The following is a 57671-nucleotide window of genomic DNA, read 5'->3' on the forward strand; positions in this document are numbered from 1 at the left end:
TAAAAGATTTATGTTTCTATTATTCATTTTTTAAAAATAGTTTCGCAATTACTTAATAATATTTGTATTTATTTATATAATATAATAAATACTTGAGATAATAAAGATTATCATTTATGATAACATTTATTATGATACTAATCTATAAATAAAAACGATATTTTTAAATATCGTTTTTATTTATCTTTGCTATTTACATTAACGTCATATACATTATATTTCTTCCAAATATTCTCTAAATCTTCAAAAGAAGATGTAATATCATTTTTCTTTTCCATACCTATAGCAACTATCAAAGCATTTATTAAACTCATAGGGGCAACCAATGAATCTACAAAGGAAAGCATATCACTACTAGCTATTAGGGAAATATCTGCATATTTTGCTGCTGGTGAAATTAAACTATCTGTTATACTAATAATTTTACAACCTTTTTCCATACAAAAATCTAAAGCTTCAAGTGTTCGTTTTGAATACCTAGGATAACTAATGCCAATTATTAAATCCTTTGTATCTGCCTTTAACAATTGTTCAAATACATCATTAGGTCCTGATGTAATAACATTTACACCTTTTATTATAAAGCTAAGATAAAATCCCAAATATCCTGCTAGAAATGAAGATGATCTCAATCCAAGAATATATATATTTTTAGCATTAAGTATCAAATCAATTGCATCTTGAAAAGTTCCATGTCCTATTTCATTTATTGTTTTATCAATATTTTCCATATCCTTTTCCATGGCTTTTTTTAATGCATTCTCTTTATTCGAATACTCATTTGCCATTGTAAGCCTTTGTACAGTCGTAAGTTTGTTTTTAATTAATTCATGTAGATCTTTTTGAAGTTCCCTATATCCCTTATATCCTAAAGTATTGGCAAATCTAACAACAGTAGATTCACTTACATTAACAGTTTCTCCAAGAGCTGCAGCAGTCATAAAAGCTGCCTTATCATAGCTATTAATAATGAACTCTGCTATAAGTTTTTGTCCCTTACTTAAATTGTTGAAATTATTTTGAATGTTTTTAATAATATCAACATACGTCTCCATAGCACTCTTCCTTATGAGCCTTTATTAGATTGAATCCCTCTTCTAAAGCCTTTTTATTTAATTCTTCCGTTCCCCTAGGCACTCTATCACATACTGCTCTTTCAAGGGATTCTTTAGTTACTATTTTCGTTAATTCATATATACTGCCTAAAGCAATAATATTAGCTACCATAGGTTTATTTAGCTTATTAGCTGCCGTTTCTAATATAGGTACTTTATATATAGTAATGTCATTTCTATTTGGTATATTACTTAGAGATTTATCTATAATTAACGTTCCGCCAGGTTTTAGTGATTTTATATATTTATCACATGCAACCTGTGTAAGTGTAAGCATTATATCACAATCATTTACCTTAGGGTAATTAATTTCATCTTTGCTGATTATTACTTCTGCTTTACTAGCTCCTCCTCTAGCTTCTGGCCCATAGGATTGAGATTGAACTACATTCATTCCATCATATAAAGCAGCTTCAGCTAATACAATTCCAGCTAATATAAGTCCTTGCCCGCCAGAACCCGTTAGTCTTAATTCTTGACGTACCATATTTATCTCTCCTTTGAAAAAGATTCAATTATTTTTTGGTATTGTTCAACATATTCCGGTCTAGTATTTTTATACAATTCTCCAATAACAAATTTGCCTTTTTTTTGCTCATCAGTTAATTTGTCATAGGCTGCAATATTTATACCATTTTCCTTTAGATAATTCATCATATCTACTGCTTCACCTTTTTTATTCTTTCTTCCATAATAAGTTGGACAAATTGTTGCAGCTTCAATAAATGAAAAACCTTTATTCTTTATTCCCTCTTCTACTTGTTTAATTAGCATATTAGCTGTAAATACAGTACTCCTGCTTACATAAGTAGCCCCTGCTGATTTAGCAAGCTCACATAAATCAAAATTAGCATCAATATTTCCATATGGAGCAGTAGTACCTTTATCCCCAGTAGGCGTTGTAGGTGAATATTGCCCACCTGTCATACCATAAGTATTATTGTTGAACACAACTGTAGTAATATCTATATTTCTTCTAGCAGAATGAATTAAATGGTTTCCACCAATAGCAGAACAGTCTCCATCACCGGTTATAACAATTACATGCAACTCTGGATTAGCTAATTTAATACCAGTAGCAAAAGCAAGTGCCCTTCCGTGAGTAGTATGTATTGTATTAAAATCCAAATACCCAGATGCTCTTGAAGAACATCCAATTCCAGATACTATACAAACTTTATCTTTATTTAATCCTAAATTATCTATAGCCTTAACTATAGCCCTTGTAACTATACCATTACCGCATCCAGGACACCAAATATGTGGTAAATTTTCAGTTCTAAAATATTCGTTAACTAATTGACTAGGCATTTTAAACCTCCTTAACAAAAGAAATAATTTCTTCTGGAGTTATAAGCTCCCCATTGACCCTACCATATTTCTCTACTTTAACATTTTTTCCAGCAACCCTATCTACTTCTAAGAAATATTGACCCTTATTCATTTCTACAACTACTATACGCTTCACTTTATTTGACAAATCAGCTAATTGCTTTTCTGCTAAAGGCCAAATAGTAATAGGTCTAAATAATCCAGCTTTTACTCCTTCTTCTCTTAAAGCATCTACAGCTGATTTAGCAGAACGTGCTGTAGAACCAAATGCAACTATAGCAATATCTGCATCATCTAATAGATATTCTTGCACTTCTACAATATCATCTACATTATCTTCTATTTTATTTATTAATCTATTAATTAAAGTCTCCGCTATTTTCTCATTTCCAGAGGGAAAACCCGACTCACTATGTACTAGACCTGTTACATGGAATCTATATCCTTCACCAAATCCAGCCATCTCAGGAACAATATCCCCTTCCTTTACTTTATATGCTTTATACTCTTCCGGCGGACAATTTGGTTTTTTTCTATTATATATTTCAATTTTATCTTCATCAGATAGTTCTATTTTTTCTCTCATATGTCCAATTACTTCATCCATTAAAAGAATAACCGGAGTTCTATATTTTTCAGCTAGATTAAATGCCCTAATTGTTGTTTCATAGATTTCCCTTACTGACCATGGATATAAAGCTATAATGGAATGATCTCCATGGGTTCCCCATCTAGCTTGCATAATTTCACCTTGAGCTGGAGCTGTAGGTAAGCCTGTACTTGGACCTCCTCTTTGAACATTTACAATTACACAAGGTGTTTCAGTTATTACTCCATATCCTATACCTTCTTGCTTAAGTGAAAATCCAGGTCCGCTAGTTGCTGTCATAGATTTCGCTCCTGATATAGCAGCACCAATAGTAGCAGAAATACTGGCTATCTCATCTTCCATTTGAATAAATTTTCCACCAATTTTTGGTAACCTCTCAGCTGAAAGCTCAGCGATTTCAGTAGATGGTGTAATAGGATATCCTGCGTAGAATCTCATACCTGCAGCAATAGCCCCTTCTACACAAGCCTCATTGCCTTGCATTAGTTTAATCGTCTTTTCGGTCATCTTTATTTCCCCCCCAAATAAATAGCAAAATCCGGACATCTAAGTTCACACTGTCCGCATTGTATACATGCGTCTAGGTCCTTAATATTAACCTTTCCATCCTTTATTTCAAGTACATTTTTGGGACAAAATGCAACACAGATGCCGCACCCTTTACACCAATTCTTATCTACCGTAAGAGACTTTTCTGTCTTTATCGACACTTTCATTTCCCCCTTATGATGTATTTATTTCTTAATATAATAATATCAAAACAAAATATTTATTGCAAGTTTTATTTCATTTTTAATAAATTTATATTTATTTTGCAAGTTTAACTTCATATCAATGTCATATTAGTCACATTTATAGTATTAAAAAACGAGCCTTTAAGGCTCGTTTTAAACTGGATATGTTTTAAATTCTTCATTTAGTAATTCTGAATCTATTTTATATTTTTTAGCTTGTCTTTGTTTAAAAAATTCTATAGCTATTTGTGGGAATAAAGCATAAGTTAATATATCTTCATCCTGTTCAATATACTGTTTTATCTCGCTTCTAAATTCCTCTAATTGTGGTTCCATTAAATCAGCAGGTCTACCTGTAAATACTTCTTCATTTCCAATGATTTTTTTCTTAATCTCCTCTGATATAGGTAATGTTGGTTTTCCATATAGACCTTTTACATAATTCTTCGCCTCATTAGGTACCATTTTATATCTCTCTCCAAGAATTACATTAAACACTGCTTGAGTTCCAACCATTTGGCTCATAGGAGTTACTAAAGGCGGATATCCAAAATCTTCTCTTACTCTAGGTACTTCTTTTAAAACTTCATCAAATTTATCTTCTTTACCTTGACTCTTTAATTGTGATACTAAATTAGATAGCATACCGCCAGGAACTTGATATATTAATGTATTTACATCAACATTTAATACCTTAGTATTAAGTAATCCTTCCTTTAAATATTTATCTCTTAGTCCTTTAAAGTAATCAGATACTTCTAATAGTAATTTCATATCAATATTATCAGGATAATAAGGTGATCCTTCTAAAGACGCAATCATTGGTTCAGTTGCAGGCTGAGAAGTACCATTTCCCAGTGGTGATATTGCTGTATCTATAATATCAGCTCCAGCTTCTATAGCTTGCATATAGGTTTGGTTTGCTATTCCACTTGTAAAATGGGAATGTATTTCTATTGGAACCTTTACAGCCTTTTTCATTTCTTTAACTAATTCTTTAGCTGGATATGGTAAAAGAATTCCAGCCATATCTTTAATACATATTGAATCTACTCCCAATTTCTCCATATCTTTAGCCAAGTTTACATAATATTTTATATTATGTATAGGACTTGTTGTATATGAAATAGCTGCTTGAGCATGTCCACCATATTTTTTTGTTGCTTCTATTGATTTTTTTATATTTCTAATATCATTCAAAGCATCAAATACCCTAATAATATCTATTCCATTTTCAATTGATTTTTTTACAAATTCTTCAACTACATCATCTGGATAATGCCTATATCCTAAAAGATTTTGACCTCTTAATAACATTTGTAATTTTGTTTTTTTAAATACTTTTCTAAGTGCTCTTAGTCTTTCCCATGGATCTTCATTTAAAAATCTTAAACAAGAATCGAAGGTAGCTCCTCCCCATACTTCTAATGCATAAAATCCAACATTATCAAGTTTTTCTGCTATGGGTAGCATATCTTCTAATTTCATTCTTGTTGCTATCAAAGATTGATGAGCATCTCTTAATGTTGTGTCTGTGATTTTTATACCTGCCATTTTAGTCCCTCCTAGTTTTAGATTTCTCCACTCCATATAAAATAGGTGGATAGTTTCTTTGATTGATAAAATCATATTTTATTACATTATATTTTTTTTGATCGAGCCCTTTTAAAAATTCCTCAACTCCATTCTTTTCCTCAAGCCCACCCTCATGACCTATGTAACAAGTAATAAGAATTATTCCATTATCTTTTAATAAATTAAGTGACTTTTCTAAAGACATTAGAGTTGTATCTTTAGTAGTTTTAATATTTTTATTTCCCTTAGGTAAATATCCTAAATTATAAATAATCAAATCTATCTTTTCATCAATATATAAATCAATATTTTCATGCCCATCCCCTATTAATATTACCCTATCCCTTAGGTTTTCACAAGTCAATTTTTCAAATGTTATCTTTAAGGCTTCCTCTTGAATATCAAACCCATAGACTTTTCCACTTGATCCTACTAGTTCAGCCAATAAAACTGTATCATATCCATTACCTACAGTACAATCAATTACAGTTTGTCCTTCTTTTACGCATTTATAAATTATATCTCTAGATATTTTCAAAGTATTTACTATTTCATTATAATTCATTATATCCTCCACAACATTTACAACCTTTACTAAAAAAATCAGATATACTCAGCTCTAGATGACTCTCACAATTTAGTATAAAGCCTTTCTTTAGTAAATAATCATTATTTGAACTAGAATAAATCTTTTCAATACCTTGATTATAAAGTTTATTTAATATTGCTCTGAGAAGCCCATCTCCTATTTGTTGATTTCGCTTATCCTCTCTAATTACCAGGTATTCTATTATCCACTTTTTATCCTTTTCTAAGGCCTTTCCCACACCAATCAGTTCATTATCATCTAATGCTATATAAATAATACCTTCTAGGACCAAATCCCTAATTCCTTCTTTAGCTAAAAATTCCTTTATTTCATTAAACTCATCTACTTTACAATTTTGCAACACTAACATATCTTCACCTACTGTAACTAAAGTTTTTTTAAGTATTCTATCTCATCATTCTCTAGATATCTCCAATTTCCTATATCTAACCCACCAAGCTCTAATTCACCCATAGCAATCCTCTTTAATTTCTTAACAGGATGATTGATAGCCTCGCACATTTTCTTTACCTGTCTATTTCTTCCTTCATGTATAGATATATCAAGAATAGATTCAGTTTCATATCTCTTGGCTATTTTTATATAAGCGTCAGCAGTAGGCCTGCCATCAATTATAAGTCCACTCCTAAACCTTTCTAACTCTCTTCTATTAGGAACACCCTCTACAATGGCTATATATCTTTTTTTGATTTCTTTACTTGGATGAGTAAGTTTATAGGCCAAATCACCATCATTAGTTAAAATAAGAAGGCCTGTAGTGTCTGTATCCAGCCTTCCCACAGGATAAATCCTTTCTTTTACTCCTTCAATTAAATCTGTCACTATCTTTCTATCTTTTTCATCCTTTAGAGTGGTTACAAATCCTATAGGTTTATTTAACATAATATAAACCTTTTTTTCTTCAGCTTGAATACGTTTATCGTTAACTTTAACTATATCCTTATTTGGATCGACAACAGTACCTAACTCTGTAATCACCTTATTATTTACTTTTACTTTGCCTTCTACTATTAAAGTTTCTGCCTTTCTTCTTGAAGTTACACCACATAATGCAATATATTTTTGCAATCTCATTTTAAAGCCCCTTTCAACATCTAGTACTAATATATTACCTCTTTTCAATTAGAAAGTAAATTCATATCGAGTATATATTATTTAGATTTGATATTATTAAAGAATCTTTCTACAAGATTTGTTCTCTTTATAGAAGATTTAGCTATTAAATCACTTTTATCTACTAATTGACCGTCTAAATATGTGCATATATACCCTATTTTATCTCCTTTCTCTATAGGCGCTTCAATATCATTGGGAATATCAACACTAATTTTTACTTTTTCTCTTTCTCCTTCTTTTAGAGGATAAAAAAGACTTTTTTCAGTAACTAAATTAACATGTTCTTTATTTCCATTACCTACATCAGCTTTTTTAATGAACTGCCCTTTATCATATATAAAAGATTGTTTATAATTATCAAATCCATAGTCTAATAATTTATAATTATCATTAAACCAATCTCCAGCTCTAAGACATACTGCTATAAGTCGCATTCCATTCTTATTTGCTGATGAAACTAGGCATCTACCTGATTTAGTTGTATATCCAGTCTTAACTCCATCTCCTCTCTCATATTGCCATAAAGTTTTGTTTTTATTATAAAAATAATTATTCTCCACCCTATCTGCAAGATGTGATTTAGATCCTACAATATTAGCAAATTCCTCATAGGAAAATGCTGCCTTTGTTATTAACGCTAAATCGTAGGCAGTTGAATAATGCAAATCATCATGTAACCCATGGGGGTTCTTAAAATTCGTATTTAATGCTCCTATTGATTTCGCCTTTTCATTCATTAAAGATACAAAATCATCTATATTCCCACTGATATGCAGTGCTATAGCTTCAGCAGCATCATTTCCCGATCTTAACATCAATCCATAAAGCATATCTTTTAAACTAATGACTTCTCCTTCTCTCAAATATATACTAGAGCCTTCTACGCCTACAGATTCATTTTTAATAACTACTTTATCATTTATATTTCCTTTTTCTAACGCAACTAAAGCTGTCATAATCTTTGTTGTACTTGCCATTGGCATCTTTCTATGGGCATCTCTTTCGTAAAGAACTCTTCCGCTCTCACTATCTATTAATATACAGGATTCCGCACTTAAATTTAAATTTTCACCATATACTATATTTGAACTTAAAATAATTATAAATATTAAAGCTATATATTTATGTATTTTCATCTAATAACCTCCTTTAGTCTTTATTAATTTAAAAGAAGCAAGATATGCATCCTGCTCCTAATATAGAAAATAATTCATAATCTCTACTGCATTTCATTATAATTTACATTTTCCTGAGTATTAGTATTGTTATTTTTATTGGCAAAGGATTGTTGTAAATTATCTGTCATTTTCTCAACAAATCCAAATAGGTTTGTTAATGCACTGCTACCTTCATCTACTGTTAATAATTTTATTTGTTCATTACCTACAACAATAAAGCCTACTGGTGATACAGAAACACCTGCCCCACTTCCTCCACCAAATGGAAACTCTCCATCTATTATATTATTCTTTCTATCTCTATTGAATTCACTACCACCTGATGCAAATCCAAATGATATTTTAGACACTGGTATTATTACAGAACCATCTGCTGCATGTACAGCATCTCCTACAATAGTATTTACATCTACCATCTCTTTTAAGCTATTCATTGTAGTTTTCATTAATCCTTCTATTGGATGTTCTGGCAATACTATCACCACCCTTTCTCATCTTTAAAATCTTAATATACGCAGTAATAATATAAACCAAATTTACTTTAATTATACATAAAAAAAATAATTCAAAAGTATCTTGATTAAATATTGGATTGACCTGTAAATCTTTATTATCAATCCTATATACATGGAATCTATTAAGAAAATATGCAAGTATACTATTTGCTATAGCCCAAACAATCCCTACTGATACTCCTACTAAACTTGCCTCTTCAAATCCAATATTAATTTTAATAAGCAGTTTTTTTATAGTTCCTTTATCAATAAGATATTGAAATAAATCAACTGGATTTAGTTTTTTATTAATCTCTCTATTATTAGTTTTACTTTCCTTAATGTGATTCATATCTGAGCTAATAGTTTTTTTAATAAGGCCAAATAAATATGTAATAACTATTTGATAGTTTGAACTTTGATTAAACTCATAATAAACTTTAATTTCAAATGGCGTCAAAAATATAAGCAAACATAGCAATAAAACTAAAAGAAAAACATATATCATAGTATCACTTCCTTTGTGACTGATATCTATATATTTCCAAAAAAAAGAAAAATAATACTAAATTTAGTATTATTTTTCCATATTCATATTATCTATATCATCTGAAATCTCATTTAATGGAGGCAAACTCTCCAAATTTTCTAAACCAAAGCATCTTAAAAAAACATCCGTAGTGCCATATAATATTGGCCTGCCTACCCTTTCTAAACGCCCTTTCTCAGCAATCAAACCTCTTTCAACTAATGTTTCTATTGCCTTGTCACATCTCACGCCTCTTATAGCCTCTATATCCGATTTAATAATAGGTTGCCTATAAGCGATAATTGATAAAGTTTCCAATGCTGCATTTGATAAATTCTTTGTTACCTTCGGATTCGATAATTTTTTAATCCACTCAAAATTCTCTGGTCTAGTTCCTAATTGATAAGAAGTATTTATCTTTATTATTTTAATTCCCCGCATATTATAATCAAATTCATCTATCATTTCTTGCATAATATTAGATAATTCTTTTTCACCAATTTCCACAATTGATGAAATATCCTTAATATCTAATGGATCTCCCCAAGTAAATAATAAAGATTCAATTATAGATTTAAGTTCCCTACTATCCATAAATTACTGCTCCTCTTCTCTTTTACTAATAATTAAATCAGAAAAATCCTCTTCTTGAATCACATTTATATATTTCATTCTAATTAGTTCTAAAACCGATAGAAAATAGGTTATAACCTCTTTTTTAGTGGAATTTTCGTCAAGTAAAGAGCTAAACTTTAACATGTCAGATATATTAAGTTTTTCCCTTATATCTTTCATACATTCCTCTAGCGTATATTCATCTCTTTGTATTTCATTAATATCTAAAACCTTATTTTCCTTACTTTTTTTTTCAATAATATTACTAAGAGATTTTAATAATAGTTCTATATTCAATCCCTCAAGTTCAAATTCTTCATCTTCAAAATCCATTAAATCTTCTTTTGGTTTATAATAAACTCTTGATTGAATAGTTTCAAGCGTTCGTAATTCTTCCACAATATTTTTATATTTCTTATATTCAACTAATCTTCTAACAAGCTCTGCCCTAGGATCTACCTCTTCCATTTCCAGCTGAGTATCACAAGCACTGACTTTATTGGGAAGCAGTAATTTAGATTTAATCTCTAATAGAGTAGCTGCCATTACTAAAAATTCGCTGGCTATATCTAAATTAAGTTCTTCCATTTGCTGAATATATTCAATAAATTGTTCAGCTATAAGATTAATTGGTATATCATATATATCTATCTCTGCCTTGTCAATAAGATGAAGCAATAGGTCCATAGGTCCTTCAAATGCATCTATTGTTATTTTATATTCCATATAAATACTCCTATCCTATCATTAAAATTAATAAATTTAATGCAGCATCTATAATAGGCCCCATTATTCTATCTATAGTATTAGTAGCTATAAGAATTACAAGAATTACATATAAATACTTTTCATATTTATAAAAATAATACTCTAATTTATCCGGAAGTAAAGATGCAACAATTTTAGAACCATCTAATGGTGGAAAAGGAAGTAAATTAAATATCCCCAGCATAATATTATACCATAAAGTTATAAAAAGAATTTTAAAGACTATGGCATTAGTTATTATATTCAAAGATAAAACAAAACCAATGATAATTGCAATTATAAAATTAGATAATGGTCCTGCCAATGATACTAAAATAGTATCTCTCCTTCTGTTTTCAAAATTAAATGGATTTATTGGAACAGGCTTGGCCCAACCAAATTTAAATACCAGCAAAAACAGGAACCCTCCTAGATCCACATGTTTAAGGGGATTTAGGGTTAACCTTCCTGCATTTTTTGCTGTATTATCTCCTAGCCAATATGCTGCTATTCCATGGGCTAGTTCATGAAATATTATAGCTATAAAAAGTCCTGGTAAATTGTAAATAATATTCATCTTAATCCCCTTTTCTAATAACCTATACTATAACATTATACAACCTCGACCCATTAAAGTCGAGGTTATATAAAATCTTTACTCAATTTTATCTTACACTCAAATAATTTTTTATTGTTTTATTTAGCATATTAAATAGATTAGCTTTTTCAATATTTGTTTTGGAAACTAATTTCACTTTATCAACTTCTTTACCATCAATACTAATTACAATCTCACCAACTTCTTCTCCAGCCAATATAGGTGCATGTAATACATCAGGCAGGATTACTTCTTTATCAACCTCAGCCTTTTCTCCTTTTGGCAATAGTATATGAGAATCTCTAGAAAGCATGAGATCCGCCTCATAAACTTTGCCTTTCTCTACAGGTAATGTAGCAATAATGTCGCCTTTTTTTCCTATGGTCATAGAATCATAGTTTGCAAAACCATAGTCCAGCATTCTTTTGGCTTCATCAAATCTAAGCTTGGAATTGTTTACTCCCATAATAACAGCAATTAACTCTAAGTTCCCTCGCTTAGCCGATGCAGATAAACAAAATCCAGCCTCATTAGTTGAACCTGTTTTAACTCCAGTGGCTCCATCATATTCTTTAATTAACCTATTGGTATTTACCATAACCTGAGTACTGGATTTGTTTTTTCCTACTTTCATTTCAGTCATATAAGTAGTTAACCATTCGTGAACCCCTTCATGTTTTAGCAGCTCTTTAGACATTAACGCCACATCATATGCGGAAATATAATGATCATCAATTGGCATACCACTAGCATTGCGAAATTGAGTATTCTCCATACCTAAGGCTTTAGCTCTTTCATTCATCATTTTTACAAAAATATCTTCAGAACCAGCAATATGCTCTGCTAATGCAACGGCAGCATCATTGGCAGACCTAATAGCAATAGCCCTAAACAAATCTTCTACAATTTGCGTTTCACCTGCTTGTAAAAAAACAGTTGAACCTTTTACTTGCGAAGCATGTTCGCTAACCATTACCTTATCATCTAATTTAATTCTACCAGAATCTACTGCTTCCATACCTAATAGTAATGTCATTACTTTAGTTATGCTGGCAGGAGCCAATCTATCATTTTCATTTAATTTATAAATTATAGCCCCCGTATTAACATCCATGAGTATTGCCGACTTAGCATTAACCTTTAAATCAGTCTCAGCATAAGCTCCCAATGGAATAGAAGTGATTAATATTAAAAGCAATAATATAATGGATACAAGTCTTCTTCTCAACCTATTACCTCCATTCATGTATTTGCTTTTATATTATCCACAAAATTCCTTAGTTATACAGGGTATTAACGAATTACAATAATTGGTTATAAATAATTAAATATGATTTATTTCTTTATAAATTAATTTTTTATTGTTAATGTTTTTATCGCCTATAAGAAATATTTCCTGCAGAATTTTTTCAACATCTTTAGCTTTTTCTAAATCATTAGCATGAATATAAGCTAAAGTTTCATTTATATCAACTTTATCATCTACTTTTTTATTTAAAATAATTCCAACTGATAAATCCAATTGAGATTCAATAGTTTCTCTACCTGCACCTAAAATTAAAGCAGCTTTTCCTACTTCTTCAGCATTAATGACTTTAACATATCCTTCCTTATTGCTCTTTACTTCCAGAATATATTCAGCTCTAGGCAATAATTCTGTATTTTTCACATAGGAAGTATCACCATCTTGATGTTCAACTAGTTCAATAAGTTTTTCATATGCTTTACCTGACTCTATAACATCAATAAGCATCTTTCTTCCTTCTATTTCATCTGTTACCTTTCCAGCAAGAATTAGTAGTTTGGAACCTAAAACTAAGCATAACTCAAATAAATCATCTGGTCCTTTACCTTGTAAAGTTTCTATAGCTTCTTTTACCTCTAAAGCATTCCCTACAGCTCTGCCAAGAGGCTCATCCATATTTGTAACTACAGCAATTGTTTTTCTTCCATATGCATTTCCAATAGTTACCATTTCTTCGGCTAAAGCAATGGCATCATCAATATTTTTCATAAAAGCTCCAGAGCCAACTTTAACATCTAAAAGTATAGCATCTGATTTAATAGCCAGTTTCTTACTCATAATACTACCTGCTATTAATGATAGATTTTCAACAGTAGCCGTAACATCTCTTAAAGCATATAATTTTTTATCTGCAGGAGTAATATTACCTGTCTGGCTGCAGATGGAAATATTTATATCATTAGTATTATTCACAAATTCATTATTATTTAAAGCAACCCTAAAATCTTTAATAGATTCTAATTTGTCTAAAGTTCCTCCTGTATGTCCTAATCCTCTACCGGACATTTTAACAAATGGCACACCACAAGCTGCAACCATAGGTCCTAAAATCAAAGTTACACTATCCCCTACTCCCCCTGTAGAATGTTTGTCCACTTTTATTCCATTTATATCTGATAAATCAAAAGTATCCCCTGAATTAATCATAGCCTTGGTTAAATCCAATGTTTCTCTTTTATCCATTTTATTAAAATAGATAGCCATTAGCAATGCTGATGCTTGATAATCAGGAATATTCCCATTAGTATAATTTTCTATAAAATAGTTAATTTCTTTCTCTGTAAGAGAATGACCATCTCTTTTTTTCTTGATAATATCATACATTCTCATTGATATCACTCCAATTACATATTATAGATTGTTTCAATCAACAATTTTTCAAAACTATCTTTAACTCTTTTAGATGTTTCTACAACTTCTTCATGATTTAAAGGTTGATCTAAAATCCCCGATGCCATATTAGTTATACATGATATCCCTAGAACTTTAATACCTTGATGATTAGCTATAATTACCTCTGGAACTGTGGACATACCAACAGCATCAGCACCTAATGTTCTAGCTAATCTAACCTCCGATGGCGTTTCATAAGTAGGTCCAGTAAACCACATATAAACTCCTTCTTTAAGATTTAATCCTAATTTTTTACCAGCCTCTCTAGCCAAGTCAATATAATCTCTATTATAAGCCCTTGACATATCAACGAATCTAGGCCCAAATTCATTTAAATTTCCACCAATTAAAGGATTTTGTCCTGTAAAATTAATATGGTCTTGAATAATCATCAAATCTCCAGGAACAAACTGAGTATTCACACCTCCAGCTGCATTAGTTACTATAAGACTATCTATGCCAAGCCCAATCATTACTCTAATTGGAAAAGTAACATCTTTTAAAGAATATCCTTCATAAAAGTGAAACCTGCCTTGCATTGCAACAACAATCTTTCCAGCCAATTCTCCTATAACCAATTGTCCAGCATGTCCCTCTACTGTTGATTGAGGAAAATTAGGTATATCTTCATATTTAATTATCACTGGTTTTTCAATTTTATTTGCCAAATCACCTAAACCTGATCCTAATACTAAGCCTATCTTAGGTAATTTATTAGTCTTTGAAACTATAAAATCAACTGATTCTTTAATCTTTTTTATATAATCCATCTTTTCTCCTCCTATGCTCTTGGATGTGATTTTTTATATACTTCCCTCAATTCTTTATCATTTGATGCAAATGAATATATATGTGTAGTTGATACATCTGAATGTCCCAACATTTCCTGAACAGTCTTAATATCTGCCCCATTTTCCAGTAAATGAACTGCAAATGAGTGTCTAAGTGTATGAGGTGTTATGGTCTTATTTATATTAGATTCCTTTGTATATTGCTTTATTATCTTCCAGAATCCCTGCCTAGTTAATCTACTACCGCTATAATTTATAAAAAGAGGTTCATCTCCTGTGTCTTCACTAGGCCTATATGTAGAAATATAATGAGTTAAAGCCTCTAATGCTAAACTTCCAATAGGTATAACTCTTTGATTTATATCATTTTCTTTAACATTAAGTAAACCCAAGTCCAAATCTAAATCATTAATATTAAGAGATATTATTTCCGATACTCTAAGACCTGCAGCATATAATAATTCCAGCATGGCTTTATCTCTTGATCCCTTAAAATTATTGGGCTTTGGCTGTGACAACAAAATATTAACTTCTTCTGTAGTTAATACAGACGGTATCTTTTTTTCTGATTTTGGTGATTTTAAATTTAATGTTGGATCTTCACTAACCATATTATTATTTAATAGGAACTGAAAAAAACATCTAATTGAAGCTAAATTTCTAGATATAGTAGAAGTTGCTCTTCCATTTTTCTGCAAATTCATTAAATATGTAATAATAATAGTTTTATTTGTTTCTTTATACTCTTTAATATCGTGCTCTAAGAGATACTCTTTAAACTGCAGAACATCTCTAATATAGGCTTCTAGAGTATTATTCCTTAATTTTTTTTCGTTTTTAATATATTCTAAATAATCTATCATAATCCTGTCCGACATTATACTTCTCCTTTGTAATAACAATTTTAAATCTTATAAATTAAATATGATTAAATTTAAAAAATATGAAGTAAAAAATCCCTCTATAAAACATCCAAATATAACAATGAAAAAAAATAATAAAGTTAAAATTGAATAATCTATTATATTTCTATTATGCATTCTACTTCCCTTAGACTTCATACCATATGCAGAATAGGATAACCCAATTGATCCTATAACTAAAAAACTTGGTACTATTATTAAATAATTAGGCAAAAGTCCTAATAATGCAAATGTAAAGCCTTTAATTCCAAACTCCTTAACTAAAAAACCAACTGTAAATCCTATAGCTATACCCTTCCAACAAAGAATTAAAGGGATAATCAACAGACCTAAGCCAATTAATCCCAAAATCCAAATAATAGATACAATTTTTATATTGGATAATAAAGCTATCTTAAATATATCTATAGATTTATACTTTTCTTTTTCAATATACTTAAAAATCCAACTAAAGTGATTAGCAAGACTTAAATTTTCTCTAGGACTCAATCTATTAATGAGTATTGCACCAATAACTACTCCAATCACAAAAAAAATAGTTAATATAAAATATACAATAAAACTATTTTGAAAATGACTCTTACTTAATCTTCTCATTTTTGTAGATATCAATTTACTTCCCCCTTTTGTATACAAGCTTTATAGAATTATTATGCTAAAAAGGAGGATATTATCACTTATTGTTTCTTATCTATATATTTTTTTGCAAAATTAATACCTATAATAGTTTTACTATCGACTATTTCTCCTCTCTCTACCATCTTAACAAGATCATCAATATTATATTTCTCTATGTCTACAAATTCTCCTATATCTGGAGTAGGCTCCCCTTCTATTAAATCAGTAGCTAAAAACAAATATATTTTTTCATTAGAAAACCCTGGTGAAGTATAGAATTCTAGTAGATATTCTAGCTTCTTAGCTTCAAATCCAGTTTCTTCTTTTAACTCTCTTATTGCAGTTTCCCTAGGTTCTTCATTTAATTCTAACTTACCTGCAGGAATTTCTAGCAAAAACTTCTCCACAGCTTTTCTATACTGTTTAACCAATATAATAGAATTATCATCGGTTATAGGAATTATGGCAACACCCCCAGGATGCTCAACTATTTCTCTTTTAGAATATTTTTTATCTGGTATTTCTACTGTATCTACTCTTAAATTAAGTAATTTTCCTTCATATAATTTATCAGATTTCATAGTCTTTTCTTCGAACATCATTTATACCCTCCTTTCCTCAAATAAATTTGCTGTATAATTCCCAACTGCACCTAAAGTAATAAAATAATCTATATCATCCTCTATAGATCTTCCCATAGAAGTTGTTTTTAAATTAAATTTCTCCATTACCATAACTATCTTTTCACCATCTTCAAATATAATATTATGTTTTTCTTTAATTCCAGCCTTTTCAATTTGTTCAATAATATGATTTTCCTTCTCTTGTTCTAAATAAGGCAAAATTAGATTTGATCTAGTATTTGTCATCTCAGATAAAGTAGTAATAGTGTGATGACTAATACCATAATGCCTGTTTCTTTTATCTTTGAAACTAATTCTTGGAACAGAAACTGCCATTCCCTTAAGATTATTTATAGCATCAACTATATGACCTTGTTCTATACCAGTAAATCCATATTTTGTACCACTGCCTACAATCCCTGGTCCCATTGATATTATAGTTACATCACCCTTAAGTATTTCTTTAGCAGCAATTAATCCTGTATATATATTAATACATTCTAAATCTCCACCAAATGCATGACCTATGGTAATAGTCTTGTCTATGATTTTTTTATTTTTTAATTCAGATATAGTATTACTAAAGTATAAAGGTAATGCCCCTCCATCAGTCATGATATAATTAATTTTTATATTATTATTTAAATATTTAATCATAGCTGTAATAGGAGCAATCATACTATGTAAGGTGGCTACAATAAAAACATGATTATCTAATGATTTAAATTCATTAAACACATTGTGATAAGGACTATCTTCCTCCTCTGCTGCCAAACATTTCATTTGATAAGGAGTATATCGTAATTTCATTATATGTCCTGGTCCTTTAGTCTCCATAAATTTATTTCTAAAGTTATACATAATAAAATGATATCCACCAGTTCCTAAGGATAAATCCATAGCTGTAGTATTTAATACAACTTTATCTTCAACATTAACATCACCTGTAAATTCCTTGTAATTTACAGCCTTATAGGTATTACCTTCAACATCAACATTAACTATAGTTAGATGATCATTGTCACTAATTATAGAACTTACAATTCCATTTTTATAACCAATCAAATTTTTCACTACCTCCCAATATTGTCCAAAAATCTTAAAAACTTATTGCTATCAATTATTTTAGAAAAGGAAACCCTCTCTGCCATAATATGAACAATTATAAGTAAAACTAAAATTATACTTCTTACAGTAAAGTCATAACTTGTTGCAGCATATAAACCTAATGTAAATCCTAAAACATTAGAACCTACATCTCCCATCATTACTTTAGCTTTTAAATCCAAAAATATATACGGAATGAGAACACCAAAAAATGAAAATAATATATAGTTATTGTTACCATAATAATCGGTAATTATAAAAGTCAAAGCAATTATCATAAATATTTTAGTTGCTCTGCCAGGCCTTAAATCAAAAAGATTAATAAGGTTAGTAAATAACCCAATTAAAAAAGAATTTATAACAAAATCCCTTAGAGAATTAGAAATATATGAACTAACGACTAAAGAAATAAAAAATCCTAAAGAGGCTTTTATAAACCCAGTTGTAAGTATACCCTTAAAAAAAGCTTTTATATGACCTTTTAATCCTTTTATTTTCTTTTCCCCTGTTAAATCATCAAATAAACCTAATAAGCCGATAAAAACCAACCCCAAAAGATATAATAAATTATAATTATCATCGGAACCAAATAATATTTCTAAAATTCCTAAGGTAATTACTTGAATAAAAATAAATACTATACCCATTGAAGTTGGTATTAAATCAGATTTAAAATTTTCACATACAACATTAGCTTTAAGCAGCATATCAATAAACTTAGGCAATGCAATATATGCTAAAACGAAAGATAATATAAAACTAATTATTTTATAATAACCCATAAATTCACCTTCTAAAATACATTATTATAAATGTTTTCAAAATATCCTTAAATTGTTTTCCTCTATGAATAAATCCCTTTAAATTTCTTTGACTATATCTATGTTTCATATTCACTGGTATCTCTATGATTGAAAATCCATTATTAATTGTTTGAATAGTCATAGCGACTTCTATACCATATCTATCAGGTATATAATCTATTTTATCTATAACTTCTCTTTTATATACTCTCTGTCCAGATAAAGAAGTATCTATTTCTTTCTTAGTAAAGAAATAGACTCCTTTTTTAGCTAACATCTTTACTGCTCCAATTCCTCCCTTTGTATGGGTTACATCACTTCTTTTAGGAAATTTAGCTATAGATACATCAGCTTCTCCACTAACTACTGGTGAAATAAGACCTTCAACTTGTATACTAGTTTCACCTAAGTCTCCATCTACAAATGCAATATAATCATATTCTAAAGTATCTATGGCCTTTCTCATGGCATATCCCTTACCATAGTTACTACCTAAATCTATAACAGATACATTTAATGTATTAGCTACTTCCAAAGTATTATCTTTAGATCCATCATTCACTATAACAATTTCATCAATAGATACTATTTTTTTTAAGCTCTCTACAGTATCTACAATTAAATCAGCTTCATTATATACAGGAACTACACATACAAGCTTTCCTTCTTTTTTCATACTATCTCTCCTAAATTATTCCTTATGAAAATAAGGAATGACACCATTAGCAGTATCTTTAATACCATAATGCCCTCCCGTACCTTCCATAGCTAGTATCATGGCAACTTTGCCTATTATCATATCAACATTATCAACGGTAGATATATCTAAGTCTTTATATCCTGTCATATAAGAATAATTTACATTGGATTTTTCAACACCTAGTATAGGTATATTATGTTTTTTAGAAATATCAATAACAAATCTATCTACCTGATTAATTCTTTTAGAACCATCTTCAAAGCTTCCCCCACAAATAATTAAATAATCAATAGGTTCATCATAATTTCCAATAATTTGAATAAGTCCACTTTTTTCTAGGCTTTGAAATATTGGATTTTCTATACCAGTTATTATTGATTCAGTTATTGTAGAAATAACAGATTCAACTGGATTCTTAACTAAATTAATATTAAGTTCATTGTATAAATTATTTAACTTAGCTTTATCATCTATATTATTATTTAAAGTGGTAACACTCGTTACCTTAGCTCCAGCCAACTCCAAATCTCTACCTATGCCAGAGGTAATATAATCTTCATTAGTTGCAATTATTCCTACATTAAGACCTGTTAATTTATCTTTTATTATAGCTTCATGACTTAGATTTATATATTCATCTTTATATTTACTTTCTAATTCCAATTCGTTAACATCAGACTTAAGTTCCTTGTTTTCATTTATTAATATTTCAAATTGTGATTCCATTATATTATTAATTATATCCTTTTGATCAATAACAAATTCTTGTGTATCTATGGTAAACCCAATAAATATTCCTATACCCAAAGCCACAAAAATAGATACAATCGAAACGATATAAAACTTCATATTAGGTAACATAATAATCCTCCCTAAAGACCTAACCATAATCTAAGTCTAAATTTTAATAATGTCAAAAAAGATTTAGTAATAGGATTGATAAGAATTAATATAAATGTGGGAATAAAAGCAGCTACTAAAATAAATACCAAATACTTTGTCTTAAATGTAGAGCTATAAAGTTTATTTACACCCCTAGCATCAACTAATTTTCCACCTACTTTTAATCTTACTAGGAATGTACTAGACATACCTTTTCTTCCTTTTTCCAAGAAATCAATCATATTTGTATGAGTTCCAACGGCTACAATTAAGTCAGCATTATTTTCATAAGCCAATAAAAGTGCAATATCTTCACTAGTACCAGGAGATACAAATAATTTAGGTACTATTCCAAGATCTTTAACTCTTACTAATCCTGGAGCTCTGCCGTCTGTATATGCATGAACTATAACATCTTTAGCCTTTAATAAACAATCATCTGATACACTATCCATATCCCCAATTATTATATCAGGAACAAGTCCAAATTCCAATAATGCATCTCCTCCACCATCTACACCTACTAATATTGGTTTTACCTCATCAATATAATTTCTAATAGCTATTAAATCTGCTTTATAATCCTTTCCTCTTACAACAACTAAAACATGACGTTTATTTATATTCGTATCAATCTTGGGAATTTCTATTTTCCCAGTAACTAAACTTTTTTCTTTTTTTGCATATTCCAACGTATTTTCAATAAAAGCATCTAATTCTCTTTCTATATTATCATAACCTAATTTCATCAAATCTTCAATAATACTATTATTGATATGATTACATTTTCCAATTTCCCTCCCCTTAAATACAATATTATCATCGATAATCTCTATTTCATCTCCTTCTTTTAAGGAATCAAATATTTCGCTATTTTCCACTTCAAAAATAGGTATATTCTTTTCCATTAAAATAGAAGGCCCTCTATTTGGATATTTTCCACTTATGGTCTTTTCTGTATTTATTACACATGAAATTTTCTTTTCTGCCAATGAAATAGCAGCTATCTCATCTAAATCTTTATGAGATATTATAGCAATATCCTTATGCTCTAATCTATTTACTAGATTCTTCGTCTTTTTATCTTTTTTAATAATTCCCTTTATGTACATAACAACCTCCAAAAATCTATATAACTATTATTGACCAAATAAAATATATTATATTATATCATAAATATCTATTATCATTAAATATAAATAAAATTTTTCTATATAAAAACGACCTTCTTATATAGTTATAGATTCCTAAACTAAATAAAAAGATCGCATTTAATCCATAAGCTTTATTAATAATTTTCAATTAGTTTATTTTGTTCTAATCTTAATTTATCAGCAATAAGTGCTATGAATTCTGAATTAGTAGGTTTTCCCTTATTATTATTTATTGTATATCCAAATAATCTATTTATAGTATCTACTTTTCCTCTAGTCCAAGCTACTTCTATTGCATGTCTAATTGCTCTTTCTACCCTAGATGGAGTAGTATTAAATTTAGTTGCTATACTTGGATATAATTCCTTAGTAATAGCTCCTAAAAAGTCCATATCTTCAACAACCATTGCTATGGCCTCTCTTAAATATAAATATCCTTTAATATGAGCTGGAATTCCAATCTCATGGATAATTTTAGTTATTTGGGTTTCTAGGTTTTTTTCTGTAGATTCATATTTATTTGGCATAAAAATTTCCGAACTTTCTTTAACTCTAATAATATTATCATCAATTCCAGCAACTTGTTTTAATCTCTTCATAAAAATTCTAAAGTCAAATGGTTTAACAACATAATAATGAGCTCCAAGTTCAATAGCCCTTTGAGTAATCTTATCTTGCCCTACTGCTGATAATATTATTACTTTAGGTAGATTTCCTTCTCCATGTTCATACAGTCTTTCTAATACCTCTAAGCCATCTAGATGAGGCATGATTATATCTAATATTAAAACATCTGGTTTCTCTCTATCTACAAACTCTAATGCCTCAATTCCATCTTTAGCTACTCCAACAACTTGAAATTCTTCATAAGATGATATAAATCGGGTTAATATTTCACTAAACTCCCTATTATCATCTGCAATAACAATTTTTATTTTTTTCATTTCTTATATCCCCCTGTTTTTTAAAGTTTGTTATAATATATACTAATTCGACAAATATATTAAAACTCCTTCTTTTTTTAAAAAATTTAAAAAAAATAAGCCATAAAGGCTTATTTAGTATTCATTTGCTCTAGCATCCATTCTATATATATACCATAACCCTTAGTTGGATCATTTACAAAAACATGGGTAATGGCTCCGATTAATTTATCATCTTGTATTATAGGACTGCCGCTCATCCCTTGTACTATTCCGCCAGTTCTATCTAAAAGTTTTGGATCCGTAACTTTTATTACCATACTTTTTTGATCAGCCTTTAATTGTGGTTGTACCTTTACTATTTCAATTTCAAATTTTTCTATATTATTACTATCAATAGTAGTTAAAATATATGCTTTTCCAACCTTTATTTCCTCTTTAAAGCCAATTGGTATAGGGCTATTTTCAATAGAATTCATATTATCCTGTTTTACTGTTCCATATATACCATAGGGACTATTAATATTTATATCTCCAAGTAAATTATCAGTTTCATAAAATACACCTCTAATTTCTCCGGGAGTACCTTTTTTTCCTTGCTCTACTTTAGATATTTTGGCATTCATTATTTTGCCTTTTTCTACTGATAATAATCCTCCAGTATCTACATCAACAATCCCATGACCAAGTGCACCAAATTCGCTTGTATTTTTATTATAATATGTTAATGTTCCAATGCCAGAAGTTTTATCCCTTACCCAAATTCCAAGTCTATAACAATTATCTTGCATGCTTTGCATAGGTTTAGCTTCAGTAACAAATTCTGCTTTATTTCTCTGTACTACCATTTTTACATTAGTATCTTTTATATTATTAAGGATACTAACTACATGTTCAGCATCCTGTACCTTTACTCCATTTATTTCTACAATACTATCTCCTACTTTTAACCCTGCATCTCTAGCTGGACTAGATCTATGTCCTTTAATATCAATAACATCTGTTACTGCAACAACTAAAACGCCTTTAGTATTTAATCTAACCCCGATAGCATTGCCACCTGGAACTAATTCTGGCCTATTTATAACATTTACATTATAATTTTTAACTGGAATAAAACCTAAGAGCTTTAGCTGAATTTCTGCTTCTCCTGCATCTATTCCATTTAACTGGTAAGATTTTTTTAATCCAATATTCTCTGTTTCGTTATAACTAGCTTCTATTACATTCTCCTTTTCTTGGCTAATATCCAAAAAAAATGGAAATGATATATCTAGGTTTTTATTCTCTCCTTTAACAATATTGATATTTGAAGGATAAAATAAAATTTTATTGTTCTGAATACTTAAACATAATACAATTAATATTAAAATGGAAATTACAATTTTATGGTTAAATTTTAATTTACCCAACCTATTATCACTCTCCTAATTGGCTTTATCAAACTCACCTCCTGTTTTTGAATTTCATATATAATTTAGCCTTTTTTTTGATTAATTATTCTCTATTAAAAAATTTTTAAATGTCAACTGATTTAAGTTTTACCAATAAAAAAGTGTCTTGACACAAAGTCAAAACACTTTTTTTCTTTTAATCTTTTTAGACATTTCAATCATTTCAGAGGCATGTTTAATTGTAGTATCAGTTAAATCAACACCTCCTAATAATCTCGCCATTTCTTCTATTCGTTCTTTATCTGATAACTTAGAAACTAAAGTCTTAGTCTTATCTTTTAAAACTATTTTATTTATAACAAAATGGCTATCTGCTAAAGCAGCAATTTGAGGTAAATGTGAGATACAAATAACTTGATGCTTTCTTGAAATATCATGTATTTTCTCACCTACAATTTGAGCAGTTCTGCCAGAAATTCCAGAATCAATTTCATCAAATATCATAGTTGGTATTTGATCAAAAAAAGCCACTATACTTTTAAATGCTAACATTATTCTAGACATTTCTCCACCAGATACAATTCTTGATAAGGGTTTTAAATTTTCACCTACATTTGTAGATATAAGAAACTCTATCTTATCTTTTCCTTCTGATGTAAATTGAGGATTTTCCTCAAAATTAACTTTAAAATCAACTTTTGCCATATTTAGTTCTGTCAATTCTTCTTTTATACCTTTTTCTAATATCTTTGCAATTTCTTTTCTTTTAGTAGATAATTTAATCGAATATATTTCAAGATTTGTCTCTAATTCTAATATTTTATTATTCGTCTCTTCAAATTCTTTTTCAAAATTAATTAATTCATCTAACCTTTCTTGACATTCATTTCTAAATTCTAAAATTATCTCTATAGTATTTCCATATTTTTTCTTTAATTTATTTACGAGATTAATTCTTTCTGTTAAAAAATTTAACCTTTCAGAGTCTATTTCTATATTATCTAAATAATCCTTTAGTTCTCTATATAAATCCTGTAATTCATAGTTAATTCCTTCAAATTGTTTATGTAAACCTAAAAGTTTTTCATCAAACTTTTTTGCATTATTTATAAGAGAAATGCTTTTATTCATTAAATCAAGTATACTAGATGTACCAAAACTTTCATTGTTTATATAGGATAGCGATTCCCCAATAGAACAAACTATTTCATTTATATTAGATAGTTTTCTATACTCGTTTTCTATATTGCACTCATCATCTTTATTAAGTTGAGATTCATCAATTTCTTGAACTTGAAATTTCAATATATCTATTTCTCTATCTCTCTCACGACTATCTATAGATAATTTTTTTAGTTTTTTCTTTTCAGATATCCATTCATCATAATACATCCTAATTTTTGACTTCAATTCTAGTAATTCCACATCTCCAAAAGAATCTACTAAAACCCCATGATTAGAAGGATCTAATAATGATTGATGCTCATGTTGCCCAAATATATCAACTAGTTTTGTTGTTATATTTTTTAACATACTTAAAGTAATATTCCTTCCGTTAATTCTAGATAAACTAGGACCATTTAAGTAAATCTCTTTAGAAATAATTAAAAGATTATCATTATCCATATCTATAGAATACTCTTCTAATAAAGGACTTATACTAGAAGGCTCTTCTATATAAAAAACTCCCTCTAATACTGCCTTTTCATATCCTGATTGTATAAAATCTTTATTGCATCTAGATCCTAAGATAATTCCTATTGCTTCTATTAAAATAGATTTACCAGATCCAGTTTCACCAGTAATAATATTTAATCCCTTAGTAAAATTTATTTTTAGTTCCTCAATAATTGCAAAATTTTTAATATTTAACTCTACTAGCATATAAAAACCCCCAAATTAATAGAATTACATTTAACTAAGAGTATTATGAGCTTCTTCAATAACTGCAAAAATTGATTCATCATTTACTATACTATCAAAATTGTTTTTCAAATAAATAAGAAATTCAATGTTTCCTGTTGCTCCCGTTATAGGTGAATATGTTAGTCCATAAATTCCTAAATCAATTTCATGACAAAATTCCATCATATTTCTTACTACATCAAAATGAATATTTTTATCTCTGATAATTCCTTTCTTTCCTACTTTATCTTTGCCAGCTTCAAATTGTGGTTTTATTAAAGCTATAATTTCCCCTTTTTCGCTTAATAATTTTTTCGCCACAGGTAAAACTAAACGTAGAGAAATAAAAGATACATCTATTGAAATAAAATCAATATCTTCTCCAATCTCTTCATCTGTTACATGCCTAATATTTGTTCTTTCCATCACAACTACTTTCGGATCATTTCTTAACTTCCAATCTAATTGTCCATAACCTACATCTACAGCAAAAACTTTAGATGCCCCATTCTTCAACATACAATCTGTAAATCCTCCAGTAGAAGCGCCTATATCCATAGTAACTTTGTCTTGTAAAGATATATTAAATTTACCAATAGCTTTTTCTATCTTTAATCCACCACGACTCACATATATATTAGGATTTTCCTTAATAGTAATTGGAGCATCTTCATCTAATTTCTCTCCAGGTTTATCAACCCTAACATTTCCAACAAAAACCGAACCCTCCATTATGACTCTCTTTCCTTTTTCTCGAGAATCAACTAACCCTTTTTCATATAGAATTACGTCTGCCCTTTTTTTCAACTATCATCTCTCCAAATTAATTACTTTTTATTTTTTTTATTTTTACTTGGAAATATATCTATGCCAAAATTTTTCTCAATAAGATTTAATATCTTTGCTATACTATAAATAATCTTCTCATAGTTAAATAAGGCTATTGATTTACCAAAAGCCTTTCCCCCTACAGTCAATGCAGCGATTAAAGATGTAATGATTATTGTAAATATTGTTCCATTTGCTAAATCATATCTAGCTATTAATTTATATATTATTGTGGTACCTGCTGCTCCAGATAAGATACCACTAATATCCCCTATAACATCATTACAAAAATTAGATACCTGTCCTGCATTTCTAACAAGTTTTATTGCAAATTTTGCTTCTTCAACTTTGTTAGCTGCCATAGCATGAAATGGTTTTTCTTCAGCAGTAGTTACAGCTATACCAATAATATCAAAAATAATTCCTATCATAATAATTATTATTAGAACAATAAATGCCATTGCAATATCTAAATTTTTCACTAAATTTTCAGTAATAACAGATACAACAATAGACATAAGAAAAGTCCATATACTTATAAAGAAAACCCATTTTAAATTATACTTGGCAGAAACTCCCTCATCTTCTTTTTTGTTCATATATCAATATTCCCCCAGTAACCCTATTTATATAGAATAATATACAAAAAGCTGATAGCTATGAGCTATCAGCTTTTAAAGTGGTAGTAAACTGTGTAAATCTTACGGCTTTAGGTCCAGCAGGATTTCCCTAATAAAAACTGTCTGTCGCCATAACAGCGGTTTCCCTTTAATTCTATTACTATCTTGTCGCCAAAGATAAAACTGGATTGCCACTTAGTCCGCACTGTAATCCACAATCTACCTCTTCTAGAACAGTCTAGGAGTTTTCCTCTACAGCCATTCTATCCCTTAGCCTCTTTTGCAAAATAGGTTTCGATAACAGAACTTAAGATATATCGGGCCCTTCAATATCCTAAGTTGAACTCATCATCCGCCATACTTCACTCAAGGCAGGCTACTCTGCATCTAGTAATATATACATAGCAGGTTTATCATATTATGCCAATTTAAAATAGCATAACATGTCTCCACGAGAGTAGGGTCATCGCCTGCATGCCATTGCAGATCGCCCCATCCCTCTTACTCCCTGTAATGACCCACGACTGGGCGTCGCAAGCCAAAACAAGGAACTTCATCGATATGCCCTTCGACGGATTTTTAGCCCCGCCCTCTAGAATAGTTGTGCTGACTAGAATACTGTACCACTCAAGCTAAAAATATTATAGCATACTTAGTATCAAAATTCAATTTATATATTCTACTATCTATTGCGTTTTACTAATTCCTCAGTTAAATCAATAAGGAAACCAGAATCTCTATTTTCTAGATTTTTTAAGCACTCAATAGCTCTGTAGCTATATTCATTAACTGCAGATTTAGCTTTGTTAATGTCATGAAATGTTAAATAAGTTAATTTTTTTATACTAGAGTCCTCTTCCATATCTAAAATATCATCTCTAATTTGATAGGCCAATCCAAGATTAAATCCGAATTCCCTGATAAGTTCAATCTCACTATCTGTTGCCTCACCAATAATAGCACCTGAAACTAAAGCAGCTTGTATTAAAGCAGCAGTTTTGGTCTTATACATGAATATTAGTTTTTCTTCCGTCATGGTGTCATGACTAGAAAACAAATCAACCACCTGCCCTCCAATCATACCAAATACCCCTGAATATCTGCTAATTTCTTTAAGGACTCTCACATGTCTTTTATATTCATCTATTGTTTTAACTTTTTCCATATGATTTGAAATAGTCTCAAAAGCCAAGTTCAACAAACCATCACCAGCAAGTATTGCCATAGCCTCACCAAATACTTTATGATTAGTTGGTTTACCTCTTCTAAAATCATCATCATCCATAGCTGGAAGATCATCATGTATAAGAGAATATGTATGTATCATCTCAATTGCCATTGCATAAGGCATTATTTCCTCTATATCTTTTTTAAACATCTCATAAGACTTTATAGCCATTATAGGTCTTAATCTTTTTCCACCAGTAAATAAACTGTAATCTATAGCTTCAAAAACCCTTTTCTGATAACAAGTTCTATCTTGAAATATCTTGTTAAGTTCCGAATCAATAATAGAATTTAAACGTTTTAATTCATCCTGCATTACTACACCTCCACTGGGAACTTAACTTCCGTCATATCTCCGTCACTATCTTTTAGCAAAACATTAATTTCCCCTTCTGTTTTAGATAACAATTCATTACAATAATTATATAATTGAATTCCCTTTTTAAACTTATCCATAGATTCATCAAGAGTACAATTATCATCCTCTAACTCTTTTAATATAACTTCTAACTGAGAAACAGCTTCCTCATAAGTTAATTTCTTATCTTTCATCTGTTGCTTCCCCCTTATTAATGCCTTTTACTATAGATTTTATCCTGCCATCCTTTAGCAATATATTAATCTCTTCATCTAATACAATATTCTCAATAGACTTAATAATTTTTCCACTGTCATCAGTCAAAAGACCATATCCCTTATCTAAAGCTAAAAGTGGATTTAATACATCAAGACTATTTTTTAATACTAATAGTCCAGTTCTTCTATCCCTAGTCTTCTTTTCCATCAAATAGTTTAAATCTCTAAATATATTATCAATTTCTTGTCTTTTATCTTTCAACTTATTTACAGGACTATAAAATTTAATATTTGCATTTAAATGATTTAGTTCTATTCTACAATCTTCCATAAGACAATAAATATTCTTAGTTAATCTTTTGTATTTGGATTTTAGTTCATTAGATAAATGAATAATATCTGGCACAGAAAGTTCTGCTGCTGCTGAAGGCGTAGGCGCTCTTAAATCTGAAACAAAATCTGCAATGGTAAAATCTGTTTCATGACCTACAGCAGAAATGATAGGAGTCTTCAATTTATAAATAGTTCTAGCTAATTCCTCATCATTAAAAGCAAAAAGTTCTTCTATAGAGCCTCCCCCTCTACCAGTAATTATTAAATCTATATCATCTCTACTATCTAAGTATTTAAGTCCTTCACAAATTTCTTTAGGTGCCTGTGCACCTTGTACCAAAGATGGATAAATGAGGATATTGCATGGGGGAAATCTTCTTCTAACAATAGTAATAATATCTCTTATGGCTGCACCCGTAGAGGAAGTGACAACACCAATTTTTCTTGGCATAAATGGTATAGGCTTTTTATTGGATTCTAAAAACATCCCTTCAGCCTCTAATTTTCTCTTTAATTCTTCAAAAGCTTTATATAAATCTCCCAATCCACTCTCTTTAATATGCCTAATATAAAACTGATAATCCCCTTCCTTTTCATATATGGAAATATATCCAGTTGCTACAACTTTCATTCCATCCTCAAGATCAAACTTCAAATTCTCATTATCACTTTTAAACATAACCGCCTTGATTTTACCTTTTTCATCTTTAAGATTAAAGTACATATGACCACTATAATGATGTTTAAAGTTTGATATTTCTCCTTCAATACTTAAATTAGATAAAATCATATCACTTAAAAACACTCTTTTTATATAACTATTTACTTCACTTACTCTTAGAGGTCTTATATCCATATTCTACCCCCACAGTACTTATTTTTTATCAATATTTCTAACAAATCCACCTAATACTCCATTAATAAACCTAAAGGATTCCTCTGTACTATATTTTTTTACAATTTCAATTGCTTCATTAATGGATACTTCAACTGGTATATCTTTTCTATATAGGATTTCATATACAGCTATTCGTAAAACAGCTAAATCAATCTTTGCCAATCTTTTTAAATTCCATCCTTCTGAATATAATTCAATATATTTATCAATTGAATCTAAGTTCTCTGTTATCTTTGTCATAGCATCTAATATATATTCCTTTTCCAATTCATCAAAATGAAAATTATTAAGGTATATATCCAATACGTCATCAGAAAAATCCTCATTTACCTCCATTTGATAGAGTATCTTCATTGTTCCTTCTCTTGCTTGTTTTCGTCCCATTTTTCCCTCCTAAAAATATAAAACTATAATATCATATTAATTTCTACCACCTGGAGGAAGTATCCTTTCCAATATCTCTCTAAAATTAATATTTTTATAGGATTTGCTCCCTATAATATATCCTATACAAGTACATATAAAAATAAACAATGTTTTGAAAAAACCAATAATAAGAATTGTAATACCTAATAATAATCCCAAAAAAGCACCAAAAAACTTTCCCTTATTATTATTAATTAATTCTAAAATCTCCCTTAGCATTTGTTTACCCATAGACGACACCCCATTTTATCTTATCACTCTATTAGGCACTGATACATTGCTTGCCTTTACTTTTACTTCATTAACCTTAGCTCCAGTTGCATCTTCAATATATTCCTTCACCATGGCTTGTAATTCCTTAGTAACTTCTGGAATATTAATTCCAGCTGAAACATCACCTATAAGTTCAATATAGACTTGTCCCTCAGAGAGATTTACATTAATTTTAATATTACTTATACCCGAAAATTTATCAACAACATTTTGTACTAATCCAACTATTGTATTGGAATAAATAACTATTTCACCATATTCATTTCTTGTAGTCAAATATGAATAAGTTTCTTTGGATTCCTTTCTAGAAAAACCAGAAAAAATAATTCTTATACTAAATATAAATAAGATTACTCCTGCTAAAGTATAATAATAATTTTTACTCATACTTCTTACTATATCAACAATACCCTCAACTGATAAAATCCCAGGAATATTAAAAGGAATGACAATGATACAAAATGATAATATCAATATACATAGGGAAAATAAAGCAATAATTAATCTATCTAAGATTTTCATAAGTATATCTCCTCTCTTAGTATTTAAAATTACCCTCTGGTTTACAGAGGGTAAATATACTATTTTACTCTAGGTTCTACTTCTATCTTTCTCTCCTTTGGAATATTCACTCCTTGAATATTTACATTTACTTCTACAATATTTAAACCTGTCATAGTTTCTACTGTATTTTTAACATTTTCTTGTACTTTTTCACCAATTTCTGAAATTTTTGAACCATATTCTACAATAATATATAAATCTATAGCAGCTTCTTTATCTCCAACTTCTACTTTAACACCCTTAGATAAATTCTTCATGCCTAACATTTCAGTAATGCCACCAGTAATACCGCCGCTCATTCCTGCTACACCATCAACTTCAGTAGCAGCAACTCCAGCAATAATGGCAACGACATCATCTGAAATCTTTACAGTCCCATGTTCAACATTTTCATCATTATAATTATCAACCAAAATTAACACCTCCATACAACTATAAGTTCTTAAAGTTATTATATCAGAGGACAGTACCATTTACAAACATTTCTATTGTTTTTTCATTATTTTAATATTATTACTATCATAATCTGTTTCAGACTTTACTATGTCTAAAATTTTCACCATATCCTGCTCACTTAGCTCCTTAGAGGATACCACTATTTTTATATCCTTATCTGTTAAAAATACAATGGCATCTTCAAAACCTTTGCCCTTTATTAACCCTTCAATTTGAAGCTCTTTCTCTGAATTATTTCCAAGCTTTATTATTTCTTTTTGGGCTTCTTTTCTTACATCTTCTGCAGTATTTGAATTGTTAGTAATCACATCTAATCTATCTATCAAAGATGCTCTTAGTTTATCTCTAGACAATCTATATTCAACAAAATAATTTTTACTTACTTTACTTGCATCTGTATACATTGCCTCCAAAGCTTCATTTCCTTCACTTTTTGCAGAATCAATTACGTCTATTTCTCCTGTAATTTCAGTACCTTCCGCTTTTTCTATATCTTCGCCTTTCTCCATTTCGGCTTTTTCCAAGTCTTCAACTTTTCCTATATCTTCTTCATTTTCTTCAGACTCTTTGTTTTTAGCTAATTCCATAAGTTCATGATTTTGATAATCCTTTGATGATTTTCTTTGAGCTTGCTGAGTTAGTTGATGATTTAAATATCCTGTAAATACTAACAGTACAACCAATAAACCTATTATTGCTGGTCTTTTAATTTTAAACATAATTATTCCCCCTTATTTACTTGAATATACTTGGACTTTATTCCCTTTTATTCCTAATACAGTCTTTACACCATCATAGAGCATCTCCTTTATTTCAGGATCATCAGCCCCTTCTGCAACTACAATAACCCCTTGAACAGTAGGCTTGATTTCCTTAACTACTAATAGTGACCCATCATTACCTCTTGTTACTATTTGGGTCGTTAAATCCTCTCTATGTATTTCCCTCGTCCCCCCTTCTGAATCATTCTCTGAGGTATTTTCTGTAGTCTTTGTTGTATTTGTAGCAGCAATCTTTTCTACACTATTTTCTAAAGTTATCATAACACTTACTTTACCAACTCCATTTAATTTACTTAAAATATCAACTAGCTTTTTCTCTAAATAGCCACTATAATCAGATTCCAGAGTATTTTCAATATCCTTTATATATTTATCTGTAGTACTATCAATATTTTTAGTCTTTGGCCCAAGAAAAATATTAGTTACAATTAAAAATATGATGGACATAAGTAGTATTATGAATAAATTATTAATAAACTTTTTGTTATTCATTTTTGTAAGAGCATTTTTTATTTTATCTAGTATTTCGTTCATTCTACTCACCTTTCCCCTTTTTATATATTTTTATATTTATCCTATTTTTATCTACTGTATATTTAGTAGATATTAGCTCTTTTATATCATCATAATCTCCGTCTAACAACTCTCCTGTATTTATATTATTTCTAATATCAATAGACTTTACCTTTTCAATGGAAATTTTATTATCATTTGTGATATTATCATCTTCACATATGATAATATCTAGATAATCTATATCCCCATAATCTTTTTCTTCTTCAATTATTCCAACTGTAATATTTACTACTTTATAATCAGTTTTTTCTTCAACTATTCCTCTTATTTCACTTACTATCTTTTCTTTATATACTTTTTTAATTTGCTCCTCTTGCTGAATATAAAACTCATTATCCTGTATATCTTTAATTGAATCTGGCTTAGAATAATTAAATACTGCCTGTTCAAAGTTAAAATTTAATTTTACAAGTTTTACAAAAGGGCTAATGATTGTAAATATAATTAATAATCCTATTACCATATTAATATACTTTTTCATATTTCCTTTTGGCATAATAAGCTCTGCAATGGAAATAAGTATAAAAAGAATGACTATATCCTTTAACCATGTACTTATAAAAGACATTATATACATATCTCCACCTACCTTAGCATTAGTAATTTATTCCCCGTCTCTACAATAATAGTTATAGTAATAAAAAACATTGTTCCTATGGAAATAAGACTGACTAAAACAAGTAACAATGATTTTCCTACTTGGTTAAAAAATTCTACTAAGTTATTAGAACCTATTGGCTGTATAACAACAGCAATTATTTTATAAGTAAATAATAATACTAGAATCTTTATAACAGGTAATATACATATAAACAGTAAAACTAAAAGTCCAATTACCCCTAATCCATTCTTTAGAATTGCAGAGCAGCCTACTACAGCTTCAACTGCATCAGATAAAAATCCTCCTACTATAGGTATAAATTTGTCCACAGCAAATTTTGCCGTCCTTATTGTCAATCCATCCATTTTAGTTCCTAAACCATATATTGTAATTATCCCTATAAATAGAGTTAATGCTCCAGATATTATAAATGTTATTACTTGTCTACCTAATTCAGATAATTTACTAAATTCCATCCTATTTGAGATATTGCTTATTATACTTATAATAAATGAACAATAAATCAAAGGTAAAATTATACTTTTTATTAACATACCAATAAGATTAACTGTCATAAGTATCATTGGATGAAATAACATCTTTGTATTAGGTCCAGAAGCAGCCGTAAGCAAAGTAAGCAGTATTGGAAGAATTACCTGCATAAATCCCACCATATTATCAACAGTCTCCTTTACTAAGTCCATAATTTGAGCAAAACTGCTTATTACCAAAATTGCTATCAAAACATATGAAATATAATTTGCTAGTTCTGAAACAGAGGCATTCTCAAATGTGGATTGGAGATTAGTCAATATTGAAGAAATTAATGTGATAACTAGTATCTTAGCTAGCAAAATCAAAGAAACTCTTAATTCTTTTAAAAAAATCAGCAATATATTTTTAACAATATCTTTAAAGCTTAAAGAAATGTTTCCTTTTATTAAATTTCTAAGAAATTCTCTAGTATTTAACTCTGGTAAAAGTTCATTTTCTTTTATAGCATCTTCTATAACCTTTTCTAAATTACTTATATTTAAAATATCCATTTGCTCATCCATGATAAATGAACTATTATCATCAGCATAAACAGTAATTCCAGATATCATTAAATATATAATAAAAATAATAAGATATTTTTTTTTCATATGTTTCACCCTTAAGGAAGTATTTTTATAATTAATTCCATGAGAGCTAAGAGAATGGGAATTGCAAGAACCATAATTAATACTTTTCCCCCTAACTCAATTTTCATGGCAATGCTTTCTTCTCCTGCATCCCGCGATATCTGTGCTCCGAATTCCACTATATATGCCATACCAATTATCTTGAGAATTGTAGAAAAATATGCAAATTCTACATTTATTCTTCTAGCTAGGGTATTTAAAATTCCTATTACATAGGATAATTCTCCTAAAATCATAGAAAAAATGATGACACCTGTTAATAAGCTTATAAATAAGGCAAACTCTGGTCTTGTACCCTTTAAAACTACAATAAGTACTGTAGCCACAATTCCTATGCCTACTATTTTAATAATTTCCATCTTTCATTCCCCTTAATATAGTATTACAATCTAAATAATACTTTTACATTATCAAAAAGTTTGCTAATTAAGTTAATTACAATGCCTAATACAATGACTACACCTAGTAATGTAGTAAAAAAAGCATATTCTTCTTTCCCTGATTTATCTAGTACTATATTTAAAGCAGCTATAACCACACCAAGTCCAGCAATTTTAAAAATTAAATCTACTTCCATATCTTTCCTCCCCTAAACTAGTAAAATTATTATCCCGATTCCCGTTATAATTCCTAAGCCTCTATACATCTTCTCATTTTTATTTCTTTCTATTTTTGCTTCTAAAATTTGAGCACCAATTTGATTTAATATCAATGTGAAATTCTTCTGTTGATCCATCCTATCTGATGTTCCTAAAACTCTTCCTAAAGATAAAAAAACCTCAACATCTTCCTTCTGCAAATGAAGATCATCATATAATCTGCTTTCAACTGATAGAAAACTATTATATACTCCTCCTCCCTTGTTTAAAAATAAATCATTTTTTATTTCTTCAAATATATAGGATACTTTCCCTTTACCTTTATTAAACACATTAGATAAAGCCTCAGGTAGTGGAGTTGCACCATATACTATTTCTGTTTCCAATATCTTAATACACTGCTCCAAATATATGAGGTTATCTAATCTAGATGAAAAAGTTTTTCCATAAAGATATCCTATTGTAGTTGAAGTTAAAAAAATTAATAATATAGATATCACTTTTAATAAAACCATACCAATCACCTTCTTGAATTATAAATAGGATTAAAGCTATAGCCATCTAATATTTCCTTTATACTGCCCACACCCCTTGACCTGTCAAGTATAATAAATCTTTCAAATATCTTTTCTTCGAATAATTCTCTCATACTGGATTTGTTCATTATTTCCTCCATACTGCTTCCATGAATAGTTGCTATAAGTTTTATACCAGCTCTTAAAGCTTCATTAATGGCGTCTACATCTTTTTTACTACCTATTTCATCTACAGCTATTATATCTGGTGATAATGCTCTAATTGCCATTATGATTCCATCTGACTTTAGGCATCCATCCAATACATCTGTTCTAATCCCAATATCATTCTGTGCTATTCCCTTATACATTCCTGCAATTTCTGATCTTTCATCAACTACACTTACTTTAAGTCCATTGGAATTTAACAAACCAAAACCATTGCTTAAATTTCTAACTATATCTCGCAGCAATGTGGTCTTCCCACATTGAGGAGGTGATATGATTAATGTATTATAAAATATTCTAGGTTCCTTAACTAAATAGGGGATTATACTATCTGAAACTCCTAGAATTTCCTTTCCTATTCTTATATTTAATGAAGAAATATTCTTTATGGTTTCAACTCCATTAGGACCATATATTACTTTTCCACCAATGCCAACTCTATGTCCACCTTTTATTGTGATAAATCCATTTCTAATTTCCTCTTCATATGCATATACAGAATAGTTGCTAATAATCTGAAATGTATTTTTAATATGTTCCTCTTTAACAACCATTGCTTTTGACGGGACACTGCTGACACTACTATCTCTAGATATGAAATAATCCTTAGCTCCATATGAAATAGTTAATGGTCCTTCATTTCGAAGTCTTATTTCTTCTACTTTTTCCTTATGATTAGAAGGAATTCCAGCTAATACAATATTTAATTCTTTACATAGATTTTCAATTACGGAATTATATATACTAGAATTTCTTGACATAACCTGTCCCTCCTTTATATAAATTCTATGATTGTACAATCTATATATTCCAAAAAAATAAAAAAGGATTTAAATAAAAAAAGGTTCTAAAGCTAAATAAAAAGCTTTAGAACCTTTTTTATTTTTAATAAATTATTCTTCGTCATCGTCTCCACAATGACAACAGCAATCGTCATCATCACAGTAGTCTTCATAATCATCGAAATCAAAATCATCATAGTCTTCATAATCATCGAAATCTTCATCAGTTCCATATATTTCATCTTCTACATCTGCTAAATCTTCATCGATAAAAGTTACATACTCTTCTAATTCTTCTTGATTTTCGATAGATTCATCTAATACATCTACAAATTCTTCTAGCACATTCACTATTTGAAGTAGTAATTTACCCTCTTTAGAACTCTCATCAACTCCTAGTCCATCTGCTAATCCTCTTAAATAAGATACTTTTTGCATTAAATATTCCATTCTTAACCCTCCTAATTTTATATTTTAAAAACATTATTACCTATTTTCTCGATAAATAGTCACCAGTTCTTGTATCTATCTTTATTATATCTCCTATATTTACAAACAAAGGAACTGTTATAACTGCACCTGTCTCTACAGTAGCTGGTTTATTAGCACCAGAAGCAGTATCTCCCTTTACGCCTGGTTCAGTTTCAGTAACTTCTAATTCAACAAAGTTTGGTGCGTTTACCTCAAAAGCCTTTCCATGATAGAATCTAATAGTAGCATTATCATTTTCTTTTAAGTAAACCATAGCATCTTCTACAGCATCCTTCTCTAATGGCAATTGTTCATAAGTTTCAGTGTCCATAAAATAATATAATTCACCATCATTGTATAAATATTGCATTTCCTTAGTCTCTATCTGAGCCTTTGGGAATCTCTCTGTTGGGTTAAAAGTAACCTCTTTAGTTCCTCCAGACATTACTGATCTTATCTTTGTCCTAACAAAGGCTGCTCCCTTTCCAGGTTTAACATGTTGAAAATCAACTACTTGGTATACGTCTCCATCCATTTCAAATGTTATACCCTTTCTAAAGTCACTTGCTGATATCATATTTTTACCCTCCTATATTCTACTTATTCAATAATTTTAAAGCATCCATAGCAATTAAGTAACTACTGGATCCTAAACCTGATATTTGTCCAGTGCAAACAGGAGCTATAACAGATTCTTTTCTGAAATTTTCTCTTCCATAAATATTAGATAAATGAACCTCTATTACGGGAATATTAAGGATTTCTATAGCATCTCTAATAACAATACTATAATGAGTAAATCCCGCTGGATTAATAATTAAACCTGCATATTCAGATGCTATAATTTCCTGAATTTTGTCCACAATCTCTCCTTCATGATTTGATTGAAAAATTTCAACATCCATATCCAACTCCACAGCTCTGTTTCTAATAAGTTTATTAATTTGCTCTAAGGATTCTCTACCGTATATCAAATTATCTCTTTTCTCTAAAAGATTCAGATTTGGACCATGGATAATAAGTACTCTCATAATTAAACTTCCTCCACTTTCCACTTTATTATATCAGTCTCTATTATTTACCTCAAGACTTAATTTTAACACATCTTCTTAAAATTTCATAGATAATTTCATCAATTGATTTTCCATCAACAAAAACTACAAAATCAGCAGAAGATATGTATAACTTTCTTCTATTATTATACATTACTTCTACCTTTTTATATATATCTTCTCCATTATTTAACAATGGTCTGACAGTAATATCATCTTTAATATTATTTACAATACTCTCTACTGAAGATTCCAATAGTATTAATATACCCTTCTCTCTCAGCATCACTATATTGTTATTATTTAATACTATACCCCCTCCTGTAGATATTATTAAATTTTCTTCTTCATGTAATTCACTAATAATTTCACTTTCTAATTTTCTAAAATAATCTTCTCCATACATTGCAAATATATCGTTAATACTTATACCTAATTTGTCTTCAATAATACTATCTGTGTCAACAAACTTCTTGTCTAATACTATGGATAAAGCTTTACCAATTGTTGTCTTTCCTACACCACTCATACCAATCAATACAATATTTTTCAATATCATCACCTAGTTAACTATGTTTAGGATTTCTTCCTACAATTTCAATAGCTTCTGTTACAGCGGCTATTACATCTGTATTAAATTGCTGATTCATACTATTTACCTTAGAATATAAATACCCTTCTTCAGTTACTACATATTTAGGATGTAAATTATTCAAGGCAATAGCCGCTATATCCAATTTACATTTCTCACATAAACATTTTATATCTACTTTCTTTTCTATATTATTTATGACGTTAAGTACTTCATCTTCTATTAAATTATGTAATTCCATTGTTTTCCCTCCATATTAATTGCGTTTTATTAAATCTATTTTTGTTTCAATAAATCCTGGTAAATATGTTCCATACTTATAAACAGAATGTCTGCTATACAATATATTAGAATTCTTTAGAAAATCATTATTAATTATATTATCAAGAATTACCATTCCTTTAATATCAACTCTTACATCATTATTTATCCTTATATCTCCATCCTTTACTATTATTATGCCGTTAAACTGAAAATCTTTGGATATTATTATATTTCCCTCTACATATATAACACCAGAAAGTTTTATAACCTCCTTTTTAGTATCAGTATCTCCAATAAATAAATTGGTAAGATACTCACCAAAACTCTTTGAAATTATAAATATCTCTTTCTCATTAAACTTTTCTACATATGGCACTACCATTGCATCCCTATAAGCAGATATAACAAAACCATTACTCCCTCTATCTAAAATAATATTATTAAAATCTATGGATTCCATACCATAAATATTCTTTGATTTATTGCAATCCTTGATGTTAATATTTTCTGATATATTTAACAATAAATCATTTAATTCCTCTTTGTATTCATCCTCTATTAAACTTGTATCTAAAATGGGAACTTCCATTTCAAAAAACTTATTAAATAATTTGACAGATGCTTCTATAGTGGTTCTTAGACCATTAAAGTCACTTTTGGCCACAAGAATCAACTCTTTTTTATTCTCTCTATCTACAATAACCACTTTAACTTTATCCATTTTATCCTCTAATTCCAAATCTTCTTCATCTATTAGAATATTTTTAGGTGGTTTTGAAAAGGGAACGGTTCTAAAATACTCTGTAAGAATTGGATATAGCTGATTTAAATAATATTTGTCCTCATTAAGTACCATATATATTTTTCCTTCTGCCAAATAATAGGACTGAATATTATTAGAAGTCGAATTTAATATTAGATGCTGTAGCCCAGTAGTAGATTCTAGATATAATATCATAACCATCATTACAGACATAACAATCAAACAAATAATAGATATAAATCCACCCCTAGTTTTCATAGAACCTCCAAATATTTATTAATCAATTGGACATCTAATGTAAATATCAGATTTTAATTCTAGCCTCTCATGAGTATGTTTGAACTTTAAGTCTAAATGAATCATAGAATTTTCAATATCGAATTTAGTATCTTCAATACTACTTGCAAATCCACACAATTCGTTATATCCATCAAATTTAATATAAGAAGGATATTTATCATCCTTAACTCCACAAGCTAACCTAATAATTTTATCATTTTTTCTATAATAAGTACTGTATCTATATATATTATAATCTATATTCTCCTCTATCACCATAGTGACGAAACCAACATTAGTCGGAAACTTCTCTTTTAACCCAACTATTTTATCCGATGAAATTATCTTATCTGCTGACTTGATTTCTTCCTTAATATACTCAATAGCATGTCTGCCATTTAACCTTAATTCTTCCTTTTCATCTCCTATTGCACATGCATCTATAGAAAATTTAAAAATACTACAAATTGGTGTTATAATTAATGAACAAATTCCAATTGCCAAGATTACTTCTATTAAGGTAAACCCCTTATTTTTGTGGAATATATGCAGTGTACTCAACATAATTAATATTATCCCCCTTTACATTATGAAATACAAAAATAGAGACTTTCCATAATGAATCCGATTTTTGGGTCTTATATATTTTTAAGAAATACTCTTCATTCTCTTTTCTTTCTTTTGGTACACAAATCTCAATGGAATCATTTTCTTTAAATACTTCTACTATTTCAGCTATATCTGTATCATAGATAAACAAATCTGAACTACTATTTATATTAAAAGCTTTAATTTTTTCCATTGACATTTCCCCAATATACATCATTTCCATCTTTGTTTTTTGATTTTCAAATCTAATAAAAGATAAATTGAGTATTGGCAAAATATTAACTGCAATCATCCCTAGTAAAAATAATCCTAATATACTTTCAACTAAAGTAAATCCTTTTCTACTCAAGTTAATTCCCCATTTCATCTACCCTTTACATAAAGATTAACCTTGCCAGTTGCTGGGGTTATAGTTATTTCTATATTTTGTTTTTTTCTATTGGTAAGTAAAATAGTTCCAGAGTTGTTTGGCGCACCACTTGGATAAAATTTTGTATATCCATTGAAATTGTTTCCTTTAATTTTTATTCCATTAGATAAGCTGACTTTTTTTATTGTTTTAGCATTTATCCCATTGTCTTTAGCAATTCTATAGCTATTTTTATTAACATCTACATATAAAATATAAATACAATTTTCTACTACCGCACTGTTTCTAGCAAAAATAATATCTCTTTTAAATTCCATTAATTCTTTCTTCTCCCTAATGTTAAAGATAATTTTCACACTAGGCATTCCTATAGATAGGACAATAAGAATTAATGATATTGTCACTATTAATTCTACTAAAGTATAACCATATTTCCTATTACAATTTATATTGTCAATACTGCCATTCATTTAATCGATGTAGCAGAAAAGTAAATTCTGCTCTAGTTATTTTATTATTCATACTATCTTTGCTATTTGAACGAACCTTCTTTTCATAAAGCATTTTATTTGCAAAATAATCCCATTTAAAATTATTATTTAATACTCTAGCCATTATAGTCTCAACTTCTTTATAAGTAATTGGATTATTAGGTCTAAAGGTATTGTCAGAATATCCATTTATGAATTTATAATATGTGGCATATGATATGGCCTTTTCTGCATAACCGAATTTATTATAGTCCTTAAACATAGTTACATTTGTAGAATCATATGGAGGATACCAATTATATAGTCTACTTAACATAGTTACAAACTCTCCTCTTGATATTTGGTTATTTGGCTTAAAAGATTTATCTGGATAGCCATAAATAATTTCCCTTTTAACGTATGTGTTTATTTCATCTTTTGCCCAATGTCCCCTAGAATCATGAAATATTGGCAATTCATTATCAACTCTAACTGCATAAATATTTCCAGAAAGATTAATATTCTTTAAATTTATATCTGCGACTAAGTAGTCACCATCCTGAATAGATGGAATATAGATCCATTTATCATAATGGTATTTATATATACCATATTTAATATCCTTTCCATAGGATTTAAACTTAATAGTTACTTTTTTATTCTTATCAAATGTACCTGCAGCATTCATAATCTTTAACCCATAAACTTCAGAAGCTTGAGTATGCCTAGTAGAGTTAGGGTTTATATATGATACTGGTATTCTATCTATAGTTATAATTATATCATTGTAATAGGTTCCAGCCTCAATATCTACCAAAAACTTGTCATCTTCAGGTATTCCAATATTATTCTTTCCATCAATTAATATCTTTTCCGTATGTGTCTTCACTTTATTACTATCTTGCTGAAGTTTCTTATAGATTTCATTATATGATTTCATAAACTCATTCCAATAACCAATTATAAATCCAAGTCTATAATTCTCTGATTGGAAATCAAGTCCATATTCCGTAGAAATAACACTATCACTAACTTTATGTTTTTCCCAAGAATTAGTTTTTCCCAATGTAATATCTATAATTGCTGCATACTCACCTTTCATCTTGCCTATGGTTCTGCCACCTTCTTCACCATTTAAATCAGGTGTTTCTATTGCCTCTTTATTAGCATTTCTAAAGGCATCATTATAATAGATCATATATCCTCCATTAATTTTTCCACCAGATTTACTTTGACCAAATTCAAATCCTGCTAAAAATGATTCTCTATACTCTCTAGATTCATTATCTAAATTAAACATATCCATGATTTCTCTATTAGATGGCATATTTCGTTTATAGTTATTGCTACGTCCTAGTAAATAATCTCTTTTCCCATTTATCTCGGCTAAATCTTTAGCATATTCATCTCCATCTTCTAAACCTTTTTCATATGAATAATCATCTTCTCCTAATTTCGCAATCTGGAATGCAGCTTCAAATGATATTTTATATGCTTTTCTAAACAAATCTATAAATCCATCCCTATATTCCCTTAATTCTTTATTAAGTTCAAACATATCCTTTATTTTTCTGTCACTAGGAATATATCTTTCCCAATCATTCTTCTTTCCATTTTTATATGCAATATAACCATCTATCCTACCCATAATAGTACCAAAATCTTCAGCACCATAGATAATCATAGTATCTTGTCCATTTTCTAGTCTATATGCAGTATAATAAGCTTCTTCAAACTCATCCTCGTAAGCTTCTTCAAAACCGTCTATATAATCCTTAGATTTACCATCTATATTAAAATCACGTTTATAATCTCTAAGATTAGATTCTAAAACCCTTCTCATGGTATTAGTCTTATCCCTTCCATCGGAAATCCCAGTAGCAGTCCCGTCTTTTCTACCTCTTTGAATACCATCATCATACCCTCTTTTATAATCAAGACTATTTTTATCTGCATATACATTAACACTACTTACAATTATCACGATAAATAATATAATCGATACCAATCTATGATTTTTCATTAATTCACCTTCTTATGGCTTTTTTAATACAAGAATCTTCCCAACGTATAATTCATCACTAGATTTCATTTCATTAAGTTTCAATATGTCATTTGTATATCTATTAGTATCATAATATTCCATACTTATTTTCTCTAAAGTATCACCCTTTCTAACCACATGAAAAATATAATCCCCTGCATTTATATCATTTCCATCTTCATCAATATTTCTAGTATATACTACTTCCAATTTATCCATTAGAAGAACACCATAATCATCCCTATCTTTAGGAATTTCAACATATAATTTATCTAATTTAAGAGGATAAACATTTAAGTCCTCTGGAGGAGTTGTCTCTATATATTTCCATCCAGTCCAGCCTATGCCTTTAGTCAAAGGAAGATAAATTTCCTCTCCCATTTGACCGAGAAATAGGATCCCAATAGTAGCAGGAGAATAATCATAAGAATAAACCCAAAGCCCTATGGAATTTGATGGATATTTAATTATTACATTGTTTTTAGAAGCATCTATAAAGCCCCGATTTTCTTCTTCAACAGCTATAATATCATATTCAAATCTTAAAGAAAATTTCTTTGATTTCGCTTTAGTAGATTGAGTAATAGAACCTTTAACAAGTTCGTGAGAAGGCAAAAAATATGTATTTTTATTTTCAAAATCTAGTAAGATCTCCTCTATATAAGGCTTTACTTCTGTATTTTTTATAATACACTCATTACTTTCATCCTTAAACTCTTCATAGGGAATAAATGGAGTATTTTTAACTTCATCATTTGATATATCTATATATACTACATCACTATCTGTATCTACAATACCATCTAAGGCATATACCTTTAATATCATATTTCCATCTAAGTTCCCAGCAATATCTCTATCCATAGATATACTTTCCAATAATATATTTCTAGGACTATTTTGTAATGCTCCTATAATATCTATAATTCCTTTATATGAGCCATTATATGGTACAGATATGTCCATGTTCTTTACCTGAAAATCACCTATATCTTCATAACTAGGTCTATTAAAATTTATATCTACTATAGAAACTGTATCATGCTCTAATAATTCATTTAATAAATATATTATCTGAGCTTGATCTAATTTTGGAAAATATTTGGATATTATATTTTCTTTTTCTTCGTGTAAAGTATCCCATTCTTTATTAATATCACTTTCCTTCCTAAGTACATCATTAATTTCATTTATTTTTAGTTGATATTCTAATTTCTGTGCATTTAAATTTGCTATTTTATTGGACAGTGGTGTAATAATAAATTTATAGCTTCCCAAAGTCAATAAAACAATTCCTAAAATACTTAAAAGAAATTTCTCATTTTTAGTTAATTCTCTAATTTTGATTTTCCTCTTCAATGACTTCTCCATTATTATCCACACCCATTAATGTAATGTTCAAACTAAAATTATAATTTTCTCCTTGTTTTGATATATTGGATACAAAAATCTCTTCGCAATTTTCTAAGGATTCTAGCCCCTTCTGAAATTCAGCAATTGCCCATTTATCCTTAGATATACCAACTATATAGATATCTTCCCCTTGTATACTTAGAGATGTAAGAAATATTTCATCTGGAATATTATCATTAATCTTATCCAATAAAACTTTATCAACTGTATCTCTTTCACTAATGGCTGTATCCAGTAGCTTTAGTTTTTCCACAGATTCTCTAAATTTCTTTACTTCTATTTCTTTTTCTCTAATCTCCTCAACCTTTTCCAAAGTTTTGGAATCTTCCACTGTACTCCTAAGACTTTTTACTATCTTTGTTTCTCGCCTTATAACTATTTCACTATATATTAAAAAAATTAATACTGATATAGCCACGGATATTAGTACGGTGAAATATATAATTTTTTTATCTATTTTAAATTCTTTCTTTTCTATATAGATTTCAAAAAAGTTTAAATCTCTCATCTTTACACCTTATCAAATCGAATTAATCCACCTATTGCATTGGAAAATTTGCTTAAATCTCCATCCCACTTTATTTTATCTAAGGAAAGTAATTTAATAGCAGGGATATTAAAATAATTTGAAAACAGGTTGTCCACACCATTAATATTAGAAAGTCCACCTTCCAATACAATAAAATTGATTATATTACTTGAATCTCTAGTAATATAATATCTAAATATCATTTCAATTTTTTCCATTAGATTAATAAATATATTTTTTACAATGTTTACCAATCTATAATATTCCGTATATTCTTCTTTATATATGGATATATCTTCTATTTCCTCAATCTTTTGCTCCATTTCATTTAAAGAACAATCAAAAAATTCTCCTAGATCTTCATATAATAGTTCTGCTCCTATATCTATAATCCTAGACACCTCTATATTTCCATTTTTTATTATTGCAAGTTTAGAACTATTATATCCTATATCTATTGATGCTAATACTAGATCTCTAGTATTATACAATCCATTTACTCTCTCATTAAAACCTAATAGCTTAGCCATTGAATTACTCTGATAATCTAAAACTTGTGGTTTTAAACCTATATTCTTTATTAGTTCAAAATGACTTTCAATCATATCTTTAGGTATCCCTATTAAAAGAATGTTTATCTTTTCTACTTCATCTTCTATTCTATTTCCTATAATTAGGTGATTAATTATATATTCCTCAGGACTTACTGGGAAAAAATCATCTAATTGATATTTAATAATAGAGTCTATCTCATCTTTTGAGACTTTTGGTATAGTAATTTCCCTAGTTATAATATTGGAACTATTTATAATAGCATATACTGAATCAGTTGAAATTTTATTATCCTTTAATGCATCAATTATTAAAGTAGATAATACATCCTTATTTAATATTTCACCATTTTTATAGAAATAAGATTCTATAGGTATTGTAATAGCTTTAAATATTTGAATATTGTTTTTGGAATACTTACCTTCTATGACTTTGATTTCTTTAGAACCAAAGTCTATAGATAGGGCTTTTCTTGGGATTGATGGTAATCTCATAGGCATTACCTCCTTTTATTGTTTCTCTATCACATGGTCTTTTATTTCTTTCCATTCATGAACTTCCCAACCTACATTAGTCGGCTCTAGTATATGAGGCGGATAATCATAGAACATTCTGGGATCATGGGCATATTTTTTCTTATATCCAGTTCCATTAACTGTTCCAACAGCTTTTCTCTCTCTTTGAGTTATATTTCCCCACAATGTAATATCACCTTTTTTATAACCTACTGTTGCATCTTCATATCCGAATCCATATCCTCTAAAAACAGAAAAAATAGCAGCATGAATTGTAATATTATAAGGCCCCATATCATAAGTTATATTTCTTGTTCCCCATCTATAATCTGGCCTTATTATACCTCCATAATTTCTCCATTCCCATTGAAAATTCCAATTATCATCTCTTCCATCAGAATTATGTGCTTTCTTTGGCCAGCCGTAATGTAATATTAAAACATTCTTATTTGCTATTAACCCTAACATATCCTTTCCTGGTTTGCTTTTATCATCTTTTGCAAAAGAATATCTCATATATATATTTTTTTCATTGTCATAAGATGAAAGGTTGGAACCTATTCCATTTTTATTTCCACTAAAAATAGTATTGGTATATTCAATACCGCCAGATTCAGGATAAGTATTATTTGTCTTCCCTCCCCAAGTGAATATAAGAGGTGGTTGATTAGGTTTCTTATTTTTATTGTAAATATCCATAGGATCATAATCATACCAATTGGTTGGATCGTCATAAGTAATATAAATAGTATCCTCAGCACCAATTGTAAGTCTGCCTTTTAATTTACCAGAAATAAATATATTTCCAGAACGAATTCCAAATTTATCATTATTCCCTTTTATACTTTTATCATCATCTGGTACCTTATCTACATAAATAACTAAATTAGGTATATCCTTTGATATGCTATATATTTTTATATCGTCAAAATTTTGATTTCTAATTTTTATATTATCTCCATCAAGATAAATACATGTTCTGCCATAGAAAACCATGTTATCTTTTTCTGCCCAACTTTTTAAGTCTCGGTTTGAGTTGGGAAATCTAAGCTCCATTTCTCCTTTAGGCTCTCCCATTAAATACGCCTTTTCTTTATTTCTACTGGAAATTCTATCATCAATTTTTCTCTTTCCTACTTCACCATAATATGTTACAGTATCATAAAAGATTGGATAAGTAGCATTATTAATTCTATTGCCTTCCTGTGCTCTAAATGTTCCATTAGTATGATAAGGTCCATGACTTTCATCTCCAGATGTCCACCATATATTTGGTCCATCATTATCACTAACATAAACATGATGAACAAATTGCTTTTTTCTCACTTTAGCTAATATTGATTTTTTAGTACTGGGATTATCCTTAGTCCAACCTGTAGATATTATTGTCACAAATCTATCTGACTCACTTGGTTTAGAAACATCAAGCATAAAATATCCATCTTGAAATTCAATAGGCTTATTCATTATTTCATAATGTTCATCTTTACTATAAAAATTAAGGTCATCATTTAAATGCCATAAATATTTATTATATCCTGCCTCAGCATATTTCAATGCCTTTTGAGAACTATCATCCGTTATATTAAGCTTAGATTGAGTAGATGTCATAAATAAACTAGCAAATCCCAAAATCATCATAATAGAAAATGTAATTAAAATTATGGGTAAAGTCATTCCTTTATTATTTATTAACTCATTCATATAGCCCCCCCTAATTTTCAAAACTAGTTCTGCTTTTAGTAACTAAAAAAGTGTCTATTATAATTGGACTATTATTCTCACCCTTAGATATCTTTATTATCATCTTGACTTTTCTTCTATGATCATTTTCATCTTGATATTTATCATGTTCTTCTACTCTTTCTATATCTCCAAATATGTCTTTATTTATTACATTAGTCAAAATTATCTTTTCATTATAGAAATCATTTTTATATTCAAATGGATACTTACTATTAGTAGCCTTTTTCATATCCTTTATAATCTTATTTTCTATAAGTCTATACCTTACTAACTCTGGTACTCCATCGTCATCAACATCCGTATATATAGAGAGTTCTCCGCTATTCATCTCATCTTCTTTATATAAAACAGTATTTTCATTAGCCTTTTTTCCTTCATTAGCCTCTTTTTGAATACTACTTACAAAACTTCGTACATCTTCATTAATATTAAAAGTTTGCTCTACATATTTAAAGCTTAGATTTGTTAAAAAAAGCATATTATATATAACAATTAAAATAATAGAAATCATTGGTACAACAATCAAAAGTTCAATTAAGGTAATACCTTTTCTAACTTTACTTTGTTTCATATAAATTCTACTCCCGGTTATTTCAATTTTAAAATAGATATGCTTTTTTCCTCTGCTATGCTCATTCCATAAATATTTATAATATCTTCATAATTAAGTATCTTAAAACTTAAAATATCTTCATTAACTTCAATGGGCAAATCAAATTTTATTCTAAATTTATTATTTTTTCCAGGAATTATTTGAGTAATTGAATATAAATCATTTGAAACTTCAATATCATTTAATAAAAAAATCATTTCATCTATATTATTAATCCCTGATGTAAATTCAATAATAATTTCTTTAATCCCATTAGCCTTATCTTTATCCAATAAAACTTCTACATCTTCCATTCCAATAGCTAAATCTAATTTTTTAACTGAGGCTTTCATTAAACTAGAATCATCAAATTTACCATCCCATAGTTTTCCTGTTACACTATCTATAAAAAAATATTCTTCTTTTTCATTCCTAATTGAATACTCGTAATTCCATAATCTCCAAAACTTAATACTAGTGATATCTTTAATATTCATATTCAATAACATATAGCTAGTATCCTCTCCCTCAACTGGTATGTATGATTCTCCAGTAGGTTTGATTTCAACAGTAGTATTTTCATGATATTGATTTTTTCTAGGAATATCTATATACCCTGGAAAATCTATTAAAAAGGATTCAACAGGATATTCTATCTCATCATTTTTACTTTTTTCCCATCTAGGAATTATTATATTTTTTACTGTTTTCCAATTTTGAATTCTATTATTATCTCTCTCTACGCCATTTGGTATTGTCATTATCTCTCCATTTTTCCAATTTACAGGTTCAACTTTATATTCACCATCTTTTAATCCTCCAAATAAAGCTTCTCCTTTATTATCAGTATTAGTATAATAGGAATAGTCTTGAAATTTTCCTAATCCTACTTTTACATTTTTTTCCGGATTATTAGCACTACGAAAATATACTTTAATAATTACATATCCTGGCTCTGAAAATTCCCTTTCCCCTTCTCTAGAAATCAGAGTTCCAAGTATAGAATACTCCTTTGTTTTACCCGAAAAAATATCTTTAGCTTCTACTAAGACATCTACTTTCTTCATTGCCTGTGATACCGGTTCACCAGTAACAGATGTATCTTTTTCCCAATATATGCTAGTATGTAAATCGTATTCAACATTATCAATCTTTATAGACTCTGAAGAATCCATATAACCATCAGGATTTACTTTTCCTTTAGGAGAATAGTCAGAAATATCTAGTCCTAAGTCATCATAGTCCAATGTCTTTAGCCATTCTACCTGTGTATATGCTAATTCTAATGCTGTAAATTTAACATTATTCCATTTTGCATATTTAACTGAGTACATAAACATTGGTAAAATTGCAATACTTATAATTCCCAACAACATAATAGAAATTACAACTTCAATCAAAGTAAATCCATTCCTTATATTTGATTTCATACAATACTCCTAAAAAATATATTCATATACCAATTTATTAATTCCTCTCCCCAAAATACTACTATAAAAAATCCTAATACAATGAAAGGTCCAAAAGGTATAGGATCTTTTCTTCCCTTAATTTTCGTAATCAATAAGAATATAGAAATAATTGCACCTAATGTAAAAGACAAAAATATGGCTAGAAATATGTTTCTTATGCCTAAGATAAATCCTAATGCCCCAATTAAAGTTACATCTCCTCCACCCATTCCACCTTTAGAGATTAAAATAATAAGGATAAAGAATAATCCGCTTAAGACTAATCCTCCGATACTATTTAATAACTCTGGTGATTTTCTATATAATAAATATGATAAAATTTTATACATAATGGAAAAAGCTAAAATCAATATAACTAAAGTATCTAATATTATCATATGCTTTAAATCGATTATAGTAATTATAATAAGTAGAGAAAATAAAAATCCATAGAAAAAGAGTTCTAATGTAAATCCAAACTTTTTATATATAATTAAGTAAATTATAGCATTTAATAGTTCAATGATTAGATATTGGGAGGAGATTTTCTCCCCACAATATCTGCATTTTCCTCTTTGGAATACAAAGCTAAATACTGGTATTAAATCATACCATTTTAATCTCATATTACAATTAGAGCAATGGGATGGAGGAAAAACTATACTTTCCTCCTTTGGTATTCTATATATACATACGTTTAAAAAAGAACCTATTAGTAACCCGTATAGAGAAATTAATATGGTCATTGATTTAACTCCTTTAATGTAGCATTAACTTAATCTGAAATTCTAACTATATTATTAATTATCTAAATGCCAATATATGGACACCTCTAACACATCGTTATTAATTGTAATCAACTACCCATAAAAGTTATCATTCTATTTCTTAAGATACAATGTCGTCCATACCTATGGTGTTGCCGCTGTTTCATTATTTACTTCTATGTCTCCAGTTTCTTTAATTGTTACCGTATAATCTTTTCCATTATCCTCAGTTTTACTTATTCCCGTAGGAGCCTTTGGCCATTCTTGCAAATACAAAGCCCATTTATTATCATTGGTAGATGTGTCCGTTATATCACTAGCTTTAGTTCCTCCTTTTGGAGTCCATTTAATTTCTGCCGTTGGCACCCCAGTATCAGCTATAAACATAGTTGCAGCACCAGTTAAGGCTCTAATATTTGCCTCGTGTGCAGTGTTTGCTGCATTTTTTCTTGATGCTCCCAACTTAGGCACCGCTATAGCTGATAAAATCCCTAATATAGCAATAACTACTACTAATTCGACTAAAGTGAATCCCTTTCTGTTTCTTTTTTTGTTAATCTTTTTTAACATTACTCTTCCCCCTTAAAATTTTATTTTTTAACAATCTTCCTTCTAGAATTACTACCTTTATGTAAATAAAATCCAAGAATTTTGAATTGTAAATTATAGATTAAAGCTTAATATCTTTTCCATACTTATATATGATAATTTAAAGGAGTCTGTAATAATTTATGCATATTATGTAAATGTAAATCTAAATAATTTTATGTACAAAAAAGCTGCATAAATATATAATTATTTATGCAGCTGAACGATCATCATTATCCTTTGGATAATCTTAGACTCAAGCTTTGCGTCACTAAGTTTCCTTAGCTTTGCCGAGGAAATATTCATATTTCGATAATTTAATTTGTTTTATATTATAATAAGCATTTTACTATGTCAATATATGAAACTATTTTAGTAATAGTTATGTTAATTGTTAATCTTAAAGTAATCTCCAATTAAATATTGATAACTATAATTATAGATAAGCAGCCTCATAGTTTAATTAAATATATTTAAATTTGAACTTATTTATCTATATTTTACACTTTAAGTTATTTATCATCATTGTATTGTATTAACCATATCAAACATTGGCATAGCCATTGCTATCACTATAAATCCTATAATCAATGCCATAAAAATTAACATAATAGGTTCCATTAGGCTAGTCATTCTCTGTAATGCTACTTCTACTTCATCGTCATAAAAATCTGCTGTTTTATATAGTATATCATCTAAGGAACCTGATTCTTCACCTACTTTTATCATAGAGTCTACCATTGGAGGAAATATCTTTACTTCATTAACTACCTTAGATAAAGAAACTCCCTTTCTTATATTTTCTGATGCTACAATCAATCTATCATAAACTACTTTATTTCCCACTACCTTAGATACTATATCCATTGATTGAAGAAGTGGTATACCACTAGACATTAAAGTTGATAAAGTTCTCGTAAACCTAGATGTAATTATCTTAATATTAGTATCCTTCACTATTGGAATCTTAAGTTTTAATGCATCTAAAAAGCTTTTTCCTGTAGTTGTTTGCTTAAATACTGTAAATCCTACTACTATTCCAATGACTAATATTATAAATAAATACCAGAATTCTGTTATCCAATTACTTATACCTAATAATATTTGAGTTGGAATCGGCAAAACTTGCCCACTAGATTCAAACATTCCTATAAATGTTGGCATAACAGCTACTAATAAAAATATTATAACTGCAATTGAAACTATCGACAACACTATTGGATATATTAATGCAGATTTAACTTTATTTTCTAATTTATTTTCCTTTTCAAAATGTACTGCCATTCTTTCCATTATGATATCCAAACTCCCACTAATTTCTCCAGCTTCAACCATATTAATGAGTAGAGATGGAAATACTTTTGGATGTTTTTTCATACCTTCTGATAATGTAAACCCTTTTTGAACATCCTCATGTAAAGAGCCTAGTGCCTTTACCAATGGTTTACTTTCAGACTGTTTTTCCAATATATCAATACATTTTACTATTCCTATGCCTGCATCAAGCATTGTATAAAATTGCCTGCAAAATACTGCTAAATCTTTCTTCTTTACTTTCTTAGAAAAAATATCGATTTGAGCTTCAGTACCTACATCTTTTTCCACTGAAATAGGAAGATATTTATTTCCTCTTAACATTGTTAAGACGTCGCTTTCCTCATTTCCTTCAAAAAAACCTTCTATTACTTCACCTTTTTGAGATATCGCTTTATATTTATATATCATATTCATCTTACCCTAAATAATATATCTTCTAACATTATCTTGATTAATTGACTGCATTAATACAGTATCCTTAGTGATTAATCCTTTTTGATAAAGTTCCAATAGGGAATTATCCATAGTTTGCATGTGAAATTTAGCTCCTGTTTGTATAGCTGTATCGATTTGATGAATCTTTTCCTCCCTAATTAAATTCCTTATAGCAGTTGTTGCTATCATTATTTCAAAGGCTGCTATTCTTCCGCTTTCATCTGCCCTTGGTAATAGTTGTTGAGATATAATGGATTGTATTACAGATAAGAACTGTATTCGTACCTGCTGTTGCTGATGTGGTGGGAAAACATCTATGACTCTGTCTATAGTTTTTGCAGCACCAATTGTATGAAGGGTAGAAAGAACTAAATGTCCTGTTTCTGCTGCAGTAAGTGCTATGGATATGGTTTCTAAATCTCTCATCTCCCCTACCAAAATAACATCTGGATCTTGGCGAAGAGCTGCTCTTAAACTATTAGCAAAGGAGATGGAATCTGTACCTATTTCTCTTTGATTTACTATGCTTTTATTATGTTTATGAAGATATTCTATAGGATCCTCAAGAGTAAGTATATGGCATCTCCTTTCATTATTTATTTGATTTATCATAGATGCTAATGTAGTTGATTTTCCGCTTCCAGTTGGTCCTGTTACTAATATAAGTCCTCTAGGTAATCTGGCCAAATCTTTAACCACCTTTGGAAGTCCTAGTTCTTCTATTGTGGGTACTTCCAAAGGAATTATCCTTAAAGCCATACCATAAGATCCTCTTTGTTTATATGCATTTACTCTATATCTACCTATTCCTGGACTAGAAAAAGAAGTATCCACTTCTCCCTTTTCCTCAAGTTCCTTTATTAAATTTTCATTTAATGCTTCATACACTAATGCCTTAGTATCTTCAGGCTTTAATTTCTCTCCATCTAAATTTATTAAATTACCGTTGACCCTTAAAACTGGAGATATACCCACTGTTATATGAATATCTGATGCTTTTTCTTTTGTAGCTATATTCACTAACCCTATTACATTCACCAATCATCCTCCTATCCTAATGTAAATCCTACCCTTAATACTTCTTCATAAGAAGTATCTCCTGATATTGCTAAAGTTGCTGCTGATTGTAACAAAGTAGTCATCCCTCTATTTATAGCTTGTTTCCTTAATTCATCTATATTAGCTCTTTTGTCTATAAGTTGTCTAATGGTTTTATCAATAGGCATTAATTCATGGACAGCAACTCTACCCTTATATCCATCATTACATGAGCTACAGCCTATAGGTTTATTCAATATTAATTTTTCTTTTTCATTTACACCTAATACTTTCTTCTCTAAATATCCAGCCTCATATTTTTCCTTGCATTTACAGCAAAGTAATTTTACTAGTCTTTGAGATACTATTCCAACAACAGCAGAAGAAACGAGATATGGTTCAATTCCCATATCAATAAGCCTAGCTACAGTAGAAGGACTGTCATTAGTGTGTAAAGTAGATAATACAAGATGACCTGTAATGGCTGCCCTAATTGCAATTTCAGCAGTTTCTCCGTCCCTTATTTCTCCAACCATTATTATATCAGGATCCTGTCTGAGAACAGACCTAAGTCCAGATGCAAAAGTAAGTCCAGCCTTTGTATTTACTTGAACTTGATTAACTCCGTTTAGCTTATATTCTACTGGATCCTCTATTGTAATTACGTTCTTTTCTATTTTATTAATCTCTTGAAGTATAGTGTACAAAGTAGTTGTCTTTCCACTACCAGTAGGTCCTGTAACTAAAAGCATTCCATATGGCTGACTTAATATTTTATCAAAGGTTTCTAAATCTTTATTATTAAAACCTAGAGCCTCCTTTGTAAACATAAAGCTTGACCTATCCAGTAGCCTTATTACAATTTTTTCTCCATATACTGTAGGCAATGTAGATATTCTCATATCTATTTCACTACCATTAACCTTTGCCTCTATCCTACCATCTTGAGGTACTCTCTTTTCAGCTATATTCATTCTTCCAATAATTTTTATCCTAGTGATTATGGCTGAAAGGCTAGTTTTTGAAAGCATCATAATTTCTCTTAATTCTCCATCTATACGAAACCTCACCCTTATATCTTCTGCATATGGCTCTATATGTATATCTGAAGCTTTTTCTCGAACTGCTTGTTCTATTATAGAGTTTAAAAGCTTAACTATGGGGGCAGTGGTTACCTCCAATAATTCCGCATCTTCAATCTCATCAGCATTTATCGGTAAAAAGCTTTCTTCAAATTCTTCCAGTACCTTCTTTGTAGTTTCTTCTCTATAAAACTTATCTATGCTTCTAAGTATTTTTTCTCTTATAGATATAACCGGCTGAATATCTAATTTTACAAAAAGCTTTATATCATCTAATGCAAAAATATTTAATGGGTCAACCATAGCCACTATTAATGAATTTTCTTTTTTATCTATGGCTATGAGTTCATACCTTTTTACTATACTTTCTGGAATAATTGTAGCTACTTCTGAATTTATCTCATATTGATCTAAATTTATATATGGTATGCCAAGCTGAAATTCTAAAACCTCTATTATATCATCTTCTTTTACGAATTTTTCAGATACTAAAACTTCCCCAAGTTTTTTACCAGATTTTTTTTGTATAGCTAGTGCATCTTTTAACTGTTTTTCACTTATCTTCCCAGCATTTAATAATAATTCCCCCAACTTTAATCTTTTTCTTTCCATATTTCCACCTGAAATCATATATTCTTTCATAAACTATTCTATATAACTAGGTAAAATTCCTTCTATTTTTTTAAATATTTCCAAATTTATTTTTTTATCTAAATTTCCCCAAATATTTTGACTAAAAATAGCTTGATTTAAAAGCATAGATATTCCGTTAAAAGTTTTGAATCCCTTAGACTTAGCTTCTTTTATTAATTTAGTTTCATAAGGTTTATATACTATATCATAAACAATTGTATCTAAAGAAAATCCATTTAATTCTAATGGTGACATATTTTCTAAAGGATACATACCTATAGATGTGATATTAATAATAATATCAATATCTTTTTTATTTAAATCATTAAGATTCAAATTAATTATTTTGGTTATTACCTTATTATTTATCCTATTTATATTTTCTTTTAAACGAATACTATTATTTAATGTTCTATTAGCTATAGTTATACTATTTACACCGTTAATTGCTAGAGATGAAGCTATTCCATAGGCAGCTCCTCCTGCACCTATAATAAGAACATTTTTATTTTTTATTTTTATGTCATTGTCATAAAAAGTTTGTAAAAATCCACCAGCATCTGTATTATATCCTATAAGTTTTCCATTATGATTTTTTACAGTATTCACAGCTCCTATGGCATTAGCCTCAAATGTAATATCATCTAAATATTTGATTATAGATTTCTTATATGGAATAGTTACATTAAAACCTTTTACTTTTAGAGCCTTAAGTCCCTCTATTGCAGATTTTAAGTTTCCATTTTCTATATTAAATCCAAGATACATACTATTTTTATTTAAAATGGTAAAAATACTATTATGTATTATCGGTGATAGAGATTTATCTATTGGATTTCCTATTAAACAATAAAGTT

68 protein-coding genes, 1 pseudogene and 1 riboswitch (1 of these 70 running past the window's edge) are annotated in these 57671 nt (G+C 29.0%); all 69 genes and pseudogenes read right to left on the reverse strand.

What is annotated here, in order from left to right; all coding sequences use genetic code 11:
• Window positions 1–176: 176 nt before the first annotated feature.
• Window positions 177–1055 (reverse strand): MurR/RpiR family transcriptional regulator, encoded by an 879-nt coding sequence (locus ABWP20_RS10975; protein WP_353095848.1) that lies wholly within the window; start codon window positions 1053–1055, stop codon window positions 177–179.
• A complete protein-coding gene (locus ABWP20_RS10980) occupies window positions 1039–1602 on the reverse strand; it encodes a 2-oxoacid:acceptor oxidoreductase family protein (RefSeq protein ID WP_353095849.1) in 564 nt (187 codons plus the stop codon). Before ABWP20_RS10980 ends, ABWP20_RS10975 begins: the two co-directional genes overlap by 17 nt.
• Window positions 1603–1604: 2 nt before the next feature.
• A complete protein-coding gene (locus tag ABWP20_RS10985) occupies window positions 1605–2426 on the reverse strand; it encodes a 2-oxoacid:ferredoxin oxidoreductase subunit beta (protein ID WP_353095850.1) in 822 nt (273 codons plus the stop codon).
• Between the two features lies 1 nt (window position 2427).
• Window positions 2428–3564, reverse strand: a complete 1137-nt coding sequence (locus ABWP20_RS10990) for a 2-oxoacid:acceptor oxidoreductase subunit alpha (RefSeq protein WP_353095851.1) — start codon at window positions 3562–3564, stop codon at window positions 2428–2430.
• A 2-nt stretch (window positions 3565–3566) separates the two neighbouring features.
• Window positions 3567–3767 (reverse strand): 4Fe-4S dicluster domain-containing protein, encoded by a 201-nt coding sequence (locus tag ABWP20_RS10995; protein WP_503012536.1) that lies wholly within the window; start codon window positions 3765–3767, stop codon window positions 3567–3569.
• Window positions 3768–3944: 177 nt separating this feature from the next.
• Window positions 3945–5345, reverse strand: coding sequence for an oxaloacetate decarboxylase subunit alpha (locus ABWP20_RS11000; RefSeq protein ID WP_353095853.1), 1401 nt, complete (start codon window positions 5343–5345; stop codon window positions 3945–3947).
• 1 nt (window position 5346) lies between these two features.
• Window positions 5347–5931: a tRNA 5-(aminomethyl)-2-thiouridylate-methyltransferase MnmM gene (gene mnmM, locus ABWP20_RS11005; RefSeq protein ID WP_353095854.1), complete on the reverse strand. Its 585-nt coding sequence runs from the start codon at window positions 5929–5931 to the stop codon at window positions 5347–5349.
• Window positions 5921–6325 carry a GNAT family N-acetyltransferase gene (locus ABWP20_RS11010; RefSeq protein WP_353095855.1) on the reverse strand — a complete coding sequence of 135 codons (405 nt, stop codon included), beginning with the start codon at window positions 6323–6325 and terminating at the stop codon, window positions 5921–5923. Before ABWP20_RS11010 ends, mnmM begins: the two co-directional genes overlap by 11 nt.
• Before the next feature lie 17 nt (window positions 6326–6342).
• The gene (locus tag ABWP20_RS11015; protein WP_353095856.1) at window positions 6343–7050 is read right to left on the reverse strand and encodes a pseudouridine synthase; all 708 of its coding nucleotides are present in this window, start codon (window positions 7048–7050) and stop codon (window positions 6343–6345) included.
• A gap of 77 nt (window positions 7051–7127) precedes the next feature.
• Window positions 7128–8228 carry a D-alanyl-D-alanine carboxypeptidase family protein gene (locus ABWP20_RS11020; protein WP_353095857.1) on the reverse strand — a complete coding sequence of 367 codons (1101 nt, stop codon included), beginning with the start codon at window positions 8226–8228 and terminating at the stop codon, window positions 7128–7130.
• A gap of 83 nt (window positions 8229–8311) precedes the next feature.
• Window positions 8312–8743, reverse strand: coding sequence for a GerW family sporulation protein (gene ytfJ, locus ABWP20_RS11025; RefSeq protein WP_353095858.1), 432 nt, complete (start codon window positions 8741–8743; stop codon window positions 8312–8314).
• Window positions 8697–9272 (reverse strand): DUF2953 domain-containing protein, encoded by a 576-nt coding sequence (locus ABWP20_RS11030; RefSeq protein WP_353095859.1) that lies wholly within the window; start codon window positions 9270–9272, stop codon window positions 8697–8699. Before ABWP20_RS11030 ends, ytfJ begins: the two co-directional genes overlap by 47 nt.
• Window positions 9273–9341: 69 nt before the next feature.
• A complete protein-coding gene (scpB, locus tag ABWP20_RS11035; RefSeq protein ID WP_353095860.1) occupies window positions 9342–9887 on the reverse strand; it encodes an SMC-Scp complex subunit ScpB in 546 nt (181 codons plus the stop codon).
• Window positions 9888–9890: 3 nt separating this feature from the next.
• On the reverse strand, window positions 9891–10634 hold the full coding sequence (locus tag ABWP20_RS11040; protein WP_353095861.1) for a segregation and condensation protein A: 744 nt from the start codon (window positions 10632–10634) through the stop codon (window positions 9891–9893).
• Window positions 10635–10644: 10 nt separating this feature from the next.
• Window positions 10645–11232, reverse strand: coding sequence for a site-2 protease family protein (locus tag ABWP20_RS11045; protein WP_353095862.1), 588 nt, complete (start codon window positions 11230–11232; stop codon window positions 10645–10647).
• An 88-nt stretch (window positions 11233–11320) separates the two neighbouring features.
• Window positions 11321–12481 (reverse strand): D-alanyl-D-alanine carboxypeptidase family protein, encoded by a 1161-nt coding sequence (locus tag ABWP20_RS11050; RefSeq protein WP_353095863.1) that lies wholly within the window; start codon window positions 12479–12481, stop codon window positions 11321–11323.
• Between the two features lie 96 nt (window positions 12482–12577).
• Window positions 12578–13888, reverse strand: a complete 1311-nt coding sequence (locus tag ABWP20_RS11055; RefSeq protein WP_353095864.1) for a pyrimidine-nucleoside phosphorylase — start codon at window positions 13886–13888, stop codon at window positions 12578–12580.
• Window positions 13889–13902: 14 nt separating this feature from the next.
• Window positions 13903–14721: a purine-nucleoside phosphorylase gene (locus ABWP20_RS11060; protein WP_353095865.1), complete on the reverse strand. Its 819-nt coding sequence runs from the start codon at window positions 14719–14721 to the stop codon at window positions 13903–13905.
• 11 nt (window positions 14722–14732) lie between these two features.
• Window positions 14733–15620, reverse strand: a complete 888-nt coding sequence (gene xerD / locus ABWP20_RS11065; RefSeq protein ID WP_353095866.1) for a site-specific tyrosine recombinase XerD — start codon at window positions 15618–15620, stop codon at window positions 14733–14735.
• A gap of 33 nt (window positions 15621–15653) precedes the next feature.
• Window positions 15654–16277: a stage II sporulation protein M gene (gene spoIIM, locus ABWP20_RS11070; RefSeq protein ID WP_353095867.1), complete on the reverse strand. Its 624-nt coding sequence runs from the start codon at window positions 16275–16277 to the stop codon at window positions 15654–15656.
• 65 nt (window positions 16278–16342) lie between these two features.
• Window positions 16343–16885 carry an NUDIX hydrolase gene (locus ABWP20_RS11075; RefSeq protein ID WP_353095868.1) on the reverse strand — a complete coding sequence of 181 codons (543 nt, stop codon included), beginning with the start codon at window positions 16883–16885 and terminating at the stop codon, window positions 16343–16345.
• Window positions 16886–17980 carry a DUF3866 family protein gene (locus ABWP20_RS11080; protein ID WP_353095869.1) on the reverse strand — a complete coding sequence of 365 codons (1095 nt, stop codon included), beginning with the start codon at window positions 17978–17980 and terminating at the stop codon, window positions 16886–16888.
• Window positions 17980–18795 (reverse strand): phospho-N-acetylmuramoyl-pentapeptide-transferase, encoded by an 816-nt coding sequence (locus ABWP20_RS11085; protein WP_353095870.1) that lies wholly within the window; start codon window positions 18793–18795, stop codon window positions 17980–17982. Before ABWP20_RS11085 ends, ABWP20_RS11080 begins: the two co-directional genes overlap by 1 nt.
• 4 nt (window positions 18796–18799) lie before the next feature.
• Window positions 18800–19492, reverse strand: a complete 693-nt coding sequence (locus tag ABWP20_RS11090; RefSeq protein ID WP_353095871.1) for a glycosyltransferase family 2 protein — start codon at window positions 19490–19492, stop codon at window positions 18800–18802.
• A 15-nt stretch (window positions 19493–19507) separates the two neighbouring features.
• On the reverse strand, window positions 19508–20377 hold the full coding sequence (locus tag ABWP20_RS11095) for a copper transporter (protein WP_353095872.1): 870 nt from the start codon (window positions 20375–20377) through the stop codon (window positions 19508–19510).
• 11 nt (window positions 20378–20388) lie between these two features.
• Window positions 20389–21510: a putative cytokinetic ring protein SteA gene (gene steA / locus ABWP20_RS11100; RefSeq protein WP_353095873.1), complete on the reverse strand. Its 1122-nt coding sequence runs from the start codon at window positions 21508–21510 to the stop codon at window positions 20389–20391.
• 176 nt (window positions 21511–21686) lie between these two features.
• Window positions 21687–22496, reverse strand: a complete 810-nt coding sequence (gene spo0A / locus ABWP20_RS11105) for a sporulation transcription factor Spo0A (protein WP_353095874.1) — start codon at window positions 22494–22496, stop codon at window positions 21687–21689.
• Window positions 22497–22606: 110 nt separating this feature from the next.
• Window positions 22607–23887 carry a SpoIVB peptidase gene (spoIVB, locus tag ABWP20_RS11110; protein WP_353095875.1) on the reverse strand — a complete coding sequence of 427 codons (1281 nt, stop codon included), beginning with the start codon at window positions 23885–23887 and terminating at the stop codon, window positions 22607–22609.
• A gap of 159 nt (window positions 23888–24046) precedes the next feature.
• Window positions 24047–25753 carry a DNA repair protein RecN gene (gene recN, locus ABWP20_RS11115; RefSeq protein WP_353095876.1) on the reverse strand — a complete coding sequence of 569 codons (1707 nt, stop codon included), beginning with the start codon at window positions 25751–25753 and terminating at the stop codon, window positions 24047–24049.
• 30 nt (window positions 25754–25783) lie between these two features.
• Window positions 25784–26581 (reverse strand): TlyA family RNA methyltransferase, encoded by a 798-nt coding sequence (locus tag ABWP20_RS11120; protein WP_353095877.1) that lies wholly within the window; start codon window positions 26579–26581, stop codon window positions 25784–25786.
• Window positions 26582–26601: 20 nt separating this feature from the next.
• On the reverse strand, window positions 26602–27201 hold the full coding sequence (locus ABWP20_RS11125; protein WP_353095878.1) for a hypothetical protein: 600 nt from the start codon (window positions 27199–27201) through the stop codon (window positions 26602–26604).
• 703 nt (window positions 27202–27904) lie between these two features.
• The gene (locus tag ABWP20_RS11130) at window positions 27905–28765 is read right to left on the reverse strand and encodes a polyprenyl synthetase family protein (RefSeq protein ID WP_353095879.1); all 861 of its coding nucleotides are present in this window, start codon (window positions 28763–28765) and stop codon (window positions 27905–27907) included.
• Window positions 28766–28767: 2 nt separating this feature from the next.
• Window positions 28768–29001: an exodeoxyribonuclease VII small subunit gene (gene xseB / locus ABWP20_RS11135; protein WP_353095880.1), complete on the reverse strand. Its 234-nt coding sequence runs from the start codon at window positions 28999–29001 to the stop codon at window positions 28768–28770.
• Window positions 28991–30214, reverse strand: a complete 1224-nt coding sequence (xseA, locus tag ABWP20_RS11140; protein WP_353095881.1) for an exodeoxyribonuclease VII large subunit — start codon at window positions 30212–30214, stop codon at window positions 28991–28993. Before xseA ends, xseB begins: the two co-directional genes overlap by 11 nt.
• 18 nt (window positions 30215–30232) lie before the next feature.
• Entirely contained in the window at window positions 30233–30640 is a 408-nt protein-coding gene (nusB, locus tag ABWP20_RS11145) for a transcription antitermination factor NusB (protein ID WP_353095882.1), read from the reverse strand.
• 36 nt (window positions 30641–30676) lie between these two features.
• Window positions 30677–30913, reverse strand: coding sequence for a DUF2273 domain-containing protein (locus ABWP20_RS11150; RefSeq protein WP_353095883.1), 237 nt, complete (start codon window positions 30911–30913; stop codon window positions 30677–30679).
• 15 nt (window positions 30914–30928) lie between these two features.
• Window positions 30929–31477: an alkaline shock response membrane anchor protein AmaP gene (gene amaP, locus ABWP20_RS11155; RefSeq protein ID WP_353095884.1), complete on the reverse strand. Its 549-nt coding sequence runs from the start codon at window positions 31475–31477 to the stop codon at window positions 30929–30931.
• Between the two features lie 59 nt (window positions 31478–31536).
• Window positions 31537–31932: an Asp23/Gls24 family envelope stress response protein gene (locus ABWP20_RS11160; protein ID WP_353095885.1), complete on the reverse strand. Its 396-nt coding sequence runs from the start codon at window positions 31930–31932 to the stop codon at window positions 31537–31539.
• 72 nt (window positions 31933–32004) lie between these two features.
• Window positions 32005–32694, reverse strand: coding sequence for a SpoIIIAH-like family protein (locus ABWP20_RS11165; RefSeq protein WP_353095886.1), 690 nt, complete (start codon window positions 32692–32694; stop codon window positions 32005–32007).
• 12 nt (window positions 32695–32706) lie between these two features.
• A complete protein-coding gene (locus ABWP20_RS11170) occupies window positions 32707–33291 on the reverse strand; it encodes a SpoIIIAG-related protein (RefSeq protein ID WP_353095887.1) in 585 nt (194 codons plus the stop codon).
• Between the two features lies 1 nt (window position 33292).
• On the reverse strand, window positions 33293–33901 hold the full coding sequence (spoIIIAF, locus tag ABWP20_RS11175; protein ID WP_353095888.1) for a stage III sporulation protein AF: 609 nt from the start codon (window positions 33899–33901) through the stop codon (window positions 33293–33295).
• A gap of 17 nt (window positions 33902–33918) precedes the next feature.
• A complete protein-coding gene (spoIIIAE, locus tag ABWP20_RS11180) occupies window positions 33919–35079 on the reverse strand; it encodes a stage III sporulation protein AE (protein ID WP_353095889.1) in 1161 nt (386 codons plus the stop codon).
• Between the two features lie 11 nt (window positions 35080–35090).
• Window positions 35091–35477, reverse strand: a complete 387-nt coding sequence (gene spoIIIAD, locus ABWP20_RS11185; protein WP_353095890.1) for a stage III sporulation protein AD — start codon at window positions 35475–35477, stop codon at window positions 35091–35093.
• Between the two features lie 23 nt (window positions 35478–35500).
• Window positions 35501–35695 (reverse strand): stage III sporulation protein AC, encoded by a 195-nt coding sequence (gene spoIIIAC / locus ABWP20_RS11190; RefSeq protein WP_072972014.1) that lies wholly within the window; start codon window positions 35693–35695, stop codon window positions 35501–35503.
• A gap of 12 nt (window positions 35696–35707) precedes the next feature.
• Complete coding sequence (gene spoIIIAB / locus ABWP20_RS11195) at window positions 35708–36232, reverse strand: stage III sporulation protein SpoIIIAB (RefSeq protein ID WP_353095891.1); 525 nt, start codon at window positions 36230–36232, stop codon at window positions 35708–35710.
• Window positions 36233–36237: 5 nt separating this feature from the next.
• Window positions 36238–37221, reverse strand: a complete 984-nt coding sequence (gene spoIIIAA, locus ABWP20_RS11200; protein ID WP_353095892.1) for a stage III sporulation protein AA — start codon at window positions 37219–37221, stop codon at window positions 36238–36240.
• 132 nt (window positions 37222–37353) lie between these two features.
• Window positions 37354–37692 (reverse strand): CD1247 N-terminal domain-containing protein, encoded by a 339-nt coding sequence (locus ABWP20_RS11205; RefSeq protein ID WP_353095893.1) that lies wholly within the window; start codon window positions 37690–37692, stop codon window positions 37354–37356.
• Window positions 37693–37732: 40 nt separating this feature from the next.
• Window positions 37733–38290 carry an elongation factor P gene (gene efp / locus ABWP20_RS11210; protein WP_353095894.1) on the reverse strand — a complete coding sequence of 186 codons (558 nt, stop codon included), beginning with the start codon at window positions 38288–38290 and terminating at the stop codon, window positions 37733–37735.
• 19 nt (window positions 38291–38309) lie between these two features.
• Window positions 38310–38744, reverse strand: coding sequence for a type II 3-dehydroquinate dehydratase (aroQ, locus tag ABWP20_RS11215; RefSeq protein WP_353095895.1), 435 nt, complete (start codon window positions 38742–38744; stop codon window positions 38310–38312).
• 52 nt (window positions 38745–38796) lie between these two features.
• Complete coding sequence (locus ABWP20_RS11220; protein WP_353095896.1) at window positions 38797–39318, reverse strand: shikimate kinase; 522 nt, start codon at window positions 39316–39318, stop codon at window positions 38797–38799.
• A gap of 13 nt (window positions 39319–39331) precedes the next feature.
• Window positions 39332–39598 (reverse strand): late competence development ComFB family protein, encoded by a 267-nt coding sequence (locus ABWP20_RS11225; protein ID WP_353095897.1) that lies wholly within the window; start codon window positions 39596–39598, stop codon window positions 39332–39334.
• 15 nt (window positions 39599–39613) lie between these two features.
• A complete protein-coding gene (locus tag ABWP20_RS11230) occupies window positions 39614–40642 on the reverse strand; it encodes a hypothetical protein (RefSeq protein WP_353095898.1) in 1029 nt (342 codons plus the stop codon).
• Window positions 40643–40660: 18 nt separating this feature from the next.
• On the reverse strand, window positions 40661–41227 hold the full coding sequence (locus ABWP20_RS11235) for a PilW family protein (RefSeq protein ID WP_353095899.1): 567 nt from the start codon (window positions 41225–41227) through the stop codon (window positions 40661–40663).
• Window positions 41193–41621 carry a prepilin-type N-terminal cleavage/methylation domain-containing protein gene (locus tag ABWP20_RS11240; RefSeq protein ID WP_353095900.1) on the reverse strand — a complete coding sequence of 143 codons (429 nt, stop codon included), beginning with the start codon at window positions 41619–41621 and terminating at the stop codon, window positions 41193–41195. The genes ABWP20_RS11235 and ABWP20_RS11240 overlap by 35 nt, the downstream gene beginning before the upstream one ends.
• 14 nt (window positions 41622–41635) lie before the next feature.
• Window positions 41636–41998, reverse strand: a complete 363-nt coding sequence (locus ABWP20_RS11245; RefSeq protein ID WP_353095916.1) for a GspH/FimT family pseudopilin — start codon at window positions 41996–41998, stop codon at window positions 41636–41638.
• A gap of 12 nt (window positions 41999–42010) precedes the next feature.
• A pseudogene (locus tag ABWP20_RS11250) lies at window positions 42011–42112 on the reverse strand (pilus assembly FimT family protein); the annotation flags it as partial.
• A complete protein-coding gene (locus ABWP20_RS11255; protein WP_353095901.1) occupies window positions 42096–44135 on the reverse strand; it encodes an S-layer homology domain-containing protein in 2040 nt (679 codons plus the stop codon). The pseudogene ABWP20_RS11250 and the gene ABWP20_RS11255, both read right to left, overlap by 17 nt.
• A gap of 12 nt (window positions 44136–44147) precedes the next feature.
• Window positions 44148–45527: a LysM peptidoglycan-binding domain-containing protein gene (locus ABWP20_RS11260; protein ID WP_353095902.1), complete on the reverse strand. Its 1380-nt coding sequence runs from the start codon at window positions 45525–45527 to the stop codon at window positions 44148–44150.
• Window positions 45493–46077 carry a PilN domain-containing protein gene (locus tag ABWP20_RS11265; protein WP_353095903.1) on the reverse strand — a complete coding sequence of 195 codons (585 nt, stop codon included), beginning with the start codon at window positions 46075–46077 and terminating at the stop codon, window positions 45493–45495. Before ABWP20_RS11265 ends, ABWP20_RS11260 begins: the two co-directional genes overlap by 35 nt.
• Before the next feature lie 2 nt (window positions 46078–46079).
• Window positions 46080–47144 carry a pilus assembly protein PilM gene (gene pilM / locus ABWP20_RS11270; protein ID WP_353095904.1) on the reverse strand — a complete coding sequence of 355 codons (1065 nt, stop codon included), beginning with the start codon at window positions 47142–47144 and terminating at the stop codon, window positions 46080–46082.
• Window positions 47145–47159: 15 nt separating this feature from the next.
• The gene (locus tag ABWP20_RS11275; protein WP_353095905.1) at window positions 47160–48869 is read right to left on the reverse strand and encodes a hypothetical protein; all 1710 of its coding nucleotides are present in this window, start codon (window positions 48867–48869) and stop codon (window positions 47160–47162) included.
• 10 nt (window positions 48870–48879) lie between these two features.
• Entirely contained in the window at window positions 48880–49482 is a 603-nt protein-coding gene (locus ABWP20_RS11280) for a PilW family protein (protein WP_353095906.1), read from the reverse strand.
• A gap of 17 nt (window positions 49483–49499) precedes the next feature.
• Complete coding sequence (locus ABWP20_RS11285) at window positions 49500–50933, reverse strand: type IV pilus modification PilV family protein (RefSeq protein WP_353095907.1); 1434 nt, start codon at window positions 50931–50933, stop codon at window positions 49500–49502.
• Window positions 50930–51700 carry a prepilin peptidase gene (locus tag ABWP20_RS11290; protein ID WP_353095908.1) on the reverse strand — a complete coding sequence of 257 codons (771 nt, stop codon included), beginning with the start codon at window positions 51698–51700 and terminating at the stop codon, window positions 50930–50932. The genes ABWP20_RS11285 and ABWP20_RS11290 overlap by 4 nt, the downstream gene beginning before the upstream one ends.
• 165 nt (window positions 51701–51865) lie before the next feature.
• On the reverse strand, window positions 51866–52291 hold the full coding sequence (locus ABWP20_RS11295) for a type II secretion system protein (protein WP_353095909.1): 426 nt from the start codon (window positions 52289–52291) through the stop codon (window positions 51866–51868).
• Window positions 52292–52520: 229 nt separating this feature from the next.
• Window positions 52521–52611: riboswitch (cyclic di-GMP riboswitch) on the reverse strand.
• Between the two features lie 220 nt (window positions 52612–52831).
• Window positions 52832–54034: a type II secretion system F family protein gene (locus ABWP20_RS11300; RefSeq protein ID WP_353095910.1), complete on the reverse strand. Its 1203-nt coding sequence runs from the start codon at window positions 54032–54034 to the stop codon at window positions 52832–52834.
• 12 nt (window positions 54035–54046) lie between these two features.
• A complete protein-coding gene (locus ABWP20_RS11305; protein ID WP_353095911.1) occupies window positions 54047–55099 on the reverse strand; it encodes a type IV pilus twitching motility protein PilT in 1053 nt (350 codons plus the stop codon).
• Window positions 55100–55110: 11 nt separating this feature from the next.
• Entirely contained in the window at window positions 55111–56793 is a 1683-nt protein-coding gene (locus ABWP20_RS11310; RefSeq protein ID WP_353095912.1) for a GspE/PulE family protein, read from the reverse strand.
• 33 nt (window positions 56794–56826) lie between these two features.
• Window positions 56827–57671 carry the 3' portion of a shikimate dehydrogenase gene (gene aroE / locus ABWP20_RS11315; protein WP_353095913.1) on the reverse strand. Its footprint extends 22 nt past the window's final position, so the window shows 845 of its 867 coding nt (coding positions 23–867); its start codon lies beyond the right edge, outside the window — the gene reads right to left on this strand; the stop codon is at window positions 56827–56829.

The organism is Tissierella praeacuta, from assembly GCF_040396155.1.
Taxonomy (GTDB): Bacteria; Bacillota; Clostridia; order Tissierellales; family Tissierellaceae; genus Tissierella; species Tissierella praeacuta_A.

What these genes read in the sequence shown, in the direction of transcription:
- ABWP20_RS11085 (WP_353095870.1), bottom strand. Translation starts at nt 18,795, where the DNA reads ATGGGTTATTATAAAATAATTAGTTTTATATTATCTTTCGTTTTAGCA.
- ABWP20_RS11165 (WP_353095886.1), bottom strand. Translation starts at nt 32,694, where the DNA reads ATGTTTAAAATTAAAAGACCAGCAATAATAGGTTTATTGGTTGTACTG.
- ABWP20_RS11000 (WP_353095853.1), bottom strand. Translation starts at nt 5,345, where the DNA reads ATGGCAGGTATAAAAATCACAGACACAACATTAAGAGATGCTCATCAA.
- ABWP20_RS11130 (WP_353095879.1), bottom strand. Translation starts at nt 28,765, where the DNA reads ATGCAGGATGAATTAAAACGTTTAAATTCTATTATTGATTCGGAACTT.
- ABWP20_RS11125 (WP_353095878.1), bottom strand. Translation starts at nt 27,201, where the DNA reads ATGAACAAAAAAGAAGATGAGGGAGTTTCTGCCAAGTATAATTTAAAA.
- ABWP20_RS11265 (WP_353095903.1), bottom strand. Translation starts at nt 46,077, where the DNA reads ATGAGAGATTTAAACTTTTTTGAAATCTATATAGAAAAGAAAGAATTT.
- ABWP20_RS11285 (WP_353095907.1), bottom strand. Translation starts at nt 50,933, where the DNA reads ATGAAATCAAATATAAGGAATGGATTTACTTTGATTGAAGTTGTAATT.
- spo0A (WP_353095874.1), bottom strand. Translation starts at nt 22,496, where the DNA reads ATGAAAAAAATAAAAATTGTTATTGCAGATGATAATAGGGAGTTTAGT.
- ABWP20_RS11090 (WP_353095871.1), bottom strand. Translation starts at nt 19,492, where the DNA reads ATGAAAAAAGAAGGAAAGCTTGTATGTGTAGTTCCTGTATATAATGAA.
- ABWP20_RS11030 (WP_353095859.1), bottom strand. Translation starts at nt 9,272, where the DNA reads ATGATATATGTTTTTCTTTTAGTTTTATTGCTATGTTTGCTTATATTT.
- ABWP20_RS11095 (WP_353095872.1), bottom strand. Translation starts at nt 20,377, where the DNA reads ATGTTACCTAATATGAAGTTTTATATCGTTTCGATTGTATCTATTTTT.
- ABWP20_RS11205 (WP_353095893.1), bottom strand. Translation starts at nt 37,692, where the DNA reads ATGGAATATTTAATGCAAAAAGTATCTTATTTAAGAGGATTAGCAGAT.
- ABWP20_RS11255 (WP_353095901.1), bottom strand. Translation starts at nt 44,135, where the DNA reads ATGAAAAATCATAGATTGGTATCGATTATATTATTTATCGTGATAATT.
- ABWP20_RS11150 (WP_353095883.1), bottom strand. Translation starts at nt 30,913, where the DNA reads ATGGGTAAACAAATGCTAAGGGAGATTTTAGAATTAATTAATAATAAT.
- ABWP20_RS10980 (WP_353095849.1), bottom strand. Translation starts at nt 1,602, where the DNA reads ATGGTACGTCAAGAATTAAGACTAACGGGTTCTGGCGGGCAAGGACTT.
- ABWP20_RS11055 (WP_353095864.1), bottom strand. Translation starts at nt 13,888, where the DNA reads ATGAGAATGTATGATATTATCAAGAAAAAAAGAGATGGTCATTCTCTT.
- efp (WP_353095894.1), bottom strand. Translation starts at nt 38,290, where the DNA reads ATGATATCAGCAAGTGACTTTAGAAAGGGTATAACATTTGAAATGGAT.
- ABWP20_RS11170 (WP_353095887.1), bottom strand. Translation starts at nt 33,291, where the DNA reads ATGAACGAAATACTAGATAAAATAAAAAATGCTCTTACAAAAATGAAT.
- pilM (WP_353095904.1), bottom strand. Translation starts at nt 47,144, where the DNA reads ATGAGATTACCATCAATCCCAAGAAAAGCCCTATCTATAGACTTTGGT.
- spoIIIAF (WP_353095888.1), bottom strand. Translation starts at nt 33,901, where the DNA reads ATGTCTTTTATAAGTACATGGTTAAAGGATATAGTCATTCTTTTTATA.
- mnmM (WP_353095854.1), bottom strand. Translation starts at nt 5,931, where the DNA reads ATGAATTATAATGAAATAGTAAATACTTTGAAAATATCTAGAGATATA.
- ABWP20_RS11230 (WP_353095898.1), bottom strand. Translation starts at nt 40,642, where the DNA reads ATGAAAACTAGGGGTGGATTTATATCTATTATTTGTTTGATTGTTATG.
- ABWP20_RS11260 (WP_353095902.1), bottom strand. Translation starts at nt 45,527, where the DNA reads ATGGAGAAGTCATTGAAGAGGAAAATCAAAATTAGAGAATTAACTAAA.
- steA (WP_353095873.1), bottom strand. Translation starts at nt 21,510, where the DNA reads ATGTACATAAAGGGAATTATTAAAAAAGATAAAAAGACGAAGAATCTA.
- ABWP20_RS11310 (WP_353095912.1), bottom strand. Translation starts at nt 56,793, where the DNA reads ATGGAAAGAAAAAGATTAAAGTTGGGGGAATTATTATTAAATGCTGGG.
- ABWP20_RS11290 (WP_353095908.1), bottom strand. Translation starts at nt 51,700, where the DNA reads ATGACCATATTAATTTCTCTATACGGGTTACTAATAGGTTCTTTTTTA.
- scpB (WP_353095860.1), bottom strand. Translation starts at nt 9,887, where the DNA reads ATGGATAGTAGGGAACTTAAATCTATAATTGAATCTTTATTATTTACT.
- ABWP20_RS11040 (WP_353095861.1), bottom strand. Translation starts at nt 10,634, where the DNA reads ATGGAATATAAAATAACAATAGATGCATTTGAAGGACCTATGGACCTA.
- ABWP20_RS11075 (WP_353095868.1), bottom strand. Translation starts at nt 16,885, where the DNA reads ATGATGTTCGAAGAAAAGACTATGAAATCTGATAAATTATATGAAGGA.
- xseB (WP_353095880.1), bottom strand. Translation starts at nt 29,001, where the DNA reads ATGAAAGATAAGAAATTAACTTATGAGGAAGCTGTTTCTCAGTTAGAA.
- ABWP20_RS11300 (WP_353095910.1), bottom strand. Translation starts at nt 54,034, where the DNA reads ATGATATATAAATATAAAGCGATATCTCAAAAAGGTGAAGTAATAGAA.
- spoIIIAB (WP_353095891.1), bottom strand. Translation starts at nt 36,232, where the DNA reads ATGGTTTTATTAAAAGTGATATCTATATTATTAATTTTTTTAACTTCA.
- spoIIIAE (WP_353095889.1), bottom strand. Translation starts at nt 35,079, where the DNA reads ATGAAAAAAAAATATCTTATTATTTTTATTATATATTTAATGATATCT.
- ABWP20_RS11225 (WP_353095897.1), bottom strand. Translation starts at nt 39,598, where the DNA reads ATGGAATTACATAATTTAATAGAAGATGAAGTACTTAACGTCATAAAT.
- ABWP20_RS10975 (WP_353095848.1), bottom strand. Translation starts at nt 1,055, where the DNA reads ATGGAGACGTATGTTGATATTATTAAAAACATTCAAAATAATTTCAAC.
- ABWP20_RS11015 (WP_353095856.1), bottom strand. Translation starts at nt 7,050, where the DNA reads ATGAGATTGCAAAAATATATTGCATTATGTGGTGTAACTTCAAGAAGA.
- amaP (WP_353095884.1), bottom strand. Translation starts at nt 31,477, where the DNA reads ATGAAAATCTTAGATAGATTAATTATTGCTTTATTTTCCCTATGTATA.
- aroQ (WP_353095895.1), bottom strand. Translation starts at nt 38,744, where the DNA reads ATGAGAGTACTTATTATCCATGGTCCAAATCTGAATCTTTTAGAGAAA.
- ABWP20_RS11275 (WP_353095905.1), bottom strand. Translation starts at nt 48,869, where the DNA reads ATGAATGAGTTAATAAATAATAAAGGAATGACTTTACCCATAATTTTA.
- ABWP20_RS10985 (WP_353095850.1), bottom strand. Translation starts at nt 2,426, where the DNA reads ATGCCTAGTCAATTAGTTAACGAATATTTTAGAACTGAAAATTTACCA.
- xseA (WP_353095881.1), bottom strand. Translation starts at nt 30,214, where the DNA reads ATGGATATAAGACCTCTAAGAGTAAGTGAAGTAAATAGTTATATAAAA.
- ABWP20_RS11045 (WP_353095862.1), bottom strand. Translation starts at nt 11,232, where the DNA reads ATGAATATTATTTACAATTTACCAGGACTTTTTATAGCTATAATATTT.
- nusB (WP_353095882.1), bottom strand. Translation starts at nt 30,640, where the DNA reads ATGGGACGAAAACAAGCAAGAGAAGGAACAATGAAGATACTCTATCAA.
- ABWP20_RS10990 (WP_353095851.1), bottom strand. Translation starts at nt 3,564, where the DNA reads ATGACCGAAAAGACGATTAAACTAATGCAAGGCAATGAGGCTTGTGTA.
- spoIIIAA (WP_353095892.1), bottom strand. Translation starts at nt 37,221, where the DNA reads ATGTCAAGAAATTCTAGTATATATAATTCCGTAATTGAAAATCTATGT.
- recN (WP_353095876.1), bottom strand. Translation starts at nt 25,753, where the DNA reads ATGCTAGTAGAGTTAAATATTAAAAATTTTGCAATTATTGAGGAACTA.
- xerD (WP_353095866.1), bottom strand. Translation starts at nt 15,620, where the DNA reads ATGTCGGACAGGATTATGATAGATTATTTAGAATATATTAAAAACGAA.
- ABWP20_RS11010 (WP_353095855.1), bottom strand. Translation starts at nt 6,325, where the DNA reads ATGTTAGTGTTGCAAAATTGTAAAGTAGATGAGTTTAATGAAATAAAG.
- ABWP20_RS11295 (WP_353095909.1), bottom strand. Translation starts at nt 52,291, where the DNA reads ATGTTAAAAAAGATTAACAAAAAAAGAAACAGAAAGGGATTCACTTTA.
- spoIIIAC (WP_072972014.1), bottom strand. Translation starts at nt 35,695, where the DNA reads ATGGAAGTAGATTTAATTTTTAAAATTGCTGGACTTGGTGTGGTTATA.
- ABWP20_RS11280 (WP_353095906.1), bottom strand. Translation starts at nt 49,482, where the DNA reads ATGAAACAAAGTAAAGTTAGAAAAGGTATTACCTTAATTGAACTTTTG.
- spoIIIAD (WP_353095890.1), bottom strand. Translation starts at nt 35,477, where the DNA reads ATGGAAATTATTAAAATAGTAGGCATAGGAATTGTGGCTACAGTACTT.
- ABWP20_RS11235 (WP_353095899.1), bottom strand. Translation starts at nt 41,227, where the DNA reads ATGTTGAGTACACTGCATATATTCCACAAAAATAAGGGGTTTACCTTA.
- ABWP20_RS11020 (WP_353095857.1), bottom strand. Translation starts at nt 8,228, where the DNA reads ATGAAAATACATAAATATATAGCTTTAATATTTATAATTATTTTAAGT.
- ABWP20_RS11060 (WP_353095865.1), bottom strand. Translation starts at nt 14,721, where the DNA reads ATGGATTATATAAAAAAGATTAAAGAATCAGTTGATTTTATAGTTTCA.